Origin of the sequence: Pseudomonas sp. Tn43 (assembly GCF_014192635.1) — a bacterium.
In the GTDB taxonomy this organism is placed as follows: Bacteria; Pseudomonadota; Gammaproteobacteria; order Pseudomonadales; family Pseudomonadaceae; genus Aquipseudomonas.
In genome coordinates this window covers 352,868-410,538 of sequence record NZ_JACHYG010000005.1, presented here as the reverse complement: position 1 = coordinate 410,538, position 57,671 = coordinate 352,868, and the positions used below count along the sequence as shown (strand labels likewise).

Genomic DNA, 57,671 nt, shown 5'->3' with positions numbered 1-57,671 from the left:
TCAGGCTGCGCCCGTCATCCGGATCGGTCAGCAACAGATGCCCCTCGGCCAACGTGATCCGCCAATGATCCATAGGCGGCAGTTGCAGGAGCAATTGGCGCTGTCGAGGTGTGGGCAAATGGAAGTCGATAATCAGGCAGTCAAGCCGTAACCAGGCGGCTTGCGAGATTTGGCATGTCATCGGGCCTTTGAGCCCCAGCACCAGGGTGGTGACACCGTCCGGAATCAACATCAGCAAGTCCTCGATGTTGTCCTGGGTCTGGATCGTCATCACCTGGGCCGCTCGACTCACCGTGTCGGCATGCATCCAGACATCATGGTCCGGCACCAGCCACGCCCCGTTTCTGTTACTGAACACCTGACGGGTCACGGTGTTGTACAACAGCGCTATTTCGCCATTGCGCACGCCCAGAAAAGCGGGCCAATACCCGTTGCTCTCTATAGTCGAGTAGTACAAGCGCTCGCCAGCGGTGTCATACCAGGCATAGAGATTATCGAATCTGCCTGCGGTCAAAACGGGCGCGCATAATCGGCCGGCAATCAACTGAAGCAGCTTGTTTTCCCGCGCCTGCCGGGTACCAAGACCCAGGAAGAAGTCACTCTCTACACCGACGATACGAGGTGCATCATCTTCAGATAACTCGATCCATACATGCTCTCGGGTCAAGCCACGCAATCGCGTGCCTTCGGGTGCAATCCGGGTAAAAGCCCATCGCGCAGCCACCCGCTGCATTGCCGGCAACCGATCTCGATGTAACAGGCGCGTGCCATTGGCGAAGGCTGCCGCAAATGCGTCGGGCTCCATGAATGGCTGACGATAGACCTGTCCCGAGGACGAATCCCATAGCCATGCAGCCGTTTTGTCCGGGGTCTGTGCCAATAACTGTAAGGATTGATTCGGCCTCATGTCGGCTATCAACAAGCGCTGCTCCAGGCACCAGACACGCAGGAACGCGTTGCCGGGGACATTGCGCACACCCAATACTTCAAAACCATCGACGGCCAACTCTTGGGCAAACCCCAGAACGCTCTTGTGCCATTCGAAATCGCCACCCACCGCCTCGGCTCGAGCCAGCCAGTCCTCGTTCAGCGCGACCAGCTGCGATTCATCAGTTCTGTTCAGCTGAAACAGCATGCCGTCCTGAGTGAGCGCAATATGGCGCTGCGCCTGGAAATACACCTCGACCACCTCATGAGGCAGAATCTTCGCAGCAGGCGCGGATGGTTCGTCATCCTGCATCGTCACTCGCTGTCGGTAGATACTGCGATGGCGCTGATCATAAAACAGGAACGTATCGCCGTCGGCATCCTGGGTATTAAGCAAAATCAGAGTGCCTGAATCCGCTTGCAGGTTCGGCCGAATCACCAGCCCGTCATCCCTTCGCAGCCAGAGACTGACGCGATTGCGAGAATCATCATGCCAATAGGTGATCGAAGTCAGCGGCGCGTATCGATAGTCCACGACACTCACCGCCTCGAAAGGCATGAGTTTCTCGTCGCGTACCATCAATTCGTAATCCCAGAAAAAATACGGAAGGGAGACCGTGTTCCTGCGTTGTAACAACGCCTTCTGGCCCTCGGTCAATGGGCCGATGACAGAAAACAGCGAGAGGTCATTTGCACCGAGCAGGTAAGTCATCTTCATGTCCCCACCGTTTCGCAGCACAACGTTCTGAACGACCCGTATCAACCCTCCTTCCAGTTCCTGGAAGGCTGAAATCCTTGAGCCCGGTAACGGATCCATCAATCGGTAGATACGATTGACCTTTCCGGTGGTCACCTCCGTGCGCCAGATCAGAACTTCGTCGGGGACATAGTAGTACGCGTACTTGTCGACCATAGCGCCCAGACAGGCGGCTTTCTGATAAGCCGGACTCAGGCCACGGACAAACAGAAAACGGTCTTCGTTGCCGTCGTATTGGGCCGTTGTGTAAACCGGTTCCAGGGGGTTGCTGTAGGGAACAGGAAAGTTTCGGACAGTCGTGTAGCGACCCGCCAGGCGCTTGGAAAGCGCTAGCTCGCGGATGGACGCCTGCACAGCGCGAACGTCATCGACAGAGCCGATTGAAAGTTCGGAGATCAGCAGACTCCCCCGCTCCCAGTCCACCTGATACGACTGCTTGTCCAGTTGCACAAGCAAAGGCGATTTGTCTGGGACATGGACCCGGATCGTGCCCAACTGCACACTGGCCCCTTCAATTTTTACATCTCCCTCGCTCAACCAGGTTGCACCCAATGCCCAGGCCATCGACGGCGCATCCGAGGTCGTTAAAAGCGTGATCGCCCGGACCCCCTCGGTCAGTACCACCGTGCACTGCCCACCCCACCCCAGAATTTCGTAGGACAAGTAATTGTGCAGCTCTCTTGGCAATTTCGGCACGTGGAGAGAGCGGTTTCTGCGATCCAGCACGACGTTGATCAACGTCTGCGAGTAATTGGGTGTCAGTTGATACAGGATATATTCGGTCGGGAACCTGTAGAAACTGAACCAGAACTGGCGCTTCCCTTCACTGTCATTCTCGAGTTTCAACGCCGTTTCAAAATCCTCCCGGCGGGTTGTCGAAAACGGCAATGCCTTATAGTCGAACCCGAAGTAGCAATGCGGCATGCACGGGAGCACAACGGCATCAAAGTCTTCGGCATCGGGAATCGCGCTTTCGTAGGCATATCCGAGCGACTCACGGATGCTGATCGACAATGACCGATCCGGATTGCCCTGCGGCGGATGCAACGAATGGGGAATGGCCGCGTAAATATTCAACACACCGCCATAACGCAGCAGCCGTGCCTCGAGGTCCAGATGCGTGACCACGACATAGGGGCTGATACTCAGCGCATCGTCAATCCGCGAATAACCGCCGCTGCGGTAACCCTGCTCAATCAGGTTCAGATACTTGCCGACCTGACGGGCCCGTTCCAGTATTCCGCTGAAACCTTCGACCAACGCGCCGATGCCGACCGCCAGCCCTCCCAGAATGACACTTGCCCCTCCCAGAAACGCAGCCGCGGTGCCGGCACCGACCACGGATGCACCAAGGCCGCCAAGCCCCGCCACCAGGCCTGCGGAGTCGAATGCAAGTTGGGTTGCGAATTGGGCAATCTGAGCTTCATTCTCGGCATTGGCCAACAAGTAAATATCGAATCCGACCGCAGCCAGTTGAAGAATATTGCCCACCCCCTCATTGGCTACATGCCCCAAGGCATTGATCACCACCGACGAGGTGGTTTTGGCGACCAACAGGCTGTCGGTAAACGCGATACGCACCAGATTGATCAGTTCCACAACATCCACCACGAGGCCATGGGTCAGTTGTGCATAGGACAGGTAGCCATGCAGACGCACCGCAGACGTCAATGCCGTCGTCTCACCTTCAGAGGATTCCCGATCCTTCAGAGCGAACAACAGGGCTTGAATGGCAAATCCGGCGTTGAGTGTATGGACGCCCCCCGCATCGGTCGGATCAATGGCACCAGGGCGGGGCGCTTTGACCGACAGTGCCTGGTATACGTCCGTCAGATGAGACTTGATGGTGTCCAGACGCAGGTCATCGGTCACGACTCTGCGGGTTTGACTGGAGTCTGTGGCATTGACCAGGGTAATTTCACGCCTGCCTGTCGCATCGGTCTTCAATGACTCGAAGACCGGCACAAAGTCATGACTCAACTGATGTTCTGCCTGCAAGCGAAGGGTCGCGCTTTCGATCTGCCGCGCCCAACCCTGGGCGTCCAGCCGAGCCAGGCCATCGCCCAGCCGGGCGTTTTCCGACAATGAACGGGCACGTAATGCCGCGTGATGCTGCCAAGGCTCGATTGACCGTCCACCGGCGATCTGCTCGCGCCTCAGCAGATCGCCGACGGTCACCCGTGAAGGCAAAGATTTTTCGGCAATGCTCGAACCATTGAGATCGATCACATCGAACGTCGAGTTCGCCTTCTCACCGAGGCCATAGAGCCTGGCAATCACTTCATCCTGAAAAAAGTTGCTGATGCCTTGCTGCAAATCCTCTGCCCGCCTGAAGGCATACAGGCCGAAGTTGGGGTCATAAAATCGATAGGATGTCTCACCCTGCTCCATGACCTTGCTTACCAGCATCGAATGATTGCCTGTGTTGAGCATCAAGCTGCCGGTGGAGGTTTTCGCTTCCAGCGCCTGCATGGCCGCGCTCAGATCCACAGCCGCGGTTTTTTCGCCGAACTGCGACATGGGAATGCCACGCAACTCATCCAGAACATGAAGCAACGCATGGGTTTCAGCGGCGTCAGGCGTAAGGTTGGCAATGGCCAGTTTACCGATCAAGGCCCGCTCTGCCGTGCTGCCACTGTCAAGCGCTGCGGCCATGAACAGCGCCAGCGGATAACAACGCCGGCCCGGATCACCGCTGCCGCGTACGAGCAGATCCTGTGGCAACTGTTTGACGGTGTCGGCCCCGGCCTGGAAAAACCGTTCACGGACCAGATGCCCTCTCTGCAGAATCGACGCCCGGTATTCTTTCCTGGCGGCCGTTTCGATCCTGTGGACGTGCTCCCCCCACTGCCGCACGCTCATCGGTTCGGCAAGGGCCTGGGCCTTCAGTATCTGCGATGTTTCCGGCACCTGCCCGGACAAGGATGAAGCATTGCGACCTGCTTCGAACATCGCCGGTCGCCGATTGAACAGAGTCTGCTCGATCAATTCGTAACGTGCGAAAAGCCCGCGATCCTGAGTGCTTTCGGCAAGGGCGACCGTCTCCTTCCAGGCAGGTGCGAACCCCTCTTGATCCAGAGTGAGGGCACCGAACAGGCCGCCAAACACGACACGGTGCAACGGGCTCAACTGCTCCGCAGGCAACCTGCCACCAGCGATACGCGACAATGCCTCGTTCACATTGCCAAGCGACTCGGCGCCTATTGATTCAGGAAGTTTGCTGATAGGTTGCGCCAGAATTTGCTGTCGCATCGCAAAATCGAGGGCAATGCGATCGTTGAACGTGATGTCGCCGCTCAACTTGTCATTCATCGCGCGCATGAAGGGTTCGCCCAGATCATCAAGCAGCTGTTGCAGCACCGATGTCAGTAACACGGGTTTGCCTTCGATCACCGGCCAGCCTTGTTTGAAGGTCAGGGTTTGCGCCTTCAGCAACTCCGCAAGATTGCCGGTGTATCGGGCCTTGTATTTACCGTCGCGCCAGTTTTGCTGTTCTTTCTCCAGCCACTGTTCAGGCTCTTTAACATTTTCCACCCAGCCACTGATCAACTCTTCTTCAGTCGCCCGGTTGTACCCGATTTCTACAAGTCGAAGCCTTTCCCTTACCTCGACGCCCTTTTGCGCAATGCAGTGGGCATCCATAAAATCCTCAATCCCCCAAATAGCGGCGCCGGGACCGGTCATTGAGATGGTGCTTCGCGCCAGTGGGTCTATACCGTCGCGATGGTAGTCCGCTAGAGCGGAGACATAAGCCAAGCGATCCAATGCCGAACTGGTAAACCGGTCATTATTCGCGCCAACAATTTTGCCTCCGATATCAATTACCGCATTACGATCCCATTGTTTTCCGGATGCTATTAGTTCCTGCTCAACCTTGGTCAGAATGTCGTAATTACTCCGAATTCGCCTCATGATTGAATCAACCATTCCTGACTCAGGATGGGCCATGATAAATGCGTTCATTTCCGAGCCTACAGGTGCCCCTAGGCGGACAGCACTTTCTGGAACGGTGAGCCCTTTCGTCGCGGCGAAAACATCAGCGACCTCAGGATTGCTTTCGGCAAATCGGGTCAGAGCCTCTAGATGTTCAGGAGGTAAATAATGTGCGTAACTTTTGTACCTGCTTTTGTCACGACCCGGCATCAACGTCGGATTTTTATCCAGCAATAACTGCAACACACCCAGTTTTTGTTCGAAGCTGAATGCCTTGATGTTTACTTCACCCAACTGATCGACGAGTGGCGGCAAATAGTCAAGATCGCTGTAAGTACCCGCCTCCAGACTTATCGCCTGCAATCGCACCACATCGGAAGCCGCGGCCAGGTTCCCGCGAAAAGACACTTCACGCTCGTAGACGTCCCATAGAAAATGCGAACCAAATGCCGCACGTGCATCGCGCACTCGAACCCGTTCGCCCGCCATTGCCAGGTGACTCTCAAGGTATCGGGCTTTCGCCGCTTCAAGCGCCGTCCGGTCTTGTCCGTAAGCCTTCACCAACAAATCGATACGGGCATCGTCAGCATTGATGCCCTGTTGTTGCGCCATCGTGATGTGCTCAAACATTTGTTGGCGTAGCACCACTACGCGCTTCTCGATCAAATCGCCCAGTTTGATGGCACTGCTCAACTCTGTCCCGCCTGACTCCATGGCGTGCGCTTTGGCGGCCTGGGTAATGATCCGGTTGGTATCAAAAGCCATCAGTGCTTGAGGGTCATACCAAAGGTTGAAGGTATGTCCGTCTTTGCTCAGCACTTGCTTCCAGATATTGAAATAGTCGCGCTGGTTATCCCCGAACAGAGCACCGCCCACCCACACAAAGTGCATGTTTTTCGGCACCGGCGGGTTGGTTTTGGCAAGCAGTGCGACCGTTTTTTCGATCCTGCCCACGTAAGCTTTAGTGGCGACGCTGGCGTTGCGAAGTGTATCGGTAATCGGCCCGTTTTTTTTAAGGATCAGGGCAACAAGCGCTTCCTCAAATAACTTGGCTGGCACCCATTGTTCAGACAACTGTTCACTTTCGCTTGCGGCCTTGTAATACCGCTCGAGCGCAGAATGTTCCTCACTTCCCGCAAACTCAGCAAGATCACCGGAGAATCCGGATAAACCGATGGCATTGACAAACCCTTGTCCAACAAGGGGTAAGTGCATTAATTGACTCATAATGTCCCTATTAAGATTATTTCTTGAAACTCAGGCACTAACGCCCGCCTCGAGCAACTTCGATTGTTGAGGGCGCTCGCCACATCGCTTTTTTAAATTGCGGTTAATTTTTCCTGATTAATCCACCAAGCTGGCATCCAACTCAGTACTCGCTACGCTCAGCAGTTCTTTCAGCGTTGCGCCGTTCTGGCTTATTTGTCGGTCAACCAACGTCCGCACCAGTGTCGAAACAGCATAAGTTCGATGCCCTTCGAACCCGAGCCAGGCATCGCCGCGCAAGTTGACATCCGTTGCATACACTTCGCGAAAAATCACACTGTGCCCGCTGTCCGGATCGACAATCACCAAGTGTTCCTGGACGATGCTCAGCAATAGTTTTAAAATAACGCCCCGCCCGATGCAACTCAACCAACAAGGAATTCAATTAATTACCAAACAAACACCACACTCCGTGTTACAGACCGGCGCACTTTTATTCATTCATTTATGACACACAAGTCAGAACCCCTTAAAGGCCATTCCTTATAACAACTGCCTGAATAATGATCCGTCACACCCTGAAAAATCCTGGCGTCAAAGTAGAACTTCCTACAAAGCAGAATAAAAATTCCTGATAGCAGGTAATACAATCCCACGCAAACAACCGAACAGGCTTACATGCACAAATGGCGAAACAATCGAAGGAAGTCACCGGATTGAGGTGATGAAGGCGGCCCGGGCGGGCCGCCAGATTTCAGCAGAGGGGTTTGTTGCCATACCAGCGCGGTGTATACACCCAGTCACCGCCTTCGGCGCGGGGGAACACGCAAGTGGTGGACGAGCCGATCAGCACCATGGTGCGCATGTCCACTTGCTCGGGCGTGAGCGCGCCGAGTGTGATGACCCGCAGCGTCTGGCCGGGGCGACCGATATCACGCCCCAGAACCACCGGGGTTTCAGGGCTACGGTGCTGTGCGACGATCTCCAGCGCACGGCCCAGTTGCCATGGCCGCGAGCGGGAGATCGGGTTGTAGAAGGCCAGCGCCAGATCGGCTTCGGCAGCCAGGTCAAGACGCTTTTCGATGATCGACCACGGCTTGAGGTTGTCCGACAGTGACATCACGCAGAAGTCATGCCCCAACGGCGCACCGGCCTGAGCGGCCGTCGCCAGCGAAGCGGAAACCCCCGGCAAGATCTCCAGCTCGACGCTGTGCCAGGCCGGATCACTCGACTCGTGCAAGGCTTCGAGCACGGCGGCGGCCATGGCGAACACGCCAGGGTCGCCAGACGAGACCACAATCACTGATCGCCCCTGGGCGGCCAGCTCGAAGGCGTGACGGGCACGCTGCATCTCTTCGCGGTTATCGGTGCAATGCAGCACTTGATCCGGACGAAACGGGCCGGCCATGCGCACATAGGTTTCGTAACCGAGCACATCAGTGGCTCTGGCCAATTCAGCCTTCACCGCTGGCACCATCAATTCGGCAGCGCCGGGGCCCAGGCCGATCACCGCCAGTCGACCGCGTGGCTGGCCGATCTGCGAAACGTTCAGAGGCTGTTCGGCGATTGCCAGTGCCAGATGCCCGTCGATCGGGATAATCGTCGCGCCGGGAAGAGCCCTGCGAGCCATCTCGCTGGCATCGCCGGCAGGGGAGGCAAAACGCAGCGGCACACCCAGTTCAAGCGCCGCTTCGCGCAGCGTCGGGCTGGCCATTTCCGTGGCGGGCGCCAGCAAACACGCCAGCGATTGCGCGGCAACTTGCGCCTGACGCAGTGCCGCGCGAATCGTCTGCGGCAAATCCGCCACCCCGGCGCTCACCGCCAACAACACACTGCGCGGGTAGATCAACAGTTCATTGGCTGTCGGCGACCGTTCGGCGCTGCCGACATGGATCGACAAATGTGCCTCGGCATCTTGAGGTAACTGTGCTTGCGCCAACCAGGGCGCAGCGCCTTCGATGCGCACGTGTTCGCCCGCCAGCAAGTCCGAGACAAAGCGCTTGCCCAGCTCCAGATCGCCCAAGGCATACCCGTCGGGTGGATTGAGCAGGCAGGTGCCGAAACGCAGCTCACCGCTGGTGGTAATCGCCGCCGCAACGTCGAGGCCAGCGGCAATCTCGCGCGCCATGCCATTCACCCCACCCAGGCCACCCAGCAGCGGCACCACGGCGCTGCCGTCTTCGGCCACGGCCAGCACCGGCGGCTCGGCGCCCTTCTCCAGCAGCAACGGCGCCAGGGTGCGGATCACGATTCCGGCGGCGCACAGCGCGATGATCGGCGTGTCCTGTTGATAAAGCTCGCGCAAGGTCGCGCCGAACTCGTGATACACACGGTCCGCGCCTTCGACCCGTTCGGCCAGTCCGTGGATCAATGCGCCGGGGTATAGCTGCGCAATTTTGCGCGCGGTGGCGAGGCTGCCGTTGCCGAGAATGACAATCGCCGGAGCGGAATGAGTCATCAGCCTTGCCACCTTTCACCGGGAACGATGATCAGTGAGAAATACGGCGAGGACATCGGCTCGACCTGATCCAGCGGCACGATCTTCTGATTGGCCATGGTCGCGCGCTCGACGTACAGCGCGCGCTGCGCCAGACCAAGCTCTTCGAGCACCTGACGGACTTTGGGAAAGTTACGCCCCAGTTTCATGATCACTGCGGCATCGGCATCGGCCAGGCGCCGCTTGAGGTCTTCGTGAGGCAACACCCCCGATAATACCGACAGGCTCTGATTTCGATACACCAGCGGCGCACCGAGTACCGACGCGCCGCCGAGCATCGAGCAGACGCCCGGCACGACTTCGGCTTCATAACGTTCGGCCAGGCGATCATGCAGGTACATGTAGGAGCCATAGAAGAACGGATCGCCTTCGCAGATCACCGCCACGTCACGACCCGCGTCCAGATGCGCGGCGAGTTGTTCGCCAGCCGCATCGTAGAAGTCGCTGATCACTTGTTCGTACGACAGCGGCGCCGGCAACGCTTCGGTGGTCACCGGGTAAACCAGCGGCAGCAGGGTTTGCGCGTCCTGCAGATGGGCTTCGATGATGCCGAAGGCATTGCCCTTTTTGCCCTTGGCAACGAAGTACGCCACTACCGGCGATTCACGCAGCAGGCGCAGGGCTTTAACGGTAATCAGCTCCGGATCACCGGGGCCGACGCCCAGGCCGATCAAACGTCCAGGTTGCTGCATCATTCGATCTCCGTGGCGAGGGCATTGACGGCGGCGGCGGCCATGGCGCTGCCGCCCAGCCGGCCTTGCATGATGACGAAGGGCACGCCACGGCTATCGGCGGCGAGTGCTGCCTTGGATTCGGCGGCGCCGACGAAGCCCACCGGGAAGCCAAGGATCAGCGCCGGTTTCGGTGCGCCGGCGTCGAGCATTTCCAACAGATAAAACAGCGCGGTCGGCGCATTGCCGATCACCACCACGCTGCCTTCCAGGTGCGGGCGCCATAGCTCCAGCGCGGCGGCGGAGCGGGTGTTACCCAGCTCGCGGGCAAGCTCTGGCACGCTTTCATCGCGCAGGGTGCAGATGACTTCGTTGTTCGCAGGCAAACGCGTGCGGGTCACGCCTTCGGAAACCATCCGCGCGTCGCACAGAATCGGCGCACCGGCGGCCAGCGCATCACGCCCAGCCTTGCCCGCGCCTTCGGAAAATTGCAGCCCGTCGATAGCGTCGACCATGCCGCAGGCGTGGATCACACGGACCGCGAGTTTTTCCAGATCGGCCGGAATACGCGCAAGGTTGGCCTCGGCACGAATGATCGCGAAGGAGTTGCGATAAATCTCCTGACCGTCGCGGATGTAATCAAGCATCAAGGGAACTCCGTGGGCGGGCGTCGAGCAAGGCGCCGACCGCTTCAATAGTAAGATTGCATGCGTGCAGGGTGCCGAAACCGGACTGTCCCGCATCGCGAAAATAGAGGTTGTAGCGACCGGGTGCGACGGCCAGTAACGTGACCGGCACCCCATGAGCGGCGGCGCATGAACGCTGGCAACCGGACACATGCACCGTTTGATCATGGCGTTGCAACAGCGCAGCCAATTGCAAGGCGTCGCCCTTGGTATCGGCCAGGCCTTTGCCACAACCAGCGGAGCCGGTGCAGGCGATCAATCGTGACAAGGGCTGATCGGGTTCACACAACAGGCCCAGCTGCTCCACGCGCCGAATCACTTCGAGCGCTTGCTTCTTTTGAACATCGGGCAGTAACAGACTCTGCCACGGGGTGAAGCGCAGGCTCCCGCCGCCGAACTCGCGCGCCAGCTGCGCCGCGCCTCTGAGCACGGCGGGATCGAGCCGCCCCAACGCAGGTACGGCACCGATATAGACATAGTCGGTTCCGGCCTGCGGATGAACGCCGATGTGCAGAGCGTCCGGGCTCGATGAACGCCGCCAATCGGTGATCGGTGTCAAGGGAACACGCTCGGCCAGGCGAGCGAGAAATTCCGCGGCCGGGATTTCGGCCAGTACATGACGCATCCGTGTTTGATCGGGCCGCGCCAAATCGAGAAACAACTCCAGCACTGCAACGACCAACGCGTGTCCTTGCTCAAGTGACACTGAACCGGCGGGCGTGTCCGTGGGGCAACCCGCCAGACCGAATGCCAGCAACCGTTCGCCGTCTCGCTCAGCAGCAGACAACCACAGATCATGGGGGTGTTCGAGCATCGCCAGCGCCTCACCGCCGTCGAGTTGCACGGCAAACTTGGCGCTGAGCTGGTGAAAGCGTTCGTGGCTTTGCAAGGTGGCGAGCATCTGTTCAGCCAGCGGGCGCGTGTCGAACAGCATATGCCGATCAATCCCGGCGGCCGGGCTGAGCATCAGGTTGCGCACATCGTCGCCAGCAGCGGTACGCGGCCCCAATCCAGCGGCGAGCAGGCAATCGATCAGTGCCATCTGTTCGCCGCCGATCCCGCGAATCTGCAAGTTGGCGCGGTTAGTCGCCTCGATCACGCCCCCGGCAAACCGCTCGGCCGCGTCGGCCACCGCTTCAGCCTGGGCAGCGCTGATCGAGCCGCCGTTCAATTTGATCCGACAGATACCGCCATCCAGTGCCTGGACGATACGCAGCAACCCCGGGCAGGCCGAGGGGCGTAAAGCGGTGGACATCGGGCGTTCGTTCAAAGGGGTGACCGGCTGGCTGGCAGCGCTGTGATGGGCGAAAGGTCGCCATTATGCCTGCTTTGCCCAAGCGCATGAAAATGCCTGCCGGTCGGAATCCGCCATGGCTACAAATCACCCAGCCTGGCGCTGTTCAGAGTTCGTATTCTTCGAGCGTGAAAGGGATCTGGCGAAGCGCCTGCTCAACGCCCGCTCGATGAGCCTCCATTGTTCGGCGCTTGATCACCAGTTTTCTGGCGCGAATATCCAGTTGCGACATCGGCTGATGGATCTGCCAAAACAGGAACGTGGTGTTGAGGACCATCTTGATAAACCGGATATGACTGAGCACTACGACCAACTCGCCGCTGGCGTTATAACTGATCGGCAAAATATTCGAGTTGAACGTCTTGCCACTCAGGGCCGTAAAATTTTTCAGGATTGCTGCATCGTTTTCCAGCGCTGCAAGTCCTGCTTCAACTTGTGCCAGTTGGGAACGAGTGAGCAACGGCGCCGCCAACTTTCGCCATGCCTGTTGCACGCTTCCGGAAAATTCGCGCTGGACCAGAACGACGGGCTGTTCCTCAAGGCTCCAGCCAAATGACCAGAGAATGCCGGCAAAGTGATCGAACCATTCACCTGGCTGGGTACTGCTGTTGTAACGTTCATCCGCCTTGATCTGCGCGAGTAGCGCGCAATTCTTTACAAAATTGTTATCGGCGGCTGTCTGGTTCTCAATGCCTGTGAATAACATATTGTTCACGGCGATTGCATGACGACGGGTGTTATCTGAATTGATATCCATATCTCTTCCTGCCAACCTGGCAACTCATTAATCAATAAATGCTTCGTTGTTAAATCAGAGCGTCCATTAACTCTGATTTAAGTTGAGTCCAAACTAGCAAAAACGCCCCCTGAGAAAAGCGCTTTTGCACCACATTTAGTTTCCGCTATCGGTCAACCATTCTCCGACAACCGACCCACGTCAGATACCGGCTGCCGCGTTATGATGCCGCCCCTGAAGATCACCCTGGATTTAAGGAACGGCATGACACCCTGGCTAACGGTTGTGGGAATCGGTGAAGACGGCTTCAAGGGCCTGGGCAAGAATGCCCGGCGCGCTCTGATGAACGCCTCGCGGATCATCGGCGGCCAGCGCCAACTGGACTTGCTGCCCGTGTGCATTCGCGGCGAACGCCAGTTGTGGCCCAGTCCGTTTTCCCTTGAACCATTGCTGGCGCTGCGTGGCGAGCCGGTTTGTGTACTGGCCAGCGGCGACCCGATGTTTTTTGGCGTCGGCGCCAGCCTGGCGCGGCACCTGCCCGGCGCAGAAATGCTGATTTTGCCCGCCCCGTCCTCCGTGTCACTGGCGGCCGCTCGCCTGGGCTGGCCATTGCAGGATGTGGTGACACTGTCGGTGGTCGCCCGCCCCATCGCCGCACTCAACGCCCATCTGTTCAGTGGGGTGCGCTTGCTGGTGTTGAGCAACGACGGCCAGACTCCGGCAGCCATCGCGGCATTGCTGTGCGAACGTGGTTTCGGACCGAGTCGCCTTACCGTGCTGGAACATCTGGGCGGCGAAGCCGCACGACGCATCGAGGGTGTTGCCAACGACTGGAGTGAGCCGGCAACCGCCGATCTGAACCTGATCGCCATCGAATGCATCGCCGAACCGAACACGCCGCGCCTGTCCCGACTCGCCGGGTTGCCAGATTCTGCCTTCAAGCATGACGGCCAACTGACCAAACGCGATGTGCGCGCCATTACCCTCGCGCGCCTGGCCCCGATTCCCGGCGAACTGCTGTGGGACGTCGGCGCCGGCAGCGGTTCGATCAGCATCGAGTGGATGCGCGCTCATCCGAGCTGCCGGGCGCTGGCCATCGAAGCGAATGAAGGGCGGCAACTGTTGATCGAGCACAACCGCGATGCCTTGGGCGTCCCCGGTCTGCAATTGATTCGCGGCAGCGCCCCCCAAGCCCTGGATGGGCTGGAACGCCCGGACGCGATTTTCATCGGTGGCGGCGTCACCCGCGAAGGCGTACTCGATACTTGCTGGGCGCAACTCAAACCCGGCGGTCGACTGGTGGCCAACGCCGTCACCCTGCAAAGTGAAGTGACCTTGATGGCCTGGCGTGAACGGCATGGCGGTGAATTGACCCGCATTCATGTCGCCCAGGCGCAACCGCTGGGCGAGTTCGATACCTGGCGTCAGGCGCTGCCGATTACCTTGCTGGACGTGACGAAGCCCCTCGATGCGTGACGAAACCGCCGAACAACCCGCCCCGCTGCGCAGCGGCCTGACCACCGGCAGCTGCGCCACCGCCACCAGCCTCGCGGCGGCGCGCCTGCTGCTCAGTGGCGCGGAAGCAGACGCCGTCGAGATCATTCTGCCCAAAGGCAAACGGGTGCAGATGCGCCTGGAATTCTGTCGGCTGACGGACGCCGGCGCCGAAGCCGGAACGATCAAGGACGCCGGCGACGACCCGGACGTGACCCACGGCGCCCTGCTCTTTTCCCAGGTGCGCTTGCACAGTGAGCCGGGCATTCGCTTCAGCGCCGGTCGTGGGGTGGGCACCGTCACACGGCCCGGGCTGGTGCTGAACGTCGGCGAACCGGCGATCAATCCGGTACCGCGCAAGATGATCAGCGACCACCTGATGCGGCTGGCCGAAGAGCTGGATTATCAGGGCGGCTTCGAAGTCACGGTGAACGTCGAGGACGGCGAAGCCCTGGCACTGAAAACGATGAACCCGCGCCTGGGGATTCTCGGCGGCCTGTCGATCCTCGGCACCAGCGGCATCGTCCGGCCGTTCTCTTGCGCGGCCTACATCGCCTCGATCCACCAAGGCATCGACGTCGCCAAAACCAACGGTTACCTGCACATCGCCGCGTGCACCGGCAACGCCAGTGAAGACACCATGCGCCGAGTCTATGACTTGCCGGAAATCGCCCTGATCGAAATGGGCGACTTTGTCGGCGCGGTGCTCAAGCACTTGCGCAAAGTGCCTGTGGATAAACTCAGCCTGTGCGGCGGCTTCGGCAAGATCAGCAAACTGGCGGCCGGGCACATGGATTTGCACAGTCGGCATTCAAGCATCGACCTGCCACAACTGGCCGAATGGGCGGCGTCGGTCGGCGCCGATGAGGCGTTGCAACAGGCGATCCGCCAAGCCAATACCAGTCAACAGGCATTGGCCATGGCCAGCGCCGCCGGGATCGCCCTCGGCGACGCGGTGTGTCAGCACGCGCTGGACTTTGCCCGCAGCGTGGTGCCGGCGCAGGTTCAGGTCGAAGTGTTCGCCATCGACCGCCAGGGCGGGATTGTCGGCCATGCGGGAGTTTTTCAATGAAGCGCGTGTTGTTGCTCGGCGGCGTCACTGAGGCCCTGGCCATTGCCCGGACGCTGGGCCCGGAACACATCTATAGCCTGGCCGGTGTCGGTCGCGTGCCGACGGACCTGAACTGCCAGGTTCGGGTTGGCGGCTATGGCGGCGCTGAAGGTCTGGCGCAATTCGTTCGGGCTGAAGGCATCGACCTGCTGCTGGATGCGACCCATCCTTACGCAGCGCAAATCAGTCAGAACGCCGCGACTGCCGCGAAGTTGAGCGGCATCGCATGCTGGGCTCTACGGCGTCCGGCCTGGCAACCACAAGCCGGAGATGACTGGCGCGAAGTCAGCGACTGGGCCGAACTGATCGAAGCACTCAAACCCTTCCGCCGACCGCTGTTCACCCTCGGCCGCGAACCGCTGCAGCACCTGCACGAAATCCCGCCGGAGCAATTCTGGACGTTGCGTGCGCTGGACGTTTATCCCGGCAATGAGCGCTGCGAAGTGATCGGCGCGCGTGGGCCGTTTCTGATCGAGGATGAACGCGAGCTGTTCGAGCGTCGGCAGATCGACGTGCTGATCAGCAAAAACAGCGGCAGCGCCGCCACCGAGCCGAAGCTGGAAGTGGCACGGGAACGTGGAATGCCGGTGCTGGTGTTGAAGCGGCCGGTGTTGCCGGGGGTTGAGCGGGAGTTTTGGGCGGTGGATGAGGTCTTGGCTGCACTGGCGAAGCGCAATCTAGCGGACGAATAAATCATTGTGTGGCGAGGGGGCTTGCCCCCGTTCGGCTGCGAAGCAGTCGCAAACAGGTAGACACGGTTCAGGCTGATAAAATCAGGTTGCAGGTTTTGGGGCCGCTGCGCGGGCCCAACGGGGGCAAGCCCCCTCGCCACAGGGTTGTAGGCTAGCCGCAACTCATCCGGCATTTCCAAACGATACCGCTACACTCGTTTGAAAGTCTGCTGCGACACCACACCGCACGCGGCCTTTTTACTTATCGCCCCTGATCAGGCTAAATAGCCGCGCCTGATCGCCCACTCAACCGGATCTGCCCTCATGTCCCGACAACGGCTAGCATTTGCCTGGATCGCCTGCTTTGCAGTGCTGTTCAACATGCTCGCCATGCCGATGTCCGGAGCGATGGCGCAGACGGCGAAATCACCTGCAGAGCAATTGATGTGGGGCAGTTTCTGCTCTTCCAACGGCACCAAACTGGTAGCGACCTCCCTGGGCGACATCGAGCAGAAAGCCCCGCAGAGCGACGATCATTCCAACATGCAGCATTGCTGGTGCTGCTCGGGCTCTGCGCCTTTGGTGGCGTTGCCGGGGCATGCGCCGCAGCTGTATTTTGCGCGTTTCGAGGCCAATCGAAGCCTGCTGCCTGCCACACTCGACACCCCTGCACCGCGCCAGCAATGGCCAAGTCTCAACCCCCGCGCGTCCCCTCTGGTGTGATTCCTTCTCGCAATTGACCTGCGTTTTGAATCGTTCTGGAGAACTGCCATGTTGAACAAGCTCATCGTTCTGGCTGTATTGCTGCTGCCTGCCTGTTTTGTCAATGCTCACGAATACAAGGCTGGCGAACTTGCGATCGCCCATCCGTGGTCGCAAGAATTGCCGCCCAACGCGCCCACCGTCGCGGCGTATTTCGTGATTCACAACAATGGCAAAACCGCCGACCGACTGTTGAGCGTCGACTCACCTGTCGCAGGCGTTGCCCAACTGCACGAGCATGTGAAGCAAAACGACCTGATGAAAATGCAGCAAGTGCCCAGCATCGAGATTCCGGCTGGCGGCAAGGTCAACTTCGCACCGATGGCGTATCACGTGATGCTGCTGGAGCTGAAGGACCGCGGGCTGCTGAGCGACGGCAAGCGCTTCCCGCTGACGATGCACTTCGAAAAATCCGGCGATGTGACGGTCGAGGTCGCGGTGCAGAAAAAGGCGCCTGATGGCATGCAAGAGCATATGCACGCTCAGTAATCGCCCACGTTGAAAACGCCCATGCGCCCACTTGGCAACAGGTCATCCGTGCACCGCCGTCAGCCAATGAGCCTGACGCGCGGCAGCTGGATCAGCCTGTTCGCCATGGTGATGATCTTTATCGGCCCGCTGATTTCTCAGTCGATGCCGATTGATCAACGTGCCTCAATGTCCATGAGCATGTCGATGGACATGCCCGCCATGGAGCATGGCGGGCAACCCGCCGCCGAGCACTGCCCGCCCAAAGCCGACCATCACGCACTCTGGGAAAAATGTGGCTATTGCAGCCTGCTGTTCAATTGCCCGGCGCTGACTGACGGTCAGTTCTTCGCCGCCTTCGACAGTCCACAGACAACCACTTTCAGCACTCCCGCTACCCGCCTGGGCCACGCCCGGCAAACCTTCTTCCCCGGCGCCCGCACCCGCGCCCCACCCATCGTCGCGTAAACACTCACCTCCGATCTCACGCGGCCCGCAACATGGCCATAGCAACCTGTGGGAGCGAGCTGGGTGGTGAAGGGGCTTGCCCTCGTTCGGCCGCGTAGCAGTCGTAAAACGTTGCACGCCGTGTACCTGATACACGGCGATCGCAGGTTTTGGGCCCGCTTTGCGGCCCAACGGGGGCGAGCCCCCTCGCCACAGGAACTTGCTCCCACAGAGATTTGCAGGCTGCCGGCCGTGTCGTTTACGACTGTTCGATGGACATTGTCATGCCAAGATTTTCTGCTGACACACGCTTGGGCGCTGCCCAGGCTTCTTTTACCTTGAACGAATCTCACGTTCGCTTAAGGCACGCCACGGCCGTTCTTTGTGGCTTGCTGCTGGCACCGATGGTGCAGGCCGATGAACACGCCGGGCACTCCGAAGAACTGAGCCCGACGGTGATTACCGCCATCGCGCCGAGTTCGCCGCTGACCATCGTCACCAACCCCAAGGACCCGCGCCAACCGGTGCCGGCCAGCGACGGTGGCGATTATCTGAAGACCATCCCCGGCTTCGCGCTGGTGCGCAACGGCGGCACCAACGGCGATCCGGTGCTGCGCGGCATGTTCGGTTCGCGCCTGAATATCCTTACCAACGGCAGCATGATGCTCGGCGCCTGCCCCGGCCGCATGGATGCGCCAACCTCGTACATTTCGCCGGAAACCTACGACAAACTCACCGTCATCAAAGGCCCGCAAACCGTGCTCTGGGGCCCCGGCGCATCGGCCGGCACCGTGCTGTTCGACCGCGAGCCGGAGCGCTTCGGCGAACTCGGCACCCGGGTGAACGCCAGCGTGCTGGCCGGTTCCAACGGGCGCTTCGACAAAGTGGTGGACGCCGCTGCCGGCGGGCCGCTGGGCTACGTGCGCGTGATCGGCAACACCGCGCATTCCGACGACTACAAGGACGGCAACAACGACACCGTGCCCTCGCGCTATGACAAGTGGAACGGCGACATCGCTGTCGGCTGGACCCCGAGCGCCGACACGCTGCTGGAACTGACCGCCGGCAAGGGCGATGGCGAAGCCCGTTATGCCGGGCGCGGCATGGACGGTTCGCAGTTCTTGCGCGAAAGCCTCGGCCTGCGCTTCGAACAGTCAAACATCGGTGAGGTGCTGGATAAGGTCGAGGCACAGGTCTACTACAACTACGCCGACCACGTGATGGACAACTACACCCTGCGCACGCCGTCCGGCACCGGGATGATGGCCGGCCCCATGGCCTCCAACGTTGACCGCCGGACCCTCGGCGCTCGGATCAAAGCCACCTGGCGCTGGGCCGATGTGCAGCTGATCAGCGGCGTGGATGCGCAAACCAACGAACATCGTCAACGCAGTGCGATGGGCGTCGACGCCTACAAGGATGTACCGCGCAACAAGGACGCCGACTTTCATAATTACGGCGTATTCAGCGAACTGACCTGGTACGCCGCCGACCGTGATCGGTTGGTCACCGGGGCACGACTGGATCGCGCGTCGGCCAAGGATTATCGGCAAACCATCGGCTCCGGGATGATGGCCCGCCCCAACCCGACGGCCGACGACACCCGCGCCGATACACTGCCCAGCGGTTTCGTCCGTTACGAGCATGACCTGGCCGACAGCCCGACCACGCTGTATGCCGGTCTCGGTCACGCCCAGCGCTTCCCGGATTACTGGGAGCTGTTTTCGCCCAAGTCCGGCCCCGCCGGTTCGGTGAACGCCTTCGACTCGATCAAACCGGAGAAAACCACCCAGCTCGATTTCGGTCTGCAATACAAGACCGAAGACCTTGAAGCCTGGGCCTCGGGTTACGTCGGGCAAGTGCGCGACTACATCCTGTTCAACTACACGCCGGGGATGATGGGCATGACCTCGCAAGCGGAGAACATCGACGCGCGCATCATGGGCGGCGAACTCGGGGCCGCCTACAAGCTGACGGCCAACTGGAAAGCCGACGCGACCCTGGCCTACGCCTGGGGCAAGAACAGCAGCGACGGCAGTGCCCTGCCGCAGATGCCACCGCTGGATGCCCGTTTCGGCCTGACCTACAGCGAAGACAACTGGAGCGCCGGCGCCTTGTGGCGGGTGGTGGCGGCGCAGAACCGCATCGACCAGGACAAGGGCAACGTGGTCGGCAAAGACTTCGACACGAGCTCGGGTTTTGGCGTGTTCTCGCTCAACGGCGCGTACCGGATCAACAAGAACTGGAAGGTCAGCAGCGGCGTCGACAATTTGTTCGGCAAGGCGTACGCCGAGCATTTGAACCTGGCGGGCAACGCTGGTTTCGGGTTCCCGGCCAATGATCCGCAAGCCATCAACGAACCGGGGCGCACGCTCTGGACCAAGGTTGATATGAGCTTCTAACAAGAAAAGTCAAAAGATCGCAGCCTTCGGCAGCTCCTACATGGGCCAAGGATATCGCCGCAATTGCGGGTGTAAACACATCCCGTAGGAGCTGCCGGAGGCTGCGATCTTTTCAAGACAAATGAATCGCCAAGCGGAGCACACAAATGAAACAGCCCAAACCGAATTTCTACAACCTGGCCTGGCGCTGGCATTTCTATGCCGGTCTGTTCGTCGCGCCATTCATGGTGATGCTGGCCTTGACCGGCATCATTTACCTGTTCAAACCGCAACTCGACCCGTTGATGTACGGCAGCCTGCTGAATGTCCCGCCTGCTCATCACACGGTCTCCGCCGATGAACTGCTCAAGCGGGTGAAAGAGGCGTATCCACTGGGCCAGATCAAACAATACCTGCCGCCGCTCAACGCCGAACGCAGTGCGCAATTTGTGGTGATCAATGAAGGTCATGAACTGAACGTGTTCATCGATCCGTACCACGGCGACATCCTTGGCGAACAAGACGCGAAGAAGAATCTGCAAGCGATAGCACGCTCGATTCACCGCGAATTGATGATCGGCACCGTCGGTGACCGGCTGGTGGAACTGGCCGCCGGTTGGGGCATGGTGCTGGTGGTTTCCGGGGTATTTCTGTGGTGGCCACGCGGCCAGTGCGCCGGGATTCTCTGGCCACGCATGAACAGTCGCGGCCGAGTGCTCTGGCGCGACCTGCACGCGGTGACCGGGTTCTGGGGCGCTGCCTTGTTGCTGGTGATGCTGCTCAGCGGCATGACCTGGACCGGGTTCTGGGGCAAGCAATACGCCGACCTCTGGAATCGCTTCCCGATTGCCATGTGGAATGAGGTGCCCAAATCCGATGTCGAGGCCCGCAGCCTCAACAGCGCCACCCGTCAGACCATTCCATGGGCCATGGAAAACACACCGATGCCGATGTCCGGCGACCACGCCGAACACATGGCGCACACCGCCACCCAAGCCGGCCCGGCAGCGCCGACCATCAGCCTGCAAGACGTGCAAGACATCGCCGTGCAGCGCAAGGTCGAACCTGGCTACAGCATCACCTTCCCCACCACAGCCACCGGTGTATTCACCATCGCGGTGTTCGCCGACGACCCGCGCAATGACGCCACCCTGCATGTCGACCAATACACCGGCGACGTCCTCGCCGACGTGCGCTGGCAGCATTACAGCAACGTCGCCCGGGCCACCGAAGTCGGCGTGATGCTGCACGAAGGCAAGATGTTCGGCCCGTTCAATCAGATCATCGTGCTGCTGATCTGCCTGATGATTTTGCTCAGTGCCGTCAGCGGTGTGGTGATCTGGTGGAAACGCCGGCCACAGGGCAAATTCGGCGTACCGCCGTTGCGTCACGACCTGCCGAAATGGAAAACCGCGATGCTCATCATGTTCGGGTTGGCGGTGATGTTTCCGTTGGTGGGGGCTTCGCTGGTGGTGGTCTGGGTGTTGGATCGGGTGCTGCTGTCGCGTTTGAGTCGGCAAACTGAATCCACTTCAGCTTCATCATGAAGCAGGCGAGATGCGCGTTTTAGAAGGATCTATAGACTTCTGGCGCTTATCTCTGAAGCATAGGGCCTCTTCGCGGGCAAGCCTCGCTCCTACAGGATTTGTGTCGATCACAAATATTGCGCACGACACAAACCCTGTAGGAGCGAGGCTTGCCCGCGAAGGCGTCATCAGCCACAGCAAAACTCCCAAGAGAAATGCATGACCTCGCTGAACCTCACGAACCTCGCCTGGACACCCCTGGGCCACGGCCATTGCCATCACCAGTTCCAGCTGCGTGATGCATCGTTGCACGTGGCCGCTGGCGAATTCGTCGGGTTGATCGGCCCCAACGGCAGCGGCAAGACCAGCCTGTTACGGTGCGCCTATCGCTTCAGCAAACCGCAAAGCGGCGAGGTTAAGCTGGAGCATCACAATGTCTGGAAGCAATCTTCACGCTGGTGTGCGCAACGCATCGCGGTGGTGTTGCAAGAGTTCCCCGACGCCTTCGGCCTGACCGTGGATGAAGTGGTCGCCATGGGCCGTACGCCGCACAAAGGGTTGTTTGATGGCGATACCCTTGAGGACCGAAAACGGGTGGCTCATGCCCTCGAATCGGTCGGCCTCAAAGGCTTCGAAGACCACGCCTTCGCCACGCTTTCCGGTGGTGAAAAACAGCGCGTGATCCTCGCCCGCGCCCTGGCCCAACAACCGCAATTGCTGATCCTCGACGAACCCACCAATCACCTCGACCCGCGCTATCAGCTGGAGCTGTTGCAATTGGTCAAGCGTCTGCAGATCGGCACGCTGGCGAGCATCCATGACCTCAATCTGGCGGCAGCTTTTTGCGACCGGCTGTACGTGATCAATCACGGTCACATTGTGGCCAGTGGCCCACCCAAAGAAGTCCTGACCGCCCAGCTTTTGCACAACGTGTTCGGCGTCGACGCCCTGATCGACGACCATCCCTTGCACGGCTACCCACGAATCACCTGGATAACCCAATCATGACTTTGCGTTCCCTGCTTTGCGTCGTTCTGTTGCTGGGCAGTGCCCACGCTTTCGCCGAAGCCACGAAATACCCGCTGACCGTCCAGAGCTGCAACCGCGAAGTGACGTTCAAGCAAGCGCCGAAACACGCGGTCAGCCATGACATCAACATGACCCAGATGATGCTCGCCCTCGGCCTCAAACCGCAGATGGCCGGCTACAGCGGCGTGACGGGCTGGAAGTCGGTGACGCCCCAGATGCAGACCATCCTTGATGGCCTGCCGGAACTGGCGGCCAAGTACCCGTCAGTGGAAACCCTGCTCAACGCCAACGTCGATTTCTTCTTCGCCGGTTGGGATTACGGCATGCGCGTCGGCGGTGATCTCACCCCGCAAACCCTGCAGCCGCTGGGCATCAACGTGTACGAACTCACCGAGTCCTGCGCCTTCGTCATGCCGCGCCCACCGGCCAGCCTGGAAGACACTTACAACGACCTGCGCAATCTCGGGAAAATCTTCGACGTGCAGGACCGCGCCAACGCTGTGATCGCCCGGATGCAGGCGCAGGTCGCCGACATCCGCAAGGGTCTGCCGATGGACAAGCCACGGGTATTTCTCTACGACAGTGGTGAAGACCGGGCCATGACTTCCGGTCGTCTAGGGATGCCGCAGGCGCTGATCGACGCTGCCGGCGGGCGCAATATTCTCGACGACGTCGAGGCGAGCTGGACCCGGGTCAACTGGGAAAACGTGGTCGAGCGCAATCCGCAGGTGATCGTGATCGTTGATTACGGCGAAGTCACCGCACAGCAGAAGGAGCAATTCCTGCTGAACAATAAGGCCCTGCAATCGGTGGACGCGATCAAGAACCAGCGCTTCATCGTCATCCCTTACGTGCAGGCCACGCCGGGGATCGACAACGTGCTGGCGGTCGAAAGCCTGGCCAAGGGTTTCCACGGCGAATGATCGATCGTCGCTATGCCTGGTTGCTGATTGCCCTCGGCGCACTGTTGCTGGTGTCGTGCGTGGTGTCGCTGGGTTTCGGCCCGGCGCGGGTGCCCGTGGAGTTGGTGTGGCGGATTCTGCTGCACAAGATTTCTGGTTTCGGTGTTCCGGACTGGACGGCCGGCCAGGAACACATCGTCTGGCTGATCCGCGTGCCGCGCATGTTGCTCGGCGCGCTGGTGGGCGCTGGCCTGGCGTTGATCGGCGCGGTGCTGCAAGCGGTGACGCGCAATCCGCTGGCGGACCCGCACCTGCTCGGTGTGACCTCCGGCGCGACCCTCGGCGCGGTGATCGTGGTGCTGCATGTCGGTGAAATCGCAGGCCTGCTGACCTTGCCGATTGCGGCGTTTATCGGCGCGCTGCTGAGCATGCTGGTGGTGCTGATGATCGCCAATCGCAATGGCCGGCTCGACAGTGATCGACTGTTGCTGTGCGGCGTGGCGGTGTCGTTCGTGATGATGGCGATTGCCAATCTGCTGTTGTTTCTGGGCGACCATCGCGCCAGTTCCGCGGTGATGTTCTGGATGCTTGGCGGTCTCGGGTTGGCGCGCTGGGAATTGCTCGCGGTGCCGGCGGCGAGTGTGTTGCTTGGGTTGGTGTTGCTGCTGGGGATGGCCCGGCCGTTGAATGCGCTGATGGCCGGCGAACAGACGGCTGTGACCCTTGGGCTGAATGCTCGCACCGTGCGTTTGTGGGTGTTTTTGATTGCCTCACTGATGACCGGAGTGTTGGTGTCGATCAGTGGGTCTATCGGCTTCGTCGGGCTGATGGTGCCGCACATCGCGCGGCGGTTGGTCGGGGCCGAGCATCGGCGATTGCTGCCGGTGTGCGTGTTGCTGGGCAGCCTGTTCCTCGTCTGGGTCGATGTGGCCGCCCGCACCCTGATCGCCCCGGAAGACTTGCCCATCGGCGTCGCCACTGCCGCGATTGGCGGGTTGTTCTTCATCGGCCTGATGCGCCGCCGCTAACCTCTTCTCTACGCCTTCTGTAGGAGCTGTCGAGTGAAACGAGGCTGCGATCTTTTGACTTTGATTTTTTAAGATCAAAAGATCGCAGCCTCGTTTCACTCGACAGCTCCTACGGTAATGCAAGTGTCCTGGCCAGCGATTTCGCCAGCACACGACACCTACGCCCCAATGTGGCGCACCTCGTTGCACCCATGCGCCAAACGCGATCCTTCGTGGTGCGCCGCCAAACCCGCGCAACCGCTCTACTACGACATTTGCTTGCCCTTCCCCGACCGGGCACAGCCCTTGCTAAAGACCCTTCAGTCGTCCGCATCTGCCAACCATAAAAAACTTTAACGTTCATGGAGATCGCACAATGAAGCGTCGCAGTTTGATCAAGGCTTTCACACTATCGGCAAGCATTGCCGCGATGGGCATGGCCTGGACGGTCCAGGCCGCCGAGACCATCAAGGTCGGTATTCTGCATTCGTTGTCCGGGACCATGGCGATCTCCGAAACCTCCCTCAAAGACATGGCGTTGATGACCATCGACGAAATTAACGCCAAGGGCGGTGTGAACGGCAAGATGCTGGAGCCGGTGGTGGTCGACCCGGCATCGAACTGGCCGCTGTTCGCCGAAAAGGGCCGGCAGTTACTGACTCAGGACAAAGTGGCGGTGGTGTTCGGTTGCTGGACATCGGTGTCGCGCAAATCGGTACTGCCGGTGTTCGAAGAGCTCAACGGCCTGCTGTTCTACCCGGTGCAGTACGAAGGCGAAGAAATGTCGCCGAACGTGTTCTACACCGGCGCAGCGCCAAACCAGCAGGCGATTCCGGCGGTGGAATACCTGATGAGCGAAGAAGGTGGCAGCGCCAAGCGTTACTTCCTGCTCGGCACCGACTACGTCTACCCGCGCACCACCAACAAAATCCTGCGCTCGTTCCTGCACGCCAAAGGTGTGGCGGACAAGGACATCGAAGAGGTCTACACCCCGTTCGGCCATAGCGACTATCAAACCATCGTCGCCAACATCAAAAAATTCTCCGCCGGTGGCAAGACCGCCGTCATCTCCACCGTCAACGGCGACTCCAATGTGCCGTTCTATAAAGAGTTGGCCAACCAGGGCCTGAAAGCCACCGAGGTTCCGGTCGTGGCCTTCTCCGTGGGCGAAGAAGAATTGCGTGGCATCGACACCAAACCGCTGGTGGGCAACCTCGCGGCGTGGAACTACTTCCAGTCGGTCGAGAACCCGCAGAACAACAAATTCGTCGCCGACTGGAAAGCCTATGCCAAGAAACACAACCTGCCGGGCGCCGACAAAGCGGTGACCAACGACCCGATGGAAGCCACCTACGTCGGCATCCACATGTGGGCGCAAGCCGCCGAGAAAGCCAAGTCCATCGACGTCGACAAAGTCCGTGAAGCCCTGGCCGGCCAGACTTTCGCCGCGCCGTCCGGTTACACCTTGACCATGGACAAGACCAACCACCACCTGCACAAGCCGGTGATGATCGGCGAGATTCAGGCCGACGGTCAGTTCAACGTGGTGTGGCAGACCGAAGGGCCGATCCGCGCCCAGCCGTGGAGCCCATTCATTCAGGGCAACGACAAGAAGCCGGACTATGCGGTGAAGAGCAACTGATTCACCCCGCTTAGCCTGATCGTTCCCACGCTCTGCGTGGGAATGCCTCAACGGACGCTCTGCGTCCGCTTTGGGACGCGGAGCGTCCCGGGCTGCATTCCCACGCGGAGCGTGGGAACGATCAATACAGGACACTCGTTATGCCCACTGCCCTTTACCGCTTGATCCTCGCCGTCGCGCTGTTACTACCGATGGCCACCCACGCCGGCGACGCCGAAGATTTCGTCGCGGCCAATCCCGTGCAGCAAGCCAAACTTCTGGAAACCTGGGCCGCGCAGCCCGATCCGGTTCGTATCGAACTGATCAACGCCTTGCAACAAGGCGAATTGACGGTCGATGGCCAAGCAAAAACCCTGCGCCTGAACAATCGCCTGCGCGGTCTGATCGACACCGCTTTGGCCAGCCACCAATTGCTCGCCGCCGACGCCAAAATCCGCTTGGCCGCCGCGCAGCAATTGCAGAAAAGCGCCAAACCGGCACAGCTGAAATTCCTCGACCAGCAGCTGGCGGGCGAAAAAGACGAAAGCGTTCACGCTGCCCTGAGCCTGGCGCTGGCCAACCTGCAACTGGTCGATACCGATCCGGCCGTGCGCCTCGCCGCTGTGCGCTTGCTCGGTGAAACCGGCGATCCGCTGGCCCGCACCCGCCTGGAAGGGTTGCTCGAACCCGGCGTCGAGGCCGATGCCAATGTGCGCACCGCCGCCGAAACCAGCCTGGCCCAGGTCAAACGCAAATTGCTGATCGGCGAGATGCTCGGCCAGGCCTTCAGCGGCATGTCCCTCGGTTCGATTCTGCTGCTGGCGGCCCTCGGGTTGGCGATCACCTTCGGCCTGCTCGGCGTGATCAACATGGCCCACGGCGAGATGCTGATGCTCGGCGCTTACTCGACTTACGTGGTGCAGCTGATGTTCCAGCGCTTCGCTCCGCAGGCCATCGAGTTTTACCCGCTGATGGCTTTGCCGGTAGCGTTTTTTGTCACCGCCGGGATTGGCATGGCGCTGGAGCGCACGGTGATTCGTCACCTCTATGGCCGCCCATTGGAAACCCTGCTCGCCACGTGGGGCATCAGCCTGATGCTGATTCAGTTGGTGCGCCTGGTGTTCGGCGCGCAGAACGTTGAAGTGGCCAACCCGGCGTGGTTGTCGGGCGGGATTCAGGTGCTGCCGAACCTGGTGCTGCCGTACAACCGTATCGTGATCATCGCGTTCGCCTTGTTTGTGGTGGTGCTGACCTGGCTGCTGCTGAACAGGACGCGCCTCGGTTTGAACGTGCGTGCCGTCACTCAAAACCGCAACATGGCTGCCTGCTGCGGCGTACCGACCGGGCGTGTGGACATGCTCGCCTTCGGCCTAGGCTCTGGCATTGCGGGCCTGGGCGGAGTAGCCCTCAGCCAGATCGGCAACGTCGGCCCGGACCTCGGCCAAAGCTACATCATCGACTCGTTCCTGGTGGTGGTGCTCGGCGGTGTCGGCCAATTAGCCGGTAGCGTATTGGCCGCCTTCGGTCTGGGCATCGCCAACAAAATTCTCGAACCGCAGATCGGTGCGGTGCTGGGCAAAATCCTGATCCTCGCGCTGATCATTCTGTTCATTCAGAAACGTCCGCAAGGCCTCTTCGCACTGAAAGGACGGGTGATCGACTGATGAACCAGCCCCTGATGCTCACGGCCACACAAAAGGCCGGCCCCAAAGTCACGATTGCTGTCGGTGCGGTAATCCTCGTTCTGCTGATGGCGTTGCCATTGCTGTCGTTGTTGCCGGCGGACAGCACTTTTCATGTCTCGGCTTATACGCTGACCCTGGTGGGCAAAATCCTTTGCTACGCCATCGTCGCCCTGGCGCTCGATCTGGTCTGGGGTTACGCCGGCCTGCTGTCCTTGGGTCACGGTCTGTTCTTCGCCCTCGGCGGTTATGCGATGGGCATGTACCTGATGCGCCAGGCCTCGGGCGATGGCTTGCCGGCGTTCATGACGTTTCTGTCGTGGACCGAATTGCCGTGGTACTGGACCGGCACCAGCAGCTTCCTCTGGGCCATGTGTCTTGTTGTGTTAGCGCCTGGACTGCTGGCGTTGGTGTTCGGTTTTTTCGCCTTCCGTTCACGGATCAAGGGCGTGTATTTCTCGATCATGACCCAGGCCTTGACCTTCGCCGGGATGTTGCTGTTTTTCCGCAACGAAACCGGGTTTGGCGGCAACAACGGCTTCACCAACTTCCGCACCATTCTCGGGTTTGGCATCACCGAACCGGGCACGCGTGCTGTGCTGTTTTTCGCCACGGTGTTGCTGCTGGTGGCGAGCCTGTTCATCGGCTGGCGGCTGGCGCAAAGCAAGTTCGGCCGGGTGCTGACCGCGTTGCGCGATGCGGAAAATCGCCTGATGTTCTGCGGCTACGATCCACGCGGCTTCAAGTTGTTTGTCTGGGTGTTGAGCGCGGTATTGTGCGGCCTGGCCGGTGCGCTGTATGTGCCGCAAGTCGGGATCATCAACCCGAGTGAAATGTCGCCGACCAACTCCATCGAAGCCGCCGTTTGGGTAGCCCTCGGTGGTCGCGGCACGTTGATCGGTCCTCTGCTCGGCGCGGGTGTGGTCAACGGGATGAAGAGTTGGTTCACCGTGGCGTTTCCGGAGTACTGGCTGTTTTTCCTCGGTGCGCTGTTCATCGTGGTGACGTTGTACCTGCCCAAAGGCGTGATCGGGTTGCTGAACAAAAGGGGTGAGCAATGAGAGTGACTGCAACGGCTGAATTCATGCTTGAGCCGGCGTTCTTTCCGCCGCTGGAGCCCAACAGGGACGCCGGCAGCAGCCGCGATGCCATCGGCCTCGGCCAACGCGTCGGCCCTGGCCTGAACACTCGCCACGGCACCCTCCTGACCCTGGAAGACATCAGCGTCAGCTTCGATGGGTTCAAGGCACTGAACGATCTGAACCTGTACATCGGCGTCGGTGAATTGCGCTGCATCATCGGCCCCAACGGCGCGGGCAAAACCACGTTGATGGACGTGATCACCGGCAAGACTCGCCCAACTCATGGCAAAGCCTGGTTCGGTGAAACCCTGGATCTGACGCAGTTGAGTGAAGTGCAGATTGCCCAGGCCGGTATTGGCCGCAAGTTCCAGAAGCCGACGGTGTTCGAAGCTTTGAGCGTGTTCGAGAACCTGGAGTTGGCGCAGAAGACCGACAAGTCGGTATGGGCCAGCCTGCGGGCTCGTCTCAGTGGCGAGCAGAAAGATCGCATCAGCGAAGTATTGGAAACCATCCGCCTGACGGCCTCGGTCAATCGCCCGGCAGGGTTGTTGTCCCACGGTCAGAAACAGTTTCTGGAAATCGGCATGTTGCTGATGCAAGACCCGCAACTGCTGCTGCTCGACGAACCGGTGGCGGGCATGACCGACGCCGAAACCGAGTTCACCGCCGAGCTGTTCAAGAGTTTGGCGGGCAAGCATTCGCTGATGGTGGTGGAACACGACATGGGCTTCGTCGGCTCGATTGCCGACCACGTCACCGTGTTGCACCAAGGCAGCGTGCTGGCCGAAGGGTCGCTGGAACAGGTGCAGGCCGACGAGAGAGTTATTGAAGTCTATTTGGGTCGGTGAATCGGCCAGCTGCAAGCCGCAAGCTTCAAGCGGTAAGTAAAAAGCAAAACCATACACCGACCCGCTCTTACTTGCAGCTTGAAGCTTGCCGCTTGAAGCCCTACTAACGGAGTTCCGATGCTACAGGTCAAAAACCTTCACCAGTACTACGGCGGTAGCCACATCCTGCGGGGCCTGACGTTTGAGGTGAAGGTCGGCGAAGTCACCTGCCTGCTCGGGCGCAATGGCGTGGGCAAGACCACCCTGCTCAAATGCCTGATGGGGTTGCTGCCGGCCAAGGAAGGCGCGGTGAACTGGGAAGGCAAACCGATCACCACGTTCAAGCCGCACCAACGGGTACATGCCGGCATCGCTTACGTGCCTCAGGGCCGGGAAATCTTTGGTCGACTGACCGTGGAAGAAAACCTGTTGATGGGCCTCTCACGCTTTCCCGGCGCTGAAGCAAAGGAAGTCCCGGCATTCATCTACGAGCTGTTCCCGGTGTTGCTGCAAATGAAACAGCGGCGTGGCGGTGACTTGTCCGGGGGGCAGCAACAGCAGCTGGCCATTGGCAGAGCACTGGCCAGTCGTCCACGGCTGCTGATCCTCGACGAACCCACCGAAGGCATCCAGCCGTCGGTGATCAAGGAAATCGGTGCGGTGATCAAGCAGCTCGCGGCGCGCGGCGACATGGCGATTCTGCTGGTGGAGCAGTTCTACGATTTCGCCGCCGAACTGGCCGATCAGTACCTGGTCATGTCCCGGGGCGAGATCGTGCAGCAGGGTCGCGGTGAAAACATGGACGCCGAGGGTGTCCGTGGACTGGTTACGATTTAACCTGCAGCCTCCTGGCGATTAATTGAAATCATGAATTTACCGGCCCCCATCACGCTGTTCACCCCCTGCTGGCATGCCGAGCTGGAACTGGGCTATGCCCGTTTCGGCGACAGCACGCGCCCGGTGCAGCGCCGCCACAAAGGCCCGCTGCGGGTGCAGAAGCATTTGTATGCCGAAGGCCCCCAGGTGTGTCAGCACATCATCGTTCATCCGCCGGGCGGGATTGCCGGTGGTGACCGGCTGGACATCTCGGCCAGCGTCGGCCCAGACGCCTGGGCGCAAATTACCAGCCCCGGCGCCGCCAAGTGGTACCGCGCGGCCGGGCCGGCTTATCAGAAACTCGACCTGCGCGTGGCCGCCGGTGCTACGTTGGAATGGCTGCCGCAAGAGACGATCATTTTCAGCGATGCTCAGGCAGAGCTCAGCACGAGCATCGAGCTTGAGGGCAATGCGCAGCTGTTCTACTGGGACGTGGTGGCGCTGGGTCGCCCGGCCAGTGGCGAGCGCTTTGACCTCGGGCATTTTCAGGCGCACCTGGATATCCGCCGCGACGGCCAGTTGCTCTGGCACGAACGCCAGCGCATTGTCGGGAATGATGGTTTGCTGGATTCGCCGATAGGGCTGGACGGCCAACCGGTGTTTGCGACGTTGCTGGTGACGGGTGAAATCGATAGCGAATTGCTGGAGAAGTGCCGCTCGCTGCCCAATGACGTACGCGGGGATCTGACGCAATTGCCGGGGCTTTTGGTCGCCCGATGCCTGGCCAGTGAGGCGCTGTTGGCACGTGGTTGGTTGATTGATTTGTGGCGGTTGTTGCGCCCGGCGTTGCTGGGGCGAGAAGCCGTCCCGCCCAGAATATGGAGCACCTGAACACAATCCACCCTGTAGGAGCGAGGCTTGCCCGCGAAGGGAGCGCCTCGGTTTAACTGGAGGACCGCGTTATCGTTCTTCGCGGGCAAGCCTCGCTCCTATAGGGGGAGTGAACTTTTTAACTGCCGATTATGGATTCCAAACGATGGACCTGACCCCACGCGAAAAAGACAAGCTGCTGATCTTCACCGCCGGCCTCGTGGCCGAGCGGCGTTTGGCTCGCGGCGTGAAGCTCAATTACCCGGAGGCCATGGCCTATATTTCCGCGGCGTTGCTCGAAGGCGCGCGTGACGGCCAGACCGTGGCCGAGCTGATGCATTACGGCACCACCCTGCTCAGCCGTGAACAAGTGATGGAAGGCATCCCGGAAATGATCCCGGAGATCCAGGTCGAAGCGACGTTTCCCGACGGCACCAAACTGGTCACCGTTCACCAACCGATCGCCTGAGGCCGCGCCATGACTTACCACATCCGCGATGCGTTGCTCGCCGACCTGCCAGCGATCCGCGACATCTACAACGACGCCGTACTCAATACCACGGCGATCTGGAACGAACAGGCCGTGGACCTGGGCAACCGCCAGGCCTGGTTCAACGCCCGGCAAGACCAGGGCTATCCGGTGCTGGTGATCGTCGACGGCGACAACAGCGTACTCGGCTACGCTTCATTCGGTGACTGGCGCCCGTTCGACGGGTTCCGCCACACGGTCGAGCACTCGGTGTACGTGCGCAACGATCAGCGGGGCAATGGCCTCGGGCCGCAACTGATGGACGCCCTGATTGAACGCGCCAAAGGCTGCAACAAACACGTGATGGTCGCCGCCATCGAAAGCGGTAACGGCGCCTCGATCCGCCTGCACGACCGGGCCGGTTTCGTCGTCACCGGCCAAATGCCGCAGGTGGGCACCAAGTTCGGCCGCTGGCTGGACCTGACCTTCATGCAACTGATCCTCGACCCGGGCGCAATGCCACCGGGTTCCCACAAGGAGTGATACCCATGAACGCCGCCCAACTGCGCCGCGTCAATGTTGAAAGCTTTGCGCACTATCGTCAGGGTTTGATTGATTTGCTGCTCGACGCCGTCGGCTACGGCGCCAGTGTCGGCTTCATGGCAGATCTGGATGCGGCCCAGGCCCGAGCTTATTTCGATGAAGTCCAGGAGAACCTGAACAAAGGCACCGTGCTGCTCTGGGTGGTGGTCAAGGACGAACAGGTACAGGCCAGCGTGCAATTGACGTTGTGCCAGAAAGCCAATGGGCTGAATCGCGCCGAAGTGCAGAAACTGCTGGTGCGTGAACACGCCCGTCGTCGCGGCCTGGGCCAACAGATGATGCATGCCGTTGAGCTCGCGGCCCGCCAGCACAAACGGGGCATGCTCTACCTCGACACCGAGGCCGGTTCCCCGGCCGAAGACTTTTACAAAGCCCTGGGTTACACCCGCGCCGGCGAAATCCCCGACTACGCCTGCGACCCGAACGGCCGCTACAAACCGACGGCCCTTTATTACAAGATTCTCCAAGGAGCCCATTGATGATTCCCGGTGAATACCAGGTCCAGCCCGGCGACATCGAACTCAACGTCGGCCGCCGCACCCTCAGCCTGAAGGTGGCCAACAGCGGTGACCGGCCGATCCAGGTCGGCTCGCATTATCACTTCTTCGAAACCAACGACGCCCTGACCTTCAACCGCACCGCCAGCCGCGGTATGCGCCTGAACATCCCCGCCGGCACCGCCGTGCGCTTCGAACCGGGGCAGAGCCGCGAGGTCGAGCTGGTAGACCTGGCCGGGCATCGCCGGGTGTTCGGGTTTGCCGGCAGGATCATGGGTGATCTCGACTGACTGATCGTTCCCACGCTCCCCGTGGGAATGCATCCCGTGACGCTCCGCGTCACATAACGGCGGACGCAGAGCGTCCATGGCGGCATTCCCACGCAGAGTGTGGGAACGATCATTGAATCCCAAGGCAAGCGCATGAAAATCTCAAGACAAGCCTACGCCGACATGTTCGGCCCCACTGTCGGTGACAAGGTCCGTCTGGCCGACACCGAGCTGTGGATCGAAGTGGAACAGGACTTCACCACTTATGGCGAAGAGGTGAAATTCGGTGGCGGCAAAGTCATCCGCGACGGCCAGGGCCAGAGCCAGTTATTGGCCGCCGAAGTCGTTGACACCCTGATCACCAACGCCCTGATCATCGACCATTGGGGCATCGTCAAGGCCGACGTCGGCCTCAAGGATGGGCGCATCGCCGCCATCGGCAAGGCAGGCAACCCGGACATCCAGCCGAACGTCACCATCGCGGTCGGCGCCAGCACTGAAGTGATCGCCGGTGAAGGCATGATCCTCACCGCCGGCGGCATCGACACCCATATCCACTTCATTTGCCCGCAACAGATCGAAGAAGCGTTGATGAGCGGCGTTACCACCATGATCGGCGGCGGCACCGGCCCGGCCACCGGCACCAATGCCACCACTTGCACCTCCGGACCCTGGCACCTGGCGCGCATGCTTCAGGCCGCCGATGCATTCCCGATGAACATCGGTTTCACCGGCAAGGGCAACGCCAGCCTGCCGGAGCCGTTGATCGAACAGGTCAAGGCCGGCGCCATCGGCCTCAAGCTGCATGAAGACTGGGGCACCACCCCGGCGAGCATCGACAACTGCCTGAGCGTGGCCGACCAGTACGACGTGCAAGTGGCAATCCATACCGACACCCTCAACGAGTCGGGCTTCGTCGAAACCACCCTCGCCGCCTTCAAGGGCCGCACCATCCACACCTACCACACCGAAGGTGCCGGCGGCGGCCATGCCCCGGACATCATCAAGGCCTGCGGTTTTGCCAACGTATTGCCGAGCTCGACCAACCCGACCCGGCCGTTCACCCGCAACACCATCGACGAACACCTCGACATGCTGATGGTCTGCCACCACCTGGATCCGAGCATTGCCGAAGATGTGGCTTTCGCCGAAAGCCGCATCCGCCGCGAAACCATCGCCGCCGAAGATATCCTCCACGACCTCGGCGCCTTCTCGATGATCAGCTCCGACAGCCAGGCCATGGGCCGCGTCGGTGAGGTCATCACGCGCACCTGGCAGACCGCCGATAAAATGAAAAAGCAGCGCGGCCCGCTGCCACAGGATGGCGAAGGCAACGACAACTTCCGGGCCAAACGCTACATCGCCAAATACACCATCAACCCGGCGATTACCCACGGCATCAGCCATGAAGTGGGCTCGGTGGAAGTGGGTAAATGGGCGGACCTGGTGCTCTGGCGCCCGGCGTTTTTCGGGGTCAAACCGACGTTGATTCTCAAGGGCGGAGCCATTGCGGCGAGTTTGATGGGCGATGCCAATGCTTCGATCCCGACGCCGCAACCGGTGCACTACCGCCCGATGTTCGCCAGTTACGGCGGCTCGCTGCACGCCACCAGCCTGACGTTTATCAGCCAGGCGGCGCAGGAGGCCGGTTTGCCCGAAACGTTGGGCCTGAAAAAGAAAATCGCCGTGGTCAAAGGTTGCCGTGACGTGCAGAAAACCGACTTGATCCACAACGATTACCTGCCAACCATCGATGTGGATCCACAAACCTATCAGGTCAAGGCCGACGGGGTGTTGCTGTGGTGTGAGCCGGCGGATGTGTTGCCGATGGCGCAGCGCTATTTCCTGTTCTAAATTCTCTGAAACCCTGTTGGTAAGTCAAGACGCGATGAACATCCTCTGAGGACGTCGCTCCGCGTCTTGACTTACCGCCACGGGTTCCCTCGCGTCGCCCGTGCATCTGCTTGAGCAATTGCTCGACCGATATAGGGCTAAGATGCCACTCCCGCCCCTTGCGCCGCAGGTAATCGCCCATGCGCCTCAGTGATTTCATCGTTCAGAACGTAGACCGTATCGTCGATGAATGGGAGCAGTTCGCCAGATCGATCACTCCGGCCGCTGCAAATATGGATCGAACCGCGTTGCGCGACCATTCGCGGGCAATCCTGCTGGCGGCTGCGCGGGATATGAACAAACCCCAGTCCGCCAGCGAACAGCAGGCAAAAGCCAGGGGCGAAGGTCCGGAGAAAACCCCGAGCCTGGACGAAGCCGGCGCCAGTCATGGCGAGCTGCGACATACCGTGGGCTTCGACCTGGTGCAGATGACCAGCGAGTTTCGCCATTTGCGCGCGTGTGTGATCCGCTTGTGGGTCAACAGCCTGGACTCGCCGGACCTGGCCTATTTCCAGGACATGATCCGTTTCAACGAAGCGATCGACGAAGCCCTGGCCGAATCCACGGCGGCCTATGCCGAGCAGGTCAATCATTCCCGGGACATTTTTCTGGCAATCCTTGGCCATGACCTGCGCGCACCGCTGCAAGCGGTGAGCATGTCCACCGAAATACTGATGCGTAAAACCAACCTTGAGGGCGACGCATTGACCTGTGCGCTCCACATCAAGCGGGGCACCCGCCACATGGCGGTGATGGTCAGCGATTTGCTGGAGCTGGTCCGCAGTCGCTTGGGCAAGAGCCTGCCGATCGAACCGGCGCCCATGGATCTGGCCGATACGGCGCGTGATGCGATTGCCCAGGCCTGCGCCGCTCATCCGCAATGCGATACGCAATTGAGCATCGAAGGCGATACCCAAGGTGTGTGGGATGGCCGAAGGCTCGATCAGATGCTGCAGAACCTGATCGGCAATGCCTTGCAACACGGTTCGAACAACAACGCGGTCAAGCTGACCCTCAGGGGCGAAGCGGACAGCGTTCGGCTCACCGTACACAACGACGGTGCGCCGATTGCACCCGAGGCGCTCTCCACGATTTTCGATCCGCTGGTACGCAGTGCCGACGAAGAACTCAACGGGTCGACCACCAGCCTGGGTCTGGGACTGTTCATCGTCAAGGAAGTGGTCAAGGCCCATCAAGGGACGATCGACGTCAGCTCCAATGAGGCCGATGGCACGATGTTTACTGTGGTCTTGCCCAGAAAGGTATGAGGCCCCGTGGTGGGGGGCTTGCCCCCTCACCACGCTATTCGACCACCAACCGCCCCAACCGCTGCTTGAGCATGCGGTTTTCGGCACGCAGTTGCTGGACTTCTTCCAGCAGGTCCAGCGCCAGGGCGACGCCTTCCCATTCCAGCTCCAGGTCGCGCCGCAGCTTGGCAGCGCGCTTGGCCAGCAGCAGCTCATAATCGGTGAAGCGCCAATCCTTGGGTTGTGCTCCCTGAGGTTCGAGGATGCCGTGCTCGACGATTTCGCTCACATGCACGACCGAAAGTTCGGCCGCCTCACAGAATTCTGCCAGGTCCAATAGAACGATCACGGGCTCGCTCATGATTGGCTCCTCCTTATCTCTATCTCGGAATCAAAAATTTTCTCGCGGATTGAAAGCGGCTTTTTTCGCCAGTTCCTCCCACAATTCTTTGACGTCATGGTCGAGTTTTTTCGGCATCACGGCCTTGAGCTGCACGAACAGATAGCCGCGGTGACCATGCTTGTGCAGCAGACCGTGGCCTTTGGCGCGCATGCGCTGGCCATTCTGGCTGCCGGCCGGAACCTTGAGGTTGATTTTGCCGGTGAGGGTCGGCACCGCCACTTCGGTACCCAATGCCAACTCCCACGGCGCCAGCGGCAAGGTGATGATCAGGTTTTCGCCTTCGACGTCGAACTTGGGGTGCGGCGCAAAACGGATGGTCAGGTACAAGTCGCCATTGGGTCCGCCACCGATGCCCGGAGCGCCCTGGCCCTTGAGGCGGATGCGCTCGCCGTCGGTCACGCCAGCGGGGATCTTCACGTTCAGGCTTTTGCTGGTGTTGCTGACATGCTGGCCGGCCGCATTGTAATGCGGCACCTGGAAGCTGACTTTTTTCGATTCGGTCGAGAGGGTTTCTTCCAGAAAAACCGGTAATTCCATTTCCACGTCTTGCCCTCGACGCCCGGCGCTATGGCCCGACCGTCCACCACCACCGAAACCCGGACCCCGGTTGCCGAAGATCGAACTGAAGAAGTCCGAAAAATCGCCCGCGTCCTGACCACCACCAAACCCACCGCGGCTCTGCCAACCCGGTGGCCCCTGAAAAGGCTGGCCATGGTGACCGTACTTGCGCAAGTCGTCGTATTCGGCGCGCTTGTCGGCGCTTTTCAACGCTTCATAGGCTTCCGAAGCGTCCTTGAACTTGGCCTCGGCATCCTTTTCCTTGCTGACGTCGGGGTGGTATTTGCGCGCCAGCTTTCGATAGGCGGCCTTGATCGCCTTATCGTCCGCGGTCGGCTCCACGCCGAGAATCTTGTAATAGTCTTTGAAGTCCATCGAGGGAATCACCATCCATTATCGAAATCGCGCAGCCAGGCACAGCATGCTCTTGTTTGCAGCGTTTGGATTGACCGATCTCAAGTTTGTGACCGGGCAGCGCATCAGAAGTTTATCGGCAGCAGGGCGCGGTTCTTGCAGTCGCCCCAGGGGTTGCCAAGCCTATGCAGGGAAGTTTGGGGGTGATTGGCCATCTTTCAAGCGTTGATCACGATGATTTAACGGATAGTCGGCCTTCGAATCTTCGCTGCACTGACATACACTGCGCGGCCGTTTTTTAACCGGAACTTGAAAGACATGAAAAACGCATCTCCAGCCCGTGCCTGTGGTATCGACTTCGGCACGTCCAACTCCACCGTCGGCTGGCTGCGCCCCGGCATGGAAACGCTGATCGCGCTGGAGGACGACAAGATCACCCTGCCCTCGGTGGTCTTCTTCAATATGGAAGAACGCCGCCCGGTGTACGGCCGGTTGGCGCTGCACGAATACCTGGAAGGCTACGAAGGCCGGCTGATGCGCTCGCTCAAGAGCCTGCTGGGTTCCAAACTGATCAAGCACGACACCAGCGTGCTCGGCACGGCGATGCCGTTCAAGGACCTGCTTGGGCTGTTCATCGGCCAGTTGAAGAAACGCGCCGAGGCTGCCGCCGGTCGGGAATTCGAGGAAGTGGTGCTGGGCCGGCCAGTATTTTTCGTCGACGACGATGAAATGGCCGACCAGGAAGCGGAAAACACCCTGGTGGATGTGGCCCGCGCCATTGGTTTCAAGGATGTGTCTTTCCAGTACGAGCCGATTGCGGCGGCGTTCGACTATGAGTCGACCATCGAAAAAGAAGAGCTTGTCCTGATTGTGGACATCGGTGGTGGTACCTCGGACTTCTCGCTGGTGCGCCTGTCGCCTGAGCGCCGCAATCACGACAATCGTCACGACGACATTCTCGCCACCGGTGGCGTGCACATCGGCGGGACCGATTTTGACAAGCAGTTAAGCCTGCAAGGCCTGATGCCGCTGTTCGGCTATGGCAGCCGGATGAAGAGTGGCGCCTACATGCCCACCAGCCACCACATGAACCTGGCGACCTGGCACACCATCAACTCGGTGTACTCGCAGAAGTCGACCCTGGCCTTGGGCAGCATGCGTTACGACATCGAAGACACCGGCGGCATCGATCGCCTGTTCAAGCTGATCGACCAGCGCGCCGGGCATTGGCTGGCCATGGAAGTGGAAGAAACCAAGATCCAGCTGACCCACGCCGACAGCCGCCATGTGCCACTGGACCGGATCGAGCCGGGTTTGAGTGTGGAACTGAGCCGGGCACTGTTCGAATCAGCCATTGATAGTTTGCTGGAGCGAGTGCGCAACAGCGTGACCCAATTGCTGGCGGACGCTAACGTGCGGGTCGATCAGGTGGACACCGTGTTCTTCACCGGCGGTTCGAGCGGAATTCCGGCGCTGCGCAACAGCGTCTCGGCCATGTTGCCGAATGCGCAGCATGTGGAAGGCAACATCTTCGGCAGCATCGGCAGTGGCTTGGCGATCGAGGCGGCCAAGCGTTATGGATGAGGAGCAGCTACAAGCTGCAAGCTTCAAGCAAGAGCACTTGAAGCTTGCAGCTTGCAGCTTGTAGCTGCTGTTAAACCATCCCCGCCAGCTTCAATTCACTCTTCAAATACGCGTAATAAATCGGCCCCGCCACCACCCCAGGCAGTCCGAACGCGGCTTCGAACACCAGCATTGCCAGCAGCAACTCCCACGACTTGGCACTGATCTGCCCGCCGACGATGCGCGCGTTGAGGAAGTATTCCAGCTTGTGGATAACAATCAGGTAACCCAGCGCCGCCACCGCCACCCAGATCGACAGCGACAAACCGACAATAGTGATCAAGGTGTTGGAGATCAGGTTGCCAATCACCGGCAACAGGCCGAGCAGGAAAGTCAGCACGATCAGGGTTTTGGTCAGTGGCAGCTTGATCCCGAACATCGGCAGGACCACCGCGAGGAAAATCCCGGTGAAAAAGGTGTTGAGCAGGGAAATCTTGATCTGGGCGAAAACGATGTTGCGAAATGCCTGGACCAACAGGTGCAAGCGGTCGAACAGTGCCGCGGCCAACGGTTTGCGCTTGGTCACATCCGGCGCTCGCTGCAAGGCAATGATCGCCCCCAGCACCATACCGATCAGCAGCGTCACGAACATGTGCGCCGCGTCCTTGCCCACCAATTGCAAATCGCTGAGGTGCTTGCTCATCCACTGACCGATGGCCACGCGAAACTCGGCGGCACTGGCCGGCAGATAAGCGTCGATGAACGGCGGCAACTGCCCGCGTGCGCGGTCGACCACGACCATGAATTTGTCGAGAGAAGCGCCAGGGTTTTCCGCCTCGTGCAGCAGAAAGCTGATCGCACCGGCAAAGATCAGCGCCAGCACACTGACCACCAATGTCCCCAGCAACGCCACCGCCAGCCAGCGCGCACGGCGGCCTTCGATCAGCCGCTGCAATTGCGGCGTGAGCATGTTGACCAGTTCGAACACCAACAACCCGGCCAGCAGGCTGGGCAGTAATCGCAGAGGGAGCACCAGCAGCAAACCACCAAAAATGATGACCCAGCTGATAAGCAACAAGACCTGACGCTGAGAAAACGCTGACATACAGCCTCAAAACGGACGACGTAAAAGGATTGGCAGTCTGCCAGCGATCCGACGCCGAAGCGAGCAAACACGAACCTGTGGGAGCGAGCCTGCTCGCGATGCAGGCGACTCGGTATCACGCAGGACCGAGTTGATGCTATCGCGAGCAGGCTCGCTCCCACCCTGTTTATTTGTTCTTCAGGCAATCGCTCATGAAGGTTTTACGCGCATCACCCGTGAGGGCCTGGGTGGCGGCGGTGGCGTTGCAGGTTTTCATCTTTTCTTGCTGAGGGGTCATGGGCTTGGCGGCATCGGCGACCGGCGCGGCTTTGAGACAGGTGCTCATGAAGGCTTTGCGCTCGTCGCCCTTGAGGCTTTTTGCGGTAGCGTCGGCATTGCAGGTGGTCATTTTGTTCTGCTGGGCAGTGGCGGCGAAACCCTGGGAGCAGAGCAGCAAACCGACCATCAACAACGGGGCACGCAACATCTTCATGGAGTGTTCTCCTTGTTACCGCATCGAGGGATGCGGCCTTGTTTCGGAGTGTAGACAAAGCCTGTACACGTTCACCTGCTATCGAGGTGGCTGCGCCGATATTGCTCAGGTGTGCACCCGGCCTGACGCTGAAACATCGCGATGAATGCCGAGCCGGTGCTGTACCCCATGTCGAAGGCGATTTCCTGAATGCTGCGCTGGCTGTCCAGCGCCTCGATCGCCGCCAGAAACCGCAACCGTTGCCGCCACTCACCGAAACTCATACCCAACTCCCGAACAAACTGCCGGGCCAACGTGCGTTCGCTGACGTGAATTTGCGCGGCCCAGTGCGCCAATGGTCGGTTATCCCCAAGCTCGGCCTGCAAGGCCTCAAGAATTCCAAGCAACCCGGGACTGCTGGCGTAAGGCAAATAACACTCATGCATCGGCGCCTGTTGCAGTTGGTCCACCAGCACTTGAGCCAGACGCTTGTCAGCATCGTGCTCGGGAATTTTCACATCGCGGGCGGCGAAGTCTTTCAGGATCGCCTTGAGGATGTTGCTGATCGCCAGGGTGCAAGCCTGCTGCGGCAGATCGCGGCACAGCGCCGGCGCAAGGCAGACCGCGCGATAGTTGATCGGCTGATTGCTATAGAAACTGTGCTCGGTCCCGGGCGGCACCCACACCGCGTATTGCGGCGGCGACATGAAGCGGCGGCTGCCGATTTCCATGTGCAGGACCCCATTGGCCGAGTACTCGAGAGTGCCCCAAGGGTGATGGTGGGCCGAGGCGTATTCATGGGTGTTGAAGTCGGCATAACGGAAATAGACCGGGGCCGGCAGCTCGCTGAAATCCAGCAGGTCGATGTGTTTGCTGTTCATGCTGTCCGGAATCAGAGGCAGGTTGTCTGGATCGAAGTATAGGCATTGATTCAGACAAGCGGATAATCACCCTTCATTAACGTTCTGGTTTTTTCCGATGCAATACGCTTATCCCCTGCTGGCCATTTTCATTTGGGCCGGCAACACCGTGATCAACAAACTCGCGGTCGGCGCGATCTTTCCCGCCGAAATCGGCTTCTACCGCTGGTTGCTGGCCGCAATGCTGTTCACGCCTTTCATGCTTAAACCGGTGATCGCTCACTGGCCGTTGATCCGCCCGAATCTGGGCAGGATTTCCGTCCTCGGCGTACTCGGTATGGCGGTTTATCAAAGCCTGGCCTACTTCGCCGCGACGCTGACCTCAGCCACCAACATGGGGATCATTCTGTCGCTGATGCCGTTGATGTCGCTGGCCATGGCGATTGTCAGCCTCGGCCAACGCCTGACCGCCGGAGCACTGGCCGGCGCGGTGCTGTCGTTTGCCGGTGTTTTGGTGGTGGTGTCGTCCGGCAGCCTTGGCGCGTTGCTGGAACACGGGGTGAACCTGGGTGACGCGATGATGCTGATCGCCACGCTGGCGTATGCGATTTACAGCACCCTGCTGAAAAAATGGCAGCTGCGTTTGCCGCCGCTGGTGTTGTTGTATTTGCAGGTGTTGGTCGCGGTGGTTGTGCTGTTTCCGCTGTTCCTCGCCTCACCGAAAATCGGCCCGACCCTGCACAACATTCCGCTGGTGCTCTACGCTTGCCTGCTGGCCTCGATGCTTGCGCCGCTGGCGTGGATGCAGGCCGTCGTGCGCCTGGGACCAAGCCGGACCACGCTGTTTTTCAATCTGCTGCCGTTGATCACCGCGCTGATTGCGGCGGTGGTGCTGCATGAGCAGTTGGCGTTGTATCACCTGGTGGGTGGGGTGTTGACGTTGGGTGGGGTGATTTTGTCGGAGCGCTGGACGACGGCGCTGGGCCGAAAGGTCAGTATTGCCTGACCGGACGCCTTCGCGGGCAAGCCTCGCTCCCACAGGTTTGGCGTTGTGCTCATTGCCGGCGTCCGACACAAAACCTGTGGGAGCGTGGCTTGCCCGCGATGAACGATAACGCGGTTTGACTGCTAAACCCCGGCCACTTTCAACCGCGCCGCATGCTCGACAAACAACCGTACCGGCTCTGCACCCTTGCCCACCAACCCGAGCGATTGGTTGACGATATCGAAGTGATCCATCGGGTATTCATCACCGATCACCGTCCCCAAATGCGAGCTGTAACGCCCGACCATTCCGTCGCAATGCCCCGCTTCACGCACGAAGGTCCTGGCAAACAATCGGCAACTGCGGTTGGTGCCGTCGAACAGGTTGCACCCGCGATCGGTCTTGCCCGGTTGTAACGTCCCGGACCAGGAGTAATAACGCACGCCATTGACCACTTCCGGGCCGTGCCCGCCCCAGGTGTCAGGCAGCCCCTGTGGATAACGCTGATTGAACAACGCCACGCCCGCGGTGGTCAGGGATTGGTGCGAAGCCGGGATATCCACCGGCAGTCTCGGCCCGCGATAGCCGGTTTCCAGCAGGCACATCAGCGCGCTGATCAACCACAGTAAAAAGCTCAGGAGCCGGCCTTTGGCGCTGTCAGCCGGATAATGGGTGTGCAGATGGTCCGCCAGCTCCGAGCCATGATTCGGCCCGGCCACCGAGGTCACTGAAGCCACTTGATCCGGGCGTTTAGCCGCGGCGTAGCGGGCGGTCAGCGAGCCCTGGCTGTGGCCGATCAGGTTGACCTTCTCGGCCCCGGTTTCGCGCAGGATCTCCTCGATCCGTGCCAACAATTGCTCGCCACGCACCTCGGTGGAGTTGAGCGGCGAGACCTGCACCGCAATCACAGTCGCCCCATCCCGGCGCAGCGCCGGAATGATTCCGTACCAATAGGGATAAAGCAGCAAACGGATAAACCCGAGCATCCCCGGGACCAATACCAACGGGTAACGCGTGGCGGAACCTTGCGACATGGATGAACATCCTTGTGACTGGTGAGGTGAAGCAAGGCTGGATGCAAGGCGTCAGCCAAACATCGTCACCCAAGATGGCAACTCAACGACCAGTCTATGACATCGCTTACTTCAACCCCACCACCCCCGCCACGATCAGCCCGACCGACACCAGCTTGAGCGCGGTCAGGCTTTCGCCCAGCAGCGCAAAGCCCAGAAACACAGTGCCCAGTGAACCGATGGCGGTCCAGATCGGGTAGGCGATGCTCACCGGCAATTCGCGCATGGCCAAAGTCAGGAAGTAAATTCCGCCGACCGCCGCCACCACGGTAATCACTGACGGCCAGAGCCGGGTGAAGCCTTCGGCATACTTCATGCCCATGGCGAAAGTGACTTCGAACCCGGCGGCGATCAGCAGGAACAACCAGGCCATTTAGAATTCCCTGGCCAGCGCCAGCAAACGCTGCTCGGCCTCGACCAAAGACACCTGGAAGGTGCGCTCGGCGGACTCTTCACCCTCGGCGGCAACAACGGTGACGTCGGTGATGCCAATGAACCCCAGCGCGGTGCGCAAAAACGGGTCGGCATGGTTCATCGCTTCAAGTTCACCACCCGGCCCGAAGCCGAACCCGCCGCGACTGGTGACGATCAACGCCTTTTTGCCCTGCACCAGTGGCTCGTATTGCGCGATGCCGTTGTCCAGGGTGTGATTGAACGTCAGCCCGAGCCGCACAATCTGATCGACCCAGGCCTTGAGGCCGCTGGGCACGCTGAAGTTGTACATAGGTGTGGAAATCACCAACAGATCATGGCCGAGCAACTCCCCCACCAATTCATCGCTCAGTGCCAGATCGGCCTGCATCGACAGCGTTCGCGTCTCGGGTTCCGGCTGAAAAGCGGCGGCCACAAACGCTTCATTGACGGCCGGAATCAACGCCCGACCGACTTCACGGCGAGTCAGTTGCGACTGCGGGTTGCGGGCTTGCCAGGCGCAAAGAAACACCTCGGCCAGACGCCGCGAATGTGAACGATCACCACGGGGGCTGGCATGAATGGCAAGAATATTACTCATCTCAATCTCCTGAAGACTAAACTCAAACTGCGTGTGGCTTGCAGCTTGAAGCCTGCAGCTGCTCTTCCTCAAATGAACAAAAATCAGTCCGGATGAATTAATTTCAGCCATGGAGTTCCAAAATGTTTGCCTCGTTGCCGCTGACCGCTCTGCGCGCCTTCGAATCCGCCTCGCGCCTGTTGAGTTTCAAGGCCGCCGCCGAAGAGCTCTCCGTGACGCCGACGGCGGTCTCGCACCAGATCCGCGCCCTGGAAAACTGGCTCGGCGTGCCGCTGTTCGAACGATTGCCGCGGCAGGTGCGCCTCACCGAGTGCGGCGAACGGCTGTTCCGCAGTCTGCATGGCGCCCTGCTGGAAGTGGCGCAAAGCGTCGATACCTTGCGCCCGCAACGCAGCGGCACGAACCTGACGATTTCCACCACGGCCGCCTTCGCCGCCCTCTGGCTGGTGCCTCGTCTGGGGCGGTTTTACGCCCGCCATCCGAACATCAACCTGCGCCTGGACACTCACTGCGAAGTGATCGATTTGCATCAGGACGCCAGCGTCGATCTGGTGCTGCGTTACAGCCTCGACGATTACCCGAACCTGTATGGTTTGTGCCTGTTCGACGAATCCTTCGGGGTTTATGGCTCGCCTGAACAGGTGGCCCTGGCGTCCGGTCGCGTACCGACCCTGATCAGCGTGCATTGGCACAATTCCAAGCTGTACGCCCACGGCTGGGAGGCCTGGTGCGCGCAGTCCGGCGAAAACTGGCTGGCCGCGCAACCGGCGGTTCGCGAGTACGACGAAGAACATTACGCCTTGCAAGCCGCCATTGCCGGGCAAGGGCTGGTGCTGGCGAGCAACATCCTGGTGTCGGAAAGTGTGGCCAACGGCTTGCTGTTGCCTTATCGAGGGGACATCCAGGTCGACGGGGCCGGATACAGCGCACTGTGCGTACCGGGACGTGAACGGCATCCACCGGTGCGGGCATTTTTTGCGTGGTTGCAGGAGGAGACTCGATTGTCGGGTCTATTGCCAAGATCGCAGCCTTCGGCAGCTCCGGCAGAACGCATTCCAATGTAAGCGCATGACCCGGGATGCAAAGCAGGCCGATATTCTGAAAGATCTGTAGCGCCTGCCAAGCCGCCTTCGCGGGCAAGCCTCGCTCCTACGGATTATGTGTCGTGCCCATTGTCGGCATGCGACACAAAACCTGTGGGAGCGAGGCTTGCCCGCGAAGGCGTCTTCACAGACGCCGAAAGTTACCGGGTGGGCTTGACCGTCATCGGCGCCTTGCCGGCCTTCATCTGCTCCAGCAACGGCGCACACTGATTCGGCTCACCACCGCTGGGCGCTATCAGCGCCAGCAAGCCCGCCGCCGGCGCGGCAATCACGCCCAGTGCAACCATGCCGGCCCCCCGCAGCATCAGCGGCACCGGTTTGACCCCCGCGTCCGGCTTGATGAACTTGCCTCGCACATACAGCGGCGAACGCAATGAAATCACACGCCAGCCTTTCGATTCCGGGCTGATGGTCAGGTCCAGTTGCTCGGTTGCCATGTTCGCGGTGCCATCGACATAGACAATGGCAGGCTCGGTATCGAAAACAAAAAGCCGTGTCGTCGCCAGACCGCTTTTGATCTCAAAATCCGCCGCCGCACAGTTGATTCTTACCTCCCTGTCGCCAAAGATCTTGCCCACCACATAGTTGCCGACGTTGAGCCCCGCCAGCTCCATCAACTCGCGACTGATAGCGCCGTCGTTGATCAGCATCTTCAAATTGCCGTCGGCAGTCCCCAGCAGTTTGGCTACCGAGTTGCCACGACCGCTAAGATCAGCGTCGCCATTAAGCTCACCGAAACTGGTTTTCATCCGCTCCAGGGTGGGAAACAGCTGCTTGAGCTTGAACTTGCGCGCCGTCAGTCTGGCCCGGCCTTCCAAAGGCTCGGTGCGCCCGTTCAGACGAATCTGCGCATCCAGGTTGCCGCCCGCCACGCCGAAACGCAGGGGCTCCAGATTGAGCACGCCATCGGTCAGTACCACATGGGCGTAAAGGTCGTTGAACGGCAGTCTTGCGCTGTGGACGATGCGCTTGCCGGTGAATTCCACATCCGCATCCATGTCGCGCCAGCGTTCAGTCCTGAACTCCTCGACCGGCAGCAGCTTGTCCGCCGGCTGCTTGCTCGCACCGCCGCGGGCCTCTTGCCTGGCGTTGGAATCGGCACCGATCAAAGGGGCCAGGTCGGTAAACAGCAGTTGATTGGACTCCAGCGCCCCGCTGAGTTTGGGCCTCGGCTGGCTGGCGACATAGGTCAGGTTACCGTGAATGTCACTTTCGCCGATCGTACCGTTGAAGTCCTCATAGCGGTACACCGCCCCGCCCGGCTCTTGCAGCTTGGCAATCAAGTGCCCGTCGGTGGCGTAAGGCGGAGTATCCGGCAGCGTCACGCCGATCAGCGGATAGAGATTGCCCAGGCTGGCACCGGCCAGTTTCAGGCGCAGATCCAGGGCGCCGAGATTCAATGGATCGGTTAGCGTACCGATCAGTTCGACGCGGGTGTCGGCGATCTTCATTTGCGCCTGAAGCGGGAACGGCTTGGCGGCGTCGTGTAACGCGAGCAAACCGCCGGTCTTGCCCTCGCCCGCGAGAGCCTGGCCGTGGTATTGGCCTTTGACCTTCCATGCGAAGGCGTAATCCTGGGGTGAACCACCCTTTTCAAGGGTTTTTTTTGCCGCTTTGTCGCCAACAATGTCGCTGAACGGAATCGGTTTGCCCAACGGATCTATAAGCAGATCCAGCCGGGTTTTCAGCTTCTGGTCGTCGAGCATGACGTGGCCCTTGTCGAAGCCGATGGCTCCGATGTCCAGCACCCAGTTCGAAGGCTCGGCGTCCGGATCTTTGGGGTCGAATGTGAACGTCCAGTTGGCGCGACCGTCGGCCAGACGTTGCAGATTTGCATTGGGTTCGCTCAGATCGATACGCGGGATCACTACCCGCTGCGCCAGCAAGGCCAGCGGCGAAATGCGCAGTTCGACGCGCTTGAGGGTGGCCATCTGCGGCTGTTTCGACCAGTCCGGATTACCCAGGGTCAGGTCCTCAGCCACCACATGCGGCCACGGCACCCAGGCCCGCCAGCCGTCCTCATCAGTCTCGCGTTGCCAGATCACCGCAAGATTGCCATTGATGGCGAACGGACGATGCAGTTCTTCGGACACTTTGGCGTTGAGGGGCGGCTTGATCCGGTTCCAATCGAAGAACGCGATGATCAGCACCAGCACGGCCAACAGAACAGCGAGGCTGGCGAAAGTCCAGGCAAGTATTTTACGAGCGCGCGCCATTGCACAGGGCTCCTGAATACGACTGAGCGCCCCGACAGCGACGCACGGATGAAACGTTAGGCCAGAACCGGCCTGCCATGAAATCTAGGACTGGAAAATGGCCCGCAGGTTTAACCGAATAGGCGTTTAACACTCAAATAATCGGCCGGGGACATCCTGCTCCCTCATCTGGCGTTACTGCACCCGCACTTCTGCGAGGCGAGCATGGGTCGAAAATACCCAACTCAGTGCAGAAAAGCTCGCCGAAAACGCCCGTTCTAGAGCGCTGCGGCCGAACAATCAATTCTGTTGATTATTACCATTGCGTTTATGAACTTTTATATCGACTTATCGATAGTAGCATTGCCCTCGTACCCACTTTATCGCCCTCCCAAGGAGCAACCATCATGAAACGCGAATTACTGCTTAGCCTGACCCTCTCGATGTTAGCCAGCACCGCTTTTGCTTTGCCGGCCGCCGATCAGGCCGCCCCGCAAGTCAAAGACAACCACTCGGTGTTCAGCCATACCGTTGCCGCCGATGGTTCCGACCGCACACCACAAGGTCAGACCCTGGCCGAAGGGGGTAATGATCGCCTGAAGGAAAAAGGCCTGATCACTCAAGATGGCTCGGATCGCACGCCACAAGGTCAAACGCTGGCCGCTGACGGTTCCGGCCGTACTCCACAAGGCCAGACCCTGGCTGAAGGTGGTTCCGATCGCACCCCACAGGGCCAGACCCTGGCTGAAGGTGGTTCCGATCGCACCCCACAGGGCCAGACCCTGGCTGAAGGTGGTTCCGATCGCACCCCACAAGGCCAAACGCTCGCTGAAGGCGGTTCCGATCGCACTCCACAGGGTCAAACCCTGGCTGAAGGTGGTGGTGACCGTGTGATCGAACGCAACAGCGCTGTGAGCTAAGCCTATGGCGGCCTCGAAAAAAAGCCCAATCCCCGGATTGGGCTTTTGACTTTATAGACGTTGCATTTCCCCGCGTGATCTCCCGTTCGACGTCAGCGAAGCCGATTTGCTAGAGTGCGCCGCTGTCTTTTCCAGAAAACACCCTTGCGATGCTGCCCCGCGCCGAACAAAAACAACAGACCCGCAACGCCCTGATGGACGCTGCCCGCCACTTGATGGAAAGCGGCCGAGGATTCGGCAGCCTGAGCCTGCGTGAAGTGGCCAGAACCGCCGGGATCGTACCCACCGGTTTTTATCGGCATTTCGCCGACATGGATGAACTGGGGCTGGTGCTGGTGAGCGAAGTCGGTCAGACCTTCCGCGAAACCATCCGCCTGGTGCGCCATAACGAGTTCGTCATGGGTGGCATTATCGATGCCTCGGTACGGATCTTTCTCGACGTGGTCACGGCCAATCGCTCGCAATTCCTGTTTCTCGCCCGCGAGCAATACGGCGGCTCACTGCCGGTGCGCCAGGCCATTGGCCGCTTGCGTGAAGACATCAGCTCGGACCTGGCGTCGGACTTGTCGCTGATGCCGAAACTGCAGCATCTGGACATCGCCGGTTTGAGCGTCATGGCTGATCTGATCGTCAAAAGCGTATTCGCCACCTTGCCGGACATCATCGATCCACCGGCTCAGGCGTTGCCGGAGCATTTGACGCCTCAGGCGAAAATCACTCAGCAGTTGCGGTTTATCTTTATCGGCCTCAAACATTGGCAAGGGCTCGGTAGTACCGAGTAACGCCCACTGATGATCGCTTCCACGCTCTGCGTGGGAACGATCTGGAGCACCGCGCGCACCAATTTTGCGCACAACCTTCCCCGCACGCACCAATCCCAGCCAAAGCCCGCCACTTCCTGAATCATCCCTCTGCACTCCGACAGCCATTTCCTACACTTCCCCCGATTGGCAAGCCCCTTGCTCTATCCCTGAGCATTGTCCATTGCTGGAAGCCTTCCAATGCTGGTGATTCATCGCAGAATCGACCCTCAACCCGTCTGGGCCGCCGAGTTGCACCTGACTTTCGAAGCCCGGAGCAAAAGCCGCTTGCGCTGTTTCAGTGCCGAGAATGAAGACGTCGGGTTGTTTCTGGAGCGCGGTCAGCCACCGTTGTATGACGGCGAATGCCTGCAAGCCGAAGACGGGCGCGTGGTTCGCGTCTGCGCTCGTCCCGAACATCTGCTGCACGTCACCTGCGCCAACGCTTTCGAACTGACCCGCGCGGCCTATCACCTGGGCAACCGCCATGTGGCCCTGCAAGTCGGTGATGGCTGGCTGCGCTTGCTCGACGATTACGTGCTCAAGGCCATGCTCGAGCAACTGGGCGCCAAAGCCGAGAACATCGAAGCGCCGTTCCAGCCGGAGCACGGTGCCTACGGCGGCGGCCATCACCATTCGCGCCATGGTGACGAGGGTTTCAACTACCCGCCAAAACTGCACCAGTTCGGCGTGCGTTTATGAACCCGGCCTGGGGGCTGCTGCGTCTGGCCAGCCCGCAGCTGCCGATTGGCGGCTACAGCTATTCCCAGGGTCTGGAGATGGCTGTGGATAACGGCCGAGTGGACGATCCCGACAGCGCGCGACGCTGGATCAGCGATCAGTTGCTGCTGAACCTGGCGCGTTTCGAAGCGCCGCTATTGCTCGCTCATTGCACTGCTGCGGCCCAAGAGCACTGGGCCGAACTGCTGCAACGCTGCGAAGAACATCGCGCTAGCCGCGAAACCCGTGAGCTGCATCAGGAAAGCCGGCAGATGGGGTATTCGCTGAAGCAATTGCTCAACGGTTTACCGGAACTGGATGCGCCGGCCCGAAACTTTCTCGACCAATGCCCGGAACCCCACCTGGCCCTTGGCTGGGCGCTGGCGGCGCGCGCCTGGCAGATCAGCCCGCACGATGCGCTGGCCGCCTGGCTCTGGAGCTGGCTGGAAAACCAGTTGGCGGTGCTGATGAAAACCCTGCCCCTGGGCCAGCAAGCCGCACAGCGCCTGACCAGCGAATTGTTGCCGCTGCTGCAACAGGCGCAACAAGACGCCACCCGAATCAATCCCGAACACTCTGGCAGCGCCGCTTTCGGCCTGTCCCTGGCGTGCATGGCCCATGAGCGTCAATACAGCCGTCTGTTCCGTTCCTAGGGCCTTTTATTTTGGGCCTTTTATTTTGGGCCTTTTATTTTGGAGAACCACATGAACACACAACCTCTGCGCATCGGCATCGGCGGCCCGGTCGGCTCCGGCAAAACCGCCCTGACCCTGGCCCTGTGCCTGGCCCTGCGCGACCGCTACAACCTCGCCGTCGTGACCAACGACATCTACACCCGCGAAGACGCCGATTTCCTGGTGCGCAACGAAGCCCTGGCACCCGAGCGGATCATCGGCGTGGAAACTGGTGGCTGCCCGCACACGGCGATCCGCGAAGACGCCTCGATCAACCTCGAAGCCGTGGATCAATTGAACCGGCGCTTCCCGGGGCTGGACCTGATTCTGGTGGAGTCCGGTGGCGACAACCTCTCGGCGACCTTCAGCCCGGAATTGTCGGACCTGACCATTTATGTGATCGACGTTTCGGCCGGCGACAAGCTGCCGCGCAAGGGCGGGCCGGGGATCTGCAAATCCGATTTGCTGGTGATCAACAAGATCGACCTGGCGCCTCTGGTAGGCGCCTCCCTGGAGATGATGGACAGCGACACCCAACGCATGCGCAACGGCAAACCGTTCGTCTTCAGCAATCAGAAAACCGGTGAGGGCCTGGAAGCGATCATCGCCTTCATCGAACGCCAGGGCTTGCTGACTGCAGCCTGACCACACTTATCAACAAGGAAGCTTATATCCATGACACTGAAACGCATTCTGGGCGCCATGGCCCTGCTGCTGACGCCGGCCATCGCATTCGCCCATCCAGGCCACAGCGATAATGGCTTGATCGCCGGCATCAGCCACCCGATGGGTGGTCTCGATCATTTGTTGGCAATGGTTGCCGTGGGGTTGTGGGCGGCGCAGCAGAAAGGCATCGCGCGCTGGGCGCTGCCCTGCACATTCGTGGGCACTATGTTGATCGGCGGACTGCTGGGCTTTGAAGGGTTGAACTTGCCTGCGCTGGAAAGCGGGATCGCGACATCGGTATTGGCGCTGGGCCTGGCGGTCGCCCTGGCGGTGCGTCCGCCGTTGAGCCTGGCAATGGTTGCGACCGCATTATTCGCGCTGTTTCATGGCGTGGCGCATGGCCTGGAATTGCCGGAGATGTCGAGCCCTTGGGCCTATGCAGCGGGGTTTGTGGTAGCGACCGCAGCGTTGCATGCCGCGGGTTATGCGCTGGTTCGCGTCTTGCCTCAGGCCGCCGCGCCATTGGTTCGGCTGGCGGGTGCGGCTTCGGCGGCGACTGGGGTGTGGTTGCTCGCCGGTTGACTGCTTTATCGTCTGTTATGGCCTCTTCGCGGGCAAGCCTCGCTCCTACCGTTATTAATCGTACGTAATCCGGCCACAATCCCTGTAGGAGCGAGGCTTGCCCGCGAAGGCGGCCTGACAGACACCACGTCTCTCAGGCCTGCTAACATGTCGCGCAATTAACCCTGCCGTGACGACGCCAGCCAATGCCGCATGTTTCCCGCTCCGCTTCCCAGCCTGAATTGACCGCCTTGTTCGCCTCGGTGCAACAGCACTTTGAGAACGTGATTGTGCCGCTCTGGCAAGGCCCCGGCTGGAACGCCGACATGGCATTGCCTTATGAAGCGCTGGACGCCGAGCATCAGCCGCTGCCACCGCAGCGCTACCGGGCCATGGCTTGCGCGCGGCAGTTGTACCTGTTTTCCAGCCTGATTGGCCAAGTGCCCCAGGCCCAAGAGCGTGCGGCGGCGCTGTTCCGTTCGTTGCAACGGCATTTCCACGATGCCGAGCATGGCGGCTGGTTCTACAGCATCGACCCGCAAGGTGCGCCGCTGGATCAACGCAAAGACCTCTACACCCACGCCTTCATCCTGTTCGCCTGCGCCCATTATTGGGACAAGGTTCGCGAACCGCTGGTGGAGTCGGTGCTTAACGCCACGCTGGAAGTGTTGGCACAGCGCTTCGCCACAGGCGACGGCCTGTACGAAGCCAGCCTGGATCGTAATTGGTCCTCGCTCAACGCCGGGCCGCTGCAAAATCCATTGATGCATTTGGCCGAAGCCTTCCTTGCCATTCTTTCGGTACGCGAGGACGTTACTGTGCAGAACGCGCTCGTCGAGTTATGCACAGCCATGCAAAAGCGTTTTATCGATCCGCAACACGCGGTGTTGATGGAAAAGCCGCTCGGGGCTGTGGATAACTGGTTCGAGCCAGGCCACCAGTTCGAATGGTATTTCCTGCTGGAGTCCTCAGCGTTACTGCGCGATTCCAAACTGCATGCGTCGCTGGATCGCGCCTTTACGTTTACCGAGCAACTGGGGGTGGATCAGCAGACGGGGGCTGTGCGTGCGATGCTGGAACTGGACGACGCCCTTCGTGATGCGACCCAGCGCATCTGGGCCCAGGCTGAATACCTGCGCGCCCTGACCTTGCGCCCGGGCAGCGAAGCCGCTGTGCAGCGCCAATTGCAGGCGCTGCAACAGCGCTTTTTACATGCCGGCGGCTGGCATGAGTGTCGCGATGAGCAGGGTAACGTAAGCCGCAAGGACATGCCTTCGACCACGCCTTATCACTTGGCGACCTGCTATCGCGGGCTGGCCGAGTATTTGCGCTGACTGAGAGATTGCTTTCGCGGGCAAGCCTCGCTCCTACAGGTTTTGTGTCGTTCGTAAAATCGCGATTCAACACAAAACCTGTAGGAGCGAGGCTTGCCCGCGAACAGCTGTTACTCGGCCTTACGCCTTACGCTCAATCGCAAACCCGCTCCAGGTCTGGCTCACCGGCATCAGTTCAAGGCTGTTGATGTTGATGTGGGCCGGGGCGTTGAGGACCCAGAAAATGGTCTCGGCGATGTCTTGCGGCTGGATCGGCTCGGCGCCCGCGTAAGTGGCGTTGTAACGCTCCTGATCACCGGCGAAACGCACCAGCGAGAACTCGCTCTCGCACAGGCCCGGTTCGATATTGCTGACCCGCACGCCGGTCCCTTGCAGGTCACAGCGCAGGTTCAGGGAGAATTGTTTGACGAACGCCTTGCTCGCGCCATACACGTGGCTGCCCGGGTACGGGTAGTTGCCGGCGATGGAACCAAGGTTGACGATGCTGGCGCCACGACCGTGAGCGATCAAACGCGGCAACAACAGGCGAGTGCTGTACATCAGCCCTTTGATGTTGGTGTCGACCATGGTGTCCCAATCATCAAGGTCGCACTTGGGAGCCGGGTCCACGCCCAAGGCCAGGCCGGCGTTGTTGATCAGCCCGCGCAGCTTGGCGAAGGACGGCGGCAGGTTGGCAATCGCCTCCTCCATGGCCTTGCGATCCCGCACATCGAGTACCAGGCCATGAACTTCAGTCTGTTTCGACAACTCGGCGCACAGTGCATTGAGGCGTTCTTCACGACGACCTGTCAGTACCAGTTTCCAGCCGGCTTCGGCAAAACGACGGGCGCAGGCTTCACCAAAACCGGAAGTCGCGCCGGTAATAAACAGGGTGTTGGACATCGTGTTCTCCTTGCTTCGGCTGATCGACAGCCCTTGGAATAGAAAATCAGTTGCCAGCATGCCCGGCCTTGTCCACAGCGGCAACCATCGTAAAAACCGTACAAAAAACAATCAACACCGGCAACGCCATACGGCCTGTGGCTTGCAGCCATGTACGCGCACCTTATCCACAGGCCGGTCCACAGTTTCCGGGGGCAAGTACAAAAGCTGCAAGCCGCAGTCCACAAGGCTTTGCGGGCAGATTGGAAAGTTTTTTGCTTGACCCTCGGGGGCTCGCTGTGTAATCCCGGGCAATTTGCACGACCGGGCGGTCACACGGACGATGGCTCCAAGCCAGTAATTACGGCCCTCAGCCGACTCTTTCCAGAGTTTAACCACAGACTTATCCACAGGCTTGTCCACCTTGATTCATGCCTGGTTTGTTCCTAACAAAAAGGTTGACAAAGCTGGGTTTCGGTCGGGCAAAAACACCTGATCAAAAAACAACCATATCGCTGCAAGCCACGGATTCAAAGGCTTTCAGCCAGCTACTCCCACGTTATTCACAGCCCGCTCCACAGCAAACGGGGACAAGTCAAAACCGTGATAAAACAGCAATTTGCAGCGGCTTTATGTCGCGCTTCGAGAGGTCGTGAATATTGTTTTCCACAATTTCCCTTGACCTCAATCCCCGGTCCCGTGCAGGAGCTGCCGAAGGCTGCGAACTTTTCCACAGACACCTCAAAGCAAGATCAAAAGATCGCAGCCTTCGGTAGCTCCTACGGGGGATTCGGGCATAAAAAAACGCCCTGACGTTGAGCGGTCAGGGCGTTTTTTGGGCTCTTCGGTTTAGTGGCCGCCAAGGTAGGCGTTACGCACCTCATCGTTCACCAGCAACTCCTTGCCGGTGCCGCTGAGACGGATCTCGCCGTTGACCATCACATACGCCCGGTCCGACAACTTGAGGGCGTGGTTGGCGTTCTGCTCCACCAGAAAGATGGTCATGCCGGTGCTGGCCAGCTCCCGCAGAGTCGCGAAGATCTGTTTCACCACAATCGGCGCCAACCCCAGGCTCGGCTCATCGAGCAGCAACAGCTTTGGCCGGCTCATGAGCGCCCGGGCGATGGCGAGCATTTGTTGCTCGCCGCCCGACATGGTCATGGCCCGCTGGGTACGCCGCTCTTCAAGCCGTGGAAACAACTCGAACATGCGCTGCATGTCTTCCTTGACGTACTGGTCACCGATTGGAATCGTGCCCATCAACAGGTTTTCCTCGACGGTCATGTCAGGGAACACCCGCCTGCCTTCCGGCGATTGAGCGATGCCGTTGGACGCGATGTAGTGGGACGACTTGTGCGTGATATCCACACCCTGATAGATGATTTGCCCGTCAGCGGCCCGCGGCTGGCCGAAGATCGACATCAGCAAGGTCGATTTGCCGGCGCCGTTGGAGCCGATCAGGCTGACGGTTTCACCTTCATTGATGTGCAACGAGACTTTCTTCAGGGCCTGAATCGGTCCGTAAAACACGTCCAGATTCTTGAGTTCGAGGATAGGTTTACTCATACCACTTCCTCTTCTTCGGCGCCCAGGTAGGCGGCAATCACTTTCGGATCGTGTCGAATCGCTTCAGGCCCGCCCTCGGCGATGACAACGCCGTGATCCAGCACCACGATGTGGTCGGAAATACTCATTACCATGCCCATGTCGTGTTCGATCAGCACCACGGTCAGATCGTGCTCGTCGCGCAGCAGCCGGATCATCGCGCTCAGCGCTTCGGTTTCCTGAGGGTTGAGGCCAGCGGCCGGTTCGTCGAGACAGATGATCTGCGGCCGGGTGCACATGGCCCGGGCAATTTCCAGACGGCGTTGCTGACCATAAGACAGCTCGCCGGCCAGGCGGTTGGCGCAGTCCACCAGGTCCACCACTTCCAGCCAATAGAACGCATGGTCCAGCGCATCGCTTTCGGCTTTGCGGTAACCCTTGGTGTTGAGGATGCCGGCCAGCATGTTGCGGTTGACCCACATGTGCTGGGCCACCAGCAGGTTTTCCACCACCGACATTTCCTTGAACAGGCGAATGTTCTGGAAAGTCCGCGCCAGACCGGCACGGTTGATCAGGTGCGTGCCACCAAACATCTTGTAGTGAAGCCGGCTGATCAAGCTTTTTGGCGAAACGAAATCAACTGCCTTGAACGGTTCCCCGAGCATTTTGATGACGTCGGTTTTCACGCCATGGGCATTGAGTTCGATATGCCCGCCGGACGCTTTATAGAAGCCGGTCAGGCAGTTGAACACCGTGGTCTTGCCCGCACCGTTGGGACCGATCAACGCAAAAATCGAGTTGCGTTTGACTTGCATGCTCACGTTATTGAGGGCTTTGATGCCGCCGAAGTGCATCATCAGATTTTCGACCGAGAGAACGATTTCTTCGCTCATGGCGCCACTCCTTTACGTGGGATCACACCGCTACGGCTGATCCGGATCAGGCCGCGCGGTCGCCAGATCATCATCAACACCATCAGGATGCCGAACAGCAGCACGCGATATTCAGCGAAGCCACGCAGCAGTTCCGGGGCGACGGTCAGCACGAACGCCGCAATCACCACGCCGATGGTCGAGCCCATGCCGCCGAGCACCACAATGGCGAGGATCAGTGCCGATTCGAAGAAGGTGAACGAGGTCGGGTTGACGAAACCCTGATAAGTGGCGAAGAACACACCGGCCAGACCCGCCGTCGATGCGCCGATGGTGAACGCCGACAGCTTGACCAATACGTGATTCAGGCCCATGGAACGGCAGGCGATTTCGTCTTCGCGCAAGGCTTCCCACGCGCGACCGACCGGCATGCGGGTCAGACGGTGTTTGACGTACAGCACGCCCAGTACCACCAGGAACAACACCGCGTAGATGAAGTAGTACTTCACGTCCGGGTTATAGGCGATGCCGAAGAACTCATGAAACGGAACGCCTCCTTCCTTCGCTCTCTTGCCGAATTCCAGGCCGAAGAACGTTGGCAACGGTGCCGCCATACCGTTCGGGCCACCCGTCAGGGACAGCCAGTTATTGAGGATCAACCGGATGATTTCACCG

53 protein-coding genes (2 of these 53 running past the window's edge) are annotated in these 57,671 nt (G+C 60.0%); 33 read left to right on the top strand and 20 right to left on the bottom strand.

Going from position 1 to position 57,671, the window contains the following annotated elements; translation table 11 throughout:
• The 7 genes from FHW68_RS16275 to FHW68_RS16245 all read right to left on the bottom strand — a co-directional run.
• A protein-coding gene (locus FHW68_RS16275; protein ID WP_260296620.1) for a TcdA/TcdB pore-forming domain-containing protein crosses the window boundary here: on the bottom strand, positions 1-6,832 show its 5' portion. The gene continues 164 nt to the left of window position 1, outside the view; the window shows 6,832 of its 6,996 coding nt (coding positions 1-6,832); it begins with the start codon at positions 6,830-6,832; its stop codon lies off the left edge, out of view.
• Between the two features lie 129 nt (positions 6,833-6,961).
• Complete coding sequence (locus tag FHW68_RS16270) at positions 6,962-7,189, bottom strand: hypothetical protein (protein WP_183681296.1); 228 nt, start codon at positions 7,187-7,189, stop codon at positions 6,962-6,964.
• 388 nt (positions 7,190-7,577) lie between these two features.
• On the bottom strand, positions 7,578-9,281 hold the full coding sequence (gene cobJ / locus FHW68_RS16265) for a precorrin-3B C(17)-methyltransferase (protein WP_183681294.1): 1,704 nt from the start codon (positions 9,279-9,281) through the stop codon (positions 7,578-7,580).
• Positions 9,281-10,012: a precorrin-2 C(20)-methyltransferase gene (locus FHW68_RS16260; protein ID WP_183681463.1), complete on the bottom strand. Its 732-nt coding sequence runs from the start codon at positions 10,010-10,012 to the stop codon at positions 9,281-9,283. Before FHW68_RS16260 ends, cobJ begins: the two co-directional genes overlap by 1 nt.
• Positions 10,012-10,638, bottom strand: coding sequence for a precorrin-8X methylmutase (locus FHW68_RS16255; RefSeq protein WP_095634076.1), 627 nt, complete (start codon positions 10,636-10,638; stop codon positions 10,012-10,014). The genes FHW68_RS16260 and FHW68_RS16255 overlap by 1 nt, the downstream gene beginning before the upstream one ends.
• A complete protein-coding gene (gene cobG / locus FHW68_RS16250) occupies positions 10,631-11,932 on the bottom strand; it encodes a precorrin-3B synthase (protein WP_183681292.1) in 1,302 nt (433 codons plus the stop codon). Before cobG ends, FHW68_RS16255 begins: the two co-directional genes overlap by 8 nt.
• Before the next feature lie 145 nt (positions 11,933-12,077).
• Complete coding sequence (locus tag FHW68_RS16245; RefSeq protein WP_183681289.1) at positions 12,078-12,728, bottom strand: hypothetical protein; 651 nt, start codon at positions 12,726-12,728, stop codon at positions 12,078-12,080.
• A 243-nt stretch (positions 12,729-12,971) separates the two neighbouring features.
• On the opposite strand from FHW68_RS16245, the gene cbiE reads away from it, so the two are divergent.
• The 23 genes from cbiE to FHW68_RS16130 all read left to right on the top strand — a co-directional run bounded on the left by cbiE (position 12,972) and on the right by FHW68_RS16130 (position 36,402).
• Positions 12,972-14,183, top strand: coding sequence for a precorrin-6y C5,15-methyltransferase (decarboxylating) subunit CbiE (gene cbiE / locus FHW68_RS16240; protein ID WP_183681287.1), 1,212 nt, complete (start codon positions 12,972-12,974; stop codon positions 14,181-14,183).
• Entirely contained in the window at positions 14,176-15,273 is a 1,098-nt protein-coding gene (locus tag FHW68_RS16235; RefSeq protein WP_183681285.1) for a cobalt-precorrin-5B (C(1))-methyltransferase, read from the top strand. The genes cbiE and FHW68_RS16235 overlap by 8 nt, the downstream gene beginning before the upstream one ends.
• Positions 15,270-16,004 (top strand): cobalt-precorrin-6A reductase, encoded by a 735-nt coding sequence (locus tag FHW68_RS16230; protein WP_183681283.1) that lies wholly within the window; start codon positions 15,270-15,272, stop codon positions 16,002-16,004. The genes FHW68_RS16235 and FHW68_RS16230 overlap by 4 nt, the downstream gene beginning before the upstream one ends.
• 303 nt (positions 16,005-16,307) lie before the next feature.
• Positions 16,308-16,706: a DUF2946 domain-containing protein gene (locus FHW68_RS16225; protein ID WP_183681281.1), complete on the top strand. Its 399-nt coding sequence runs from the start codon at positions 16,308-16,310 to the stop codon at positions 16,704-16,706.
• 48 nt (positions 16,707-16,754) lie between these two features.
• Positions 16,755-17,234, top strand: a complete 480-nt coding sequence (locus FHW68_RS16220; RefSeq protein WP_183681279.1) for a copper chaperone PCu(A)C — start codon at positions 16,755-16,757, stop codon at positions 17,232-17,234.
• 21 nt (positions 17,235-17,255) lie between these two features.
• Complete coding sequence (locus tag FHW68_RS16215; RefSeq protein WP_183681277.1) at positions 17,256-17,681, top strand: DUF2946 domain-containing protein; 426 nt, start codon at positions 17,256-17,258, stop codon at positions 17,679-17,681.
• Between the two features lie 383 nt (positions 17,682-18,064).
• Positions 18,065-20,062, top strand: a complete 1,998-nt coding sequence (locus FHW68_RS16210) for a TonB-dependent copper receptor (RefSeq protein ID WP_260296641.1) — start codon at positions 18,065-18,067, stop codon at positions 20,060-20,062.
• Between the two features lie 146 nt (positions 20,063-20,208).
• Entirely contained in the window at positions 20,209-21,588 is a 1,380-nt protein-coding gene (locus tag FHW68_RS16205; RefSeq protein ID WP_183681273.1) for a PepSY domain-containing protein, read from the top strand.
• Positions 21,589-21,786: 198 nt separating this feature from the next.
• Positions 21,787-22,575, top strand: coding sequence for an ABC transporter ATP-binding protein (locus tag FHW68_RS16200; RefSeq protein WP_183681271.1), 789 nt, complete (start codon positions 21,787-21,789; stop codon positions 22,573-22,575).
• Entirely contained in the window at positions 22,572-23,519 is a 948-nt protein-coding gene (locus tag FHW68_RS16195; protein WP_183681269.1) for an ABC transporter substrate-binding protein, read from the top strand. The genes FHW68_RS16200 and FHW68_RS16195 overlap by 4 nt, the downstream gene beginning before the upstream one ends.
• The gene (locus FHW68_RS16190) at positions 23,516-24,526 is read left to right on the top strand and encodes an iron ABC transporter permease (protein ID WP_183681267.1); all 1,011 of its coding nucleotides are present in this window, start codon (positions 23,516-23,518) and stop codon (positions 24,524-24,526) included. The genes FHW68_RS16195 and FHW68_RS16190 overlap by 4 nt, the downstream gene beginning before the upstream one ends.
• Before the next feature lie 355 nt (positions 24,527-24,881).
• Positions 24,882-26,147 carry an urea ABC transporter substrate-binding protein gene (gene urtA, locus FHW68_RS16185; RefSeq protein ID WP_183681265.1) on the top strand — a complete coding sequence of 422 codons (1,266 nt, stop codon included), beginning with the start codon at positions 24,882-24,884 and terminating at the stop codon, positions 26,145-26,147.
• A gap of 140 nt (positions 26,148-26,287) precedes the next feature.
• On the top strand, positions 26,288-27,790 hold the full coding sequence (gene urtB, locus FHW68_RS16180; protein WP_183681263.1) for an urea ABC transporter permease subunit UrtB: 1,503 nt from the start codon (positions 26,288-26,290) through the stop codon (positions 27,788-27,790).
• Positions 27,790-28,869: an urea ABC transporter permease subunit UrtC gene (urtC, locus tag FHW68_RS16175; protein WP_095634061.1), complete on the top strand. Its 1,080-nt coding sequence runs from the start codon at positions 27,790-27,792 to the stop codon at positions 28,867-28,869. Before urtB ends, urtC begins: the two co-directional genes overlap by 1 nt.
• Positions 28,866-29,738: an urea ABC transporter ATP-binding protein UrtD gene (gene urtD / locus FHW68_RS16170; protein WP_095634060.1), complete on the top strand. Its 873-nt coding sequence runs from the start codon at positions 28,866-28,868 to the stop codon at positions 29,736-29,738. The genes urtC and urtD overlap by 4 nt, the downstream gene beginning before the upstream one ends.
• Positions 29,739-29,855: 117 nt before the next feature.
• Positions 29,856-30,554, top strand: coding sequence for an urea ABC transporter ATP-binding subunit UrtE (gene urtE, locus FHW68_RS16165; protein WP_183681261.1), 699 nt, complete (start codon positions 29,856-29,858; stop codon positions 30,552-30,554).
• Between the two features lie 30 nt (positions 30,555-30,584).
• Complete coding sequence (locus FHW68_RS16160; protein WP_095634058.1) at positions 30,585-31,424, top strand: urease accessory protein UreD; 840 nt, start codon at positions 30,585-30,587, stop codon at positions 31,422-31,424.
• Between the two features lie 145 nt (positions 31,425-31,569).
• Entirely contained in the window at positions 31,570-31,872 is a 303-nt protein-coding gene (gene ureA, locus FHW68_RS16155) for an urease subunit gamma (protein WP_007937143.1), read from the top strand.
• Positions 31,873-31,881: 9 nt separating this feature from the next.
• A complete protein-coding gene (locus FHW68_RS16150; protein WP_095634057.1) occupies positions 31,882-32,415 on the top strand; it encodes a GNAT family N-acetyltransferase in 534 nt (177 codons plus the stop codon).
• 5 nt (positions 32,416-32,420) lie between these two features.
• Positions 32,421-32,954, top strand: coding sequence for a GNAT family N-acetyltransferase (locus tag FHW68_RS16145; protein WP_183681259.1), 534 nt, complete (start codon positions 32,421-32,423; stop codon positions 32,952-32,954).
• Positions 32,954-33,262, top strand: a complete 309-nt coding sequence (locus FHW68_RS16140) for an urease subunit beta (RefSeq protein WP_183681256.1) — start codon at positions 32,954-32,956, stop codon at positions 33,260-33,262. The genes FHW68_RS16145 and FHW68_RS16140 overlap by 1 nt, the downstream gene beginning before the upstream one ends.
• Positions 33,263-33,394: 132 nt before the next feature.
• Entirely contained in the window at positions 33,395-35,095 is a 1,701-nt protein-coding gene (gene ureC, locus FHW68_RS16135; RefSeq protein ID WP_095634054.1) for an urease subunit alpha, read from the top strand.
• Between the two features lie 179 nt (positions 35,096-35,274).
• On the top strand, positions 35,275-36,402 hold the full coding sequence (locus FHW68_RS16130; protein ID WP_183681254.1) for a sensor histidine kinase KdpD: 1,128 nt from the start codon (positions 35,275-35,277) through the stop codon (positions 36,400-36,402).
• Between the two features lie 34 nt (positions 36,403-36,436).
• On the opposite strand, the gene FHW68_RS16125 is transcribed toward FHW68_RS16130, so the two are convergent.
• Entirely contained in the window at positions 36,437-36,742 is a 306-nt protein-coding gene (locus FHW68_RS16125) for a chaperone modulator CbpM (RefSeq protein WP_183681252.1), read from the bottom strand.
• Between the two features lie 30 nt (positions 36,743-36,772).
• A complete protein-coding gene (locus tag FHW68_RS16120) occupies positions 36,773-37,717 on the bottom strand; it encodes a DnaJ C-terminal domain-containing protein (RefSeq protein ID WP_095634141.1) in 945 nt (314 codons plus the stop codon).
• Between the two features lie 297 nt (positions 37,718-38,014).
• On the opposite strand from FHW68_RS16120, the gene FHW68_RS16115 reads away from it, so the two are divergent.
• Complete coding sequence (locus FHW68_RS16115; protein WP_183681251.1) at positions 38,015-39,280, top strand: Hsp70 family protein; 1,266 nt, start codon at positions 38,015-38,017, stop codon at positions 39,278-39,280.
• A 70-nt stretch (positions 39,281-39,350) separates the two neighbouring features.
• Here the strand turns inward: FHW68_RS16115 and FHW68_RS16110 are convergent, their stop codons facing one another.
• The 3 genes from FHW68_RS16110 to FHW68_RS16100 form a co-directional block, all read right to left on the bottom strand.
• Positions 39,351-40,364, bottom strand: a complete 1,014-nt coding sequence (locus tag FHW68_RS16110; protein WP_095634050.1) for an AI-2E family transporter — start codon at positions 40,362-40,364, stop codon at positions 39,351-39,353.
• Between the two features lie 166 nt (positions 40,365-40,530).
• The gene (locus FHW68_RS16105; protein WP_183681249.1) at positions 40,531-40,836 is read right to left on the bottom strand and encodes a PsiF family protein; all 306 of its coding nucleotides are present in this window, start codon (positions 40,834-40,836) and stop codon (positions 40,531-40,533) included.
• A 71-nt stretch (positions 40,837-40,907) separates the two neighbouring features.
• Entirely contained in the window at positions 40,908-41,696 is a 789-nt protein-coding gene (locus FHW68_RS16100; RefSeq protein WP_183681247.1) for a helix-turn-helix transcriptional regulator, read from the bottom strand.
• A gap of 97 nt (positions 41,697-41,793) precedes the next feature.
• Between FHW68_RS16100 and FHW68_RS16095 the strand changes: the two genes are divergently transcribed.
• Positions 41,794-42,681, top strand: a complete 888-nt coding sequence (locus FHW68_RS16095; protein ID WP_183681245.1) for a DMT family transporter — start codon at positions 41,794-41,796, stop codon at positions 42,679-42,681.
• Between the two features lie 122 nt (positions 42,682-42,803).
• Here the strand turns inward: FHW68_RS16095 and FHW68_RS16090 are convergent, their stop codons facing one another.
• The 3 genes from FHW68_RS16090 to FHW68_RS16080 form a co-directional block, all read right to left on the bottom strand.
• The gene (locus FHW68_RS16090) at positions 42,804-43,694 is read right to left on the bottom strand and encodes a triacylglycerol lipase (RefSeq protein ID WP_183681243.1); all 891 of its coding nucleotides are present in this window, start codon (positions 43,692-43,694) and stop codon (positions 42,804-42,806) included.
• A gap of 106 nt (positions 43,695-43,800) precedes the next feature.
• Positions 43,801-44,106 (bottom strand): multidrug efflux SMR transporter, encoded by a 306-nt coding sequence (locus tag FHW68_RS16085; protein ID WP_007903452.1) that lies wholly within the window; start codon positions 44,104-44,106, stop codon positions 43,801-43,803.
• Positions 44,107-44,745, bottom strand: coding sequence for an FMN-dependent NADH-azoreductase (locus FHW68_RS16080; protein ID WP_095634046.1), 639 nt, complete (start codon positions 44,743-44,745; stop codon positions 44,107-44,109).
• A 122-nt stretch (positions 44,746-44,867) separates the two neighbouring features.
• Between FHW68_RS16080 and FHW68_RS16075 the strand changes: the two genes are divergently transcribed.
• The gene (locus FHW68_RS16075) at positions 44,868-45,809 is read left to right on the top strand and encodes a LysR substrate-binding domain-containing protein (RefSeq protein ID WP_183681241.1); all 942 of its coding nucleotides are present in this window, start codon (positions 44,868-44,870) and stop codon (positions 45,807-45,809) included.
• A gap of 179 nt (positions 45,810-45,988) precedes the next feature.
• Here FHW68_RS16075 and FHW68_RS16070 read toward each other — a convergent pair whose 3' ends face one another.
• Positions 45,989-48,064 (bottom strand): AsmA family protein, encoded by a 2,076-nt coding sequence (locus FHW68_RS16070; RefSeq protein ID WP_183681239.1) that lies wholly within the window; start codon positions 48,062-48,064, stop codon positions 45,989-45,991.
• Positions 48,065-48,450: 386 nt separating this feature from the next.
• Between FHW68_RS16070 and FHW68_RS16065 the strand changes: the two genes are divergently transcribed.
• The 7 genes from FHW68_RS16065 (at position 48,451) to FHW68_RS16035 (ending at position 53,718) form a co-directional block, all read left to right on the top strand.
• The gene (locus FHW68_RS16065) at positions 48,451-48,963 is read left to right on the top strand and encodes a hypothetical protein (RefSeq protein WP_183681237.1); all 513 of its coding nucleotides are present in this window, start codon (positions 48,451-48,453) and stop codon (positions 48,961-48,963) included.
• A gap of 149 nt (positions 48,964-49,112) precedes the next feature.
• Positions 49,113-49,745, top strand: a complete 633-nt coding sequence (locus FHW68_RS16060; RefSeq protein ID WP_095634042.1) for a TetR family transcriptional regulator — start codon at positions 49,113-49,115, stop codon at positions 49,743-49,745.
• Between the two features lie 219 nt (positions 49,746-49,964).
• Positions 49,965-50,465, top strand: a complete 501-nt coding sequence (ureE, locus tag FHW68_RS16055; RefSeq protein WP_095634041.1) for an urease accessory protein UreE — start codon at positions 49,965-49,967, stop codon at positions 50,463-50,465.
• On the top strand, positions 50,462-51,136 hold the full coding sequence (locus tag FHW68_RS16050) for an urease accessory protein UreF (RefSeq protein ID WP_183681235.1): 675 nt from the start codon (positions 50,462-50,464) through the stop codon (positions 51,134-51,136). The genes ureE and FHW68_RS16050 overlap by 4 nt, the downstream gene beginning before the upstream one ends.
• A 51-nt stretch (positions 51,137-51,187) precedes the next feature.
• Positions 51,188-51,802, top strand: a complete 615-nt coding sequence (gene ureG, locus FHW68_RS16045; RefSeq protein ID WP_095634039.1) for an urease accessory protein UreG — start codon at positions 51,188-51,190, stop codon at positions 51,800-51,802.
• A 30-nt stretch (positions 51,803-51,832) separates the two neighbouring features.
• A complete protein-coding gene (locus FHW68_RS16040; protein ID WP_183681233.1) occupies positions 51,833-52,405 on the top strand; it encodes a HupE/UreJ family protein in 573 nt (190 codons plus the stop codon).
• 185 nt (positions 52,406-52,590) lie between these two features.
• Positions 52,591-53,718: an AGE family epimerase/isomerase gene (locus FHW68_RS16035; protein WP_183681231.1), complete on the top strand. Its 1,128-nt coding sequence runs from the start codon at positions 52,591-52,593 to the stop codon at positions 53,716-53,718.
• A 120-nt stretch (positions 53,719-53,838) separates the two neighbouring features.
• On the opposite strand, the gene FHW68_RS16030 is transcribed toward FHW68_RS16035, so the two are convergent.
• The 4 genes from FHW68_RS16030 to livM all read right to left on the bottom strand — a co-directional run.
• On the bottom strand, positions 53,839-54,600 hold the full coding sequence (locus tag FHW68_RS16030; RefSeq protein ID WP_095634036.1) for an SDR family oxidoreductase: 762 nt from the start codon (positions 54,598-54,600) through the stop codon (positions 53,839-53,841).
• Between the two features lie 828 nt (positions 54,601-55,428).
• Positions 55,429-56,145: an ABC transporter ATP-binding protein gene (locus tag FHW68_RS16025; RefSeq protein ID WP_183681229.1), complete on the bottom strand. Its 717-nt coding sequence runs from the start codon at positions 56,143-56,145 to the stop codon at positions 55,429-55,431.
• Complete coding sequence (locus tag FHW68_RS16020) at positions 56,142-57,017, bottom strand: ATP-binding cassette domain-containing protein (protein WP_183681227.1); 876 nt, start codon at positions 57,015-57,017, stop codon at positions 56,142-56,144. The genes FHW68_RS16025 and FHW68_RS16020 overlap by 4 nt, the downstream gene beginning before the upstream one ends.
• Positions 57,014-57,671, bottom strand: the 3' portion of a protein-coding gene (gene livM / locus FHW68_RS16015; RefSeq protein WP_095634033.1) for a high-affinity branched-chain amino acid ABC transporter permease LivM. 626 nt of this gene lie beyond the right edge of the window; only the last 658 of its 1,284 coding nucleotides appear in the window; the start codon falls outside the window, past its right edge; it ends in the stop codon at positions 57,014-57,016. The genes FHW68_RS16020 and livM overlap by 4 nt, the downstream gene beginning before the upstream one ends.

Bases quoted from the DNA above. Each gene is read 5' to 3' on its own strand.
- FHW68_RS16255 (WP_095634076.1), bottom strand. From the start codon at position 10,638: ATGCTTGATTACATCCGCGACGGTCAGGAGATTTATCGCAACTCCTTC.
- FHW68_RS16025 (WP_183681229.1), bottom strand. From the start codon at position 56,145: ATGAGTAAACCTATCCTCGAACTCAAGAATCTGGACGTGTTTTACGGA.
- FHW68_RS16120 (WP_095634141.1), bottom strand. From the start codon at position 37,717: ATGGACTTCAAAGACTATTACAAGATTCTCGGCGTGGAGCCGACCGCG.
- FHW68_RS16230 (WP_183681283.1), top strand. From the start codon at position 15,270: ATGAAGCGCGTGTTGTTGCTCGGCGGCGTCACTGAGGCCCTGGCCATT.
- FHW68_RS16195 (WP_183681269.1), top strand. From the start codon at position 22,572: ATGACTTTGCGTTCCCTGCTTTGCGTCGTTCTGTTGCTGGGCAGTGCC.
- FHW68_RS16130 (WP_183681254.1), top strand. From the start codon at position 35,275: ATGCGCCTCAGTGATTTCATCGTTCAGAACGTAGACCGTATCGTCGAT.
- FHW68_RS16110 (WP_095634050.1), bottom strand. From the start codon at position 40,364: ATGTCAGCGTTTTCTCAGCGTCAGGTCTTGTTGCTTATCAGCTGGGTC.
- FHW68_RS16090 (WP_183681243.1), bottom strand. From the start codon at position 43,694: ATGTCGCAAGGTTCCGCCACGCGTTACCCGTTGGTATTGGTCCCGGGG.
- ureA (WP_007937143.1), top strand. From the start codon at position 31,570: ATGGACCTGACCCCACGCGAAAAAGACAAGCTGCTGATCTTCACCGCC.
- cbiE (WP_183681287.1), top strand. From the start codon at position 12,972: ATGACACCCTGGCTAACGGTTGTGGGAATCGGTGAAGACGGCTTCAAG.
- cobG (WP_183681292.1), bottom strand. From the start codon at position 11,932: ATGTCCACCGCTTTACGCCCCTCGGCCTGCCCGGGGTTGCTGCGTATC.
- ureG (WP_095634039.1), top strand. From the start codon at position 51,188: ATGAACACACAACCTCTGCGCATCGGCATCGGCGGCCCGGTCGGCTCC.
- FHW68_RS16160 (WP_095634058.1), top strand. From the start codon at position 30,585: ATGAATTTACCGGCCCCCATCACGCTGTTCACCCCCTGCTGGCATGCC.
- FHW68_RS16260 (WP_183681463.1), bottom strand. From the start codon at position 10,012: ATGCAGCAACCTGGACGTTTGATCGGCCTGGGCGTCGGCCCCGGTGAT.
- FHW68_RS16220 (WP_183681279.1), top strand. From the start codon at position 16,755: ATGTTGAACAAGCTCATCGTTCTGGCTGTATTGCTGCTGCCTGCCTGT.
- FHW68_RS16125 (WP_183681252.1), bottom strand. From the start codon at position 36,742: ATGAGCGAGCCCGTGATCGTTCTATTGGACCTGGCAGAATTCTGTGAG.
- FHW68_RS16035 (WP_183681231.1), top strand. From the start codon at position 52,591: ATGCCGCATGTTTCCCGCTCCGCTTCCCAGCCTGAATTGACCGCCTTG.
- ureE (WP_095634041.1), top strand. From the start codon at position 49,965: ATGCTGGTGATTCATCGCAGAATCGACCCTCAACCCGTCTGGGCCGCC.
- urtA (WP_183681265.1), top strand. From the start codon at position 24,882: ATGAAGCGTCGCAGTTTGATCAAGGCTTTCACACTATCGGCAAGCATT.
- FHW68_RS16235 (WP_183681285.1), top strand. From the start codon at position 14,176: ATGCGTGACGAAACCGCCGAACAACCCGCCCCGCTGCGCAGCGGCCTG.
- FHW68_RS16245 (WP_183681289.1), bottom strand. From the start codon at position 12,728: ATGGATATCAATTCAGATAACACCCGTCGTCATGCAATCGCCGTGAAC.
- FHW68_RS16115 (WP_183681251.1), top strand. From the start codon at position 38,015: ATGAAAAACGCATCTCCAGCCCGTGCCTGTGGTATCGACTTCGGCACG.
- FHW68_RS16095 (WP_183681245.1), top strand. From the start codon at position 41,794: ATGCAATACGCTTATCCCCTGCTGGCCATTTTCATTTGGGCCGGCAAC.
- FHW68_RS16085 (WP_007903452.1), bottom strand. From the start codon at position 44,106: ATGGCCTGGTTGTTCCTGCTGATCGCCGCCGGGTTCGAAGTCACTTTC.
- FHW68_RS16080 (WP_095634046.1), bottom strand. From the start codon at position 44,745: ATGAGTAATATTCTTGCCATTCATGCCAGCCCCCGTGGTGATCGTTCA.
- FHW68_RS16030 (WP_095634036.1), bottom strand. From the start codon at position 54,600: ATGTCCAACACCCTGTTTATTACCGGCGCGACTTCCGGTTTTGGTGAA.
- FHW68_RS16100 (WP_183681247.1), bottom strand. From the start codon at position 41,696: ATGAACAGCAAACACATCGACCTGCTGGATTTCAGCGAGCTGCCGGCC.
- FHW68_RS16040 (WP_183681233.1), top strand. From the start codon at position 51,833: ATGACACTGAAACGCATTCTGGGCGCCATGGCCCTGCTGCTGACGCCG.
- FHW68_RS16210 (WP_260296641.1), top strand. From the start codon at position 18,065: ATGGTGCAGGCCGATGAACACGCCGGGCACTCCGAAGAACTGAGCCCG.
- FHW68_RS16065 (WP_183681237.1), top strand. From the start codon at position 48,451: ATGAAACGCGAATTACTGCTTAGCCTGACCCTCTCGATGTTAGCCAGC.
- FHW68_RS16060 (WP_095634042.1), top strand. From the start codon at position 49,113: ATGCTGCCCCGCGCCGAACAAAAACAACAGACCCGCAACGCCCTGATG.
- FHW68_RS16105 (WP_183681249.1), bottom strand. From the start codon at position 40,836: ATGAAGATGTTGCGTGCCCCGTTGTTGATGGTCGGTTTGCTGCTCTGC.
- urtB (WP_183681263.1), top strand. From the start codon at position 26,288: ATGCCCACTGCCCTTTACCGCTTGATCCTCGCCGTCGCGCTGTTACTA.
- FHW68_RS16075 (WP_183681241.1), top strand. From the start codon at position 44,868: ATGTTTGCCTCGTTGCCGCTGACCGCTCTGCGCGCCTTCGAATCCGCC.
- FHW68_RS16190 (WP_183681267.1), top strand. From the start codon at position 23,516: ATGATCGATCGTCGCTATGCCTGGTTGCTGATTGCCCTCGGCGCACTG.
- urtE (WP_183681261.1), top strand. From the start codon at position 29,856: ATGCTACAGGTCAAAAACCTTCACCAGTACTACGGCGGTAGCCACATC.
- FHW68_RS16020 (WP_183681227.1), bottom strand. From the start codon at position 57,017: ATGAGCGAAGAAATCGTTCTCTCGGTCGAAAATCTGATGATGCACTTC.
- FHW68_RS16145 (WP_183681259.1), top strand. From the start codon at position 32,421: ATGAACGCCGCCCAACTGCGCCGCGTCAATGTTGAAAGCTTTGCGCAC.
- ureC (WP_095634054.1), top strand. From the start codon at position 33,395: ATGAAAATCTCAAGACAAGCCTACGCCGACATGTTCGGCCCCACTGTC.
- urtD (WP_095634060.1), top strand. From the start codon at position 28,866: ATGAGAGTGACTGCAACGGCTGAATTCATGCTTGAGCCGGCGTTCTTT.
- FHW68_RS16205 (WP_183681273.1), top strand. From the start codon at position 20,209: ATGAAACAGCCCAAACCGAATTTCTACAACCTGGCCTGGCGCTGGCAT.
- FHW68_RS16070 (WP_183681239.1), bottom strand. From the start codon at position 48,064: ATGGCGCGCGCTCGTAAAATACTTGCCTGGACTTTCGCCAGCCTCGCT.
- FHW68_RS16215 (WP_183681277.1), top strand. From the start codon at position 17,256: ATGCGCCCACTTGGCAACAGGTCATCCGTGCACCGCCGTCAGCCAATG.
- FHW68_RS16200 (WP_183681271.1), top strand. From the start codon at position 21,787: ATGACCTCGCTGAACCTCACGAACCTCGCCTGGACACCCCTGGGCCAC.
- urtC (WP_095634061.1), top strand. From the start codon at position 27,790: ATGAACCAGCCCCTGATGCTCACGGCCACACAAAAGGCCGGCCCCAAA.
- FHW68_RS16050 (WP_183681235.1), top strand. From the start codon at position 50,462: ATGAACCCGGCCTGGGGGCTGCTGCGTCTGGCCAGCCCGCAGCTGCCG.
- FHW68_RS16225 (WP_183681281.1), top strand. From the start codon at position 16,308: ATGTCCCGACAACGGCTAGCATTTGCCTGGATCGCCTGCTTTGCAGTG.
- cobJ (WP_183681294.1), bottom strand. From the start codon at position 9,281: ATGACTCATTCCGCTCCGGCGATTGTCATTCTCGGCAACGGCAGCCTC.
- FHW68_RS16150 (WP_095634057.1), top strand. From the start codon at position 31,882: ATGACTTACCACATCCGCGATGCGTTGCTCGCCGACCTGCCAGCGATC.
- FHW68_RS16140 (WP_183681256.1), top strand. From the start codon at position 32,954: ATGATTCCCGGTGAATACCAGGTCCAGCCCGGCGACATCGAACTCAAC.